Annotated in this window: 41 protein-coding genes, 11 pseudogenes, 1 CRISPR repeat array and 1 other annotated feature; of the genes and pseudogenes, 45 read left to right on the top strand and 7 right to left on the bottom strand. The window is 37.5% G+C overall.

The genetic code is table 11. The features are described from left to right. Positions 1–44: 44 nt before the first annotated feature. Positions 45–810: a CRISPR direct-repeat array (repeat unit 32 nt; unit sequence GTCGCGCCCCGTGCGGGCGTGTGGATTGAAAC). Positions 811–1,468: 658 nt separating this feature from the next. Further along, positions 1,469–2,961 (top strand): annotated as a pseudogene (locus JCM21531_RS09215) (IMP dehydrogenase). 296 nt (positions 2,962–3,257) lie between these two features. On the opposite strand, the gene JCM21531_RS09210 reads toward JCM21531_RS09215, so the two are convergent. Next, the gene (locus tag JCM21531_RS09210) at positions 3,258–4,028 is read right to left on the bottom strand and encodes a hypothetical protein (protein ID WP_243467471.1); all 771 of its coding nucleotides are present in this window, start codon (positions 4,026–4,028) and stop codon (positions 3,258–3,260) included. 443 nt (positions 4,029–4,471) lie between these two features. Between JCM21531_RS09210 and lysA the strand changes: the two are divergent. The 15 genes and pseudogenes from lysA to mnmM all read left to right on the top strand — a co-directional run bounded on the left by lysA (position 4,472) and on the right by mnmM (position 16,978). After that, a pseudogene (lysA, locus tag JCM21531_RS09205) lies at positions 4,472–5,784 on the top strand (diaminopimelate decarboxylase). 244 nt (positions 5,785–6,028) lie between these two features. Next, positions 6,029–8,644: a CBS domain-containing protein gene (locus tag JCM21531_RS09200; protein ID WP_243467470.1), complete on the top strand. Its 2,616-nt coding sequence runs from the start codon at positions 6,029–6,031 to the stop codon at positions 8,642–8,644. A 36-nt stretch (positions 8,645–8,680) separates the two neighbouring features. Continuing rightward, positions 8,681–9,352 carry a site-2 protease family protein gene (locus JCM21531_RS09195; RefSeq protein ID WP_038289221.1) on the top strand — a complete coding sequence of 224 codons (672 nt, stop codon included), beginning with the start codon at positions 8,681–8,683 and terminating at the stop codon, positions 9,350–9,352. A 59-nt stretch (positions 9,353–9,411) separates the two neighbouring features. Beyond that, positions 9,412–10,436 (top strand): annotated as a pseudogene (gene trpS / locus JCM21531_RS09190) (tryptophan--tRNA ligase). A 37-nt stretch (positions 10,437–10,473) separates the two neighbouring features. Then, positions 10,474–11,263, top strand: a pseudogene (locus JCM21531_RS09185) (segregation and condensation protein A). Positions 11,264–11,284: 21 nt separating this feature from the next. Then, positions 11,285–11,467, top strand: a complete 183-nt coding sequence (locus tag JCM21531_RS24845; protein ID WP_439644290.1) for an SMC-Scp complex subunit ScpB — start codon at positions 11,285–11,287, stop codon at positions 11,465–11,467. Next, positions 11,449–11,880, top strand: a complete 432-nt coding sequence (scpB, locus tag JCM21531_RS09180; RefSeq protein ID WP_439644291.1) for an SMC-Scp complex subunit ScpB — start codon at positions 11,449–11,451, stop codon at positions 11,878–11,880. Before JCM21531_RS24845 ends, scpB begins: the two co-directional genes overlap by 19 nt. 22 nt (positions 11,881–11,902) lie before the next feature. Continuing rightward, positions 11,903–12,088 carry an RDD family protein gene (locus JCM21531_RS23735; RefSeq protein WP_279379024.1) on the top strand — a complete coding sequence of 62 codons (186 nt, stop codon included), beginning with the start codon at positions 11,903–11,905 and terminating at the stop codon, positions 12,086–12,088. A 47-nt stretch (positions 12,089–12,135) separates the two neighbouring features. After that, a complete protein-coding gene (locus JCM21531_RS23730; protein WP_279379023.1) occupies positions 12,136–12,441 on the top strand; it encodes an RDD family protein in 306 nt (101 codons plus the stop codon). A gap of 215 nt (positions 12,442–12,656) precedes the next feature. Further along, positions 12,657–13,151, top strand: coding sequence for a DUF2953 domain-containing protein (locus JCM21531_RS09170; protein ID WP_243467469.1), 495 nt, complete (start codon positions 12,657–12,659; stop codon positions 13,149–13,151). Between the two features lie 40 nt (positions 13,152–13,191). Then, positions 13,192–13,673 (top strand): annotated as a pseudogene (gene ytfJ / locus JCM21531_RS09165) (GerW family sporulation protein). 127 nt (positions 13,674–13,800) lie between these two features. Then, positions 13,801–14,516, top strand: a pseudogene (locus JCM21531_RS09160) (pseudouridine synthase). A gap of 160 nt (positions 14,517–14,676) precedes the next feature. Beyond that, entirely contained in the window at positions 14,677–15,504 is an 828-nt protein-coding gene (speE, locus tag JCM21531_RS09155) for a polyamine aminopropyltransferase (RefSeq protein WP_038289219.1), read from the top strand. 29 nt (positions 15,505–15,533) lie between these two features. After that, entirely contained in the window at positions 15,534–16,403 is an 870-nt protein-coding gene (gene speB, locus JCM21531_RS09150) for an agmatinase (protein WP_038289217.1), read from the top strand. Positions 16,404–16,411: 8 nt separating this feature from the next. Continuing rightward, positions 16,412–16,978 (top strand): tRNA 5-(aminomethyl)-2-thiouridylate-methyltransferase MnmM, encoded by a 567-nt coding sequence (mnmM, locus tag JCM21531_RS09145; protein WP_038289215.1) that lies wholly within the window; start codon positions 16,412–16,414, stop codon positions 16,976–16,978. 56 nt (positions 16,979–17,034) lie between these two features. Here mnmM and JCM21531_RS09140 read toward each other — a convergent pair whose 3' ends face one another. Beyond that, positions 17,035–17,778 (bottom strand): PilZ domain-containing protein, encoded by a 744-nt coding sequence (locus tag JCM21531_RS09140; protein WP_243467468.1) that lies wholly within the window; start codon positions 17,776–17,778, stop codon positions 17,035–17,037. Positions 17,779–18,119: 341 nt separating this feature from the next. Between JCM21531_RS09140 and JCM21531_RS09135 the strand changes: the two genes are divergently transcribed. From JCM21531_RS09135 to JCM21531_RS09110, 6 genes are all read left to right on the top strand, one after another. Beyond that, a complete protein-coding gene (locus JCM21531_RS09135; protein ID WP_038289210.1) occupies positions 18,120–19,670 on the top strand; it encodes an acyl-CoA carboxylase subunit beta in 1,551 nt (516 codons plus the stop codon). A 15-nt stretch (positions 19,671–19,685) separates the two neighbouring features. Beyond that, complete coding sequence (locus tag JCM21531_RS09130; RefSeq protein ID WP_038289209.1) at positions 19,686–19,856, top strand: hypothetical protein; 171 nt, start codon at positions 19,686–19,688, stop codon at positions 19,854–19,856. A gap of 26 nt (positions 19,857–19,882) precedes the next feature. Continuing rightward, positions 19,883–20,278, top strand: a complete 396-nt coding sequence (locus tag JCM21531_RS09125; RefSeq protein WP_038289207.1) for a biotin/lipoyl-containing protein — start codon at positions 19,883–19,885, stop codon at positions 20,276–20,278. Between the two features lie 111 nt (positions 20,279–20,389). Beyond that, positions 20,390–21,787, top strand: a complete 1,398-nt coding sequence (locus tag JCM21531_RS09120) for an oxaloacetate decarboxylase subunit alpha (RefSeq protein WP_038289206.1) — start codon at positions 20,390–20,392, stop codon at positions 21,785–21,787. 226 nt (positions 21,788–22,013) lie between these two features. Next, on the top strand, positions 22,014–22,538 hold the full coding sequence (locus tag JCM21531_RS09115; protein WP_038289226.1) for a DUF4830 domain-containing protein: 525 nt from the start codon (positions 22,014–22,016) through the stop codon (positions 22,536–22,538). A 117-nt stretch (positions 22,539–22,655) separates the two neighbouring features. Continuing rightward, on the top strand, positions 22,656–22,898 hold the full coding sequence (locus JCM21531_RS09110) for a hypothetical protein (RefSeq protein WP_038289202.1): 243 nt from the start codon (positions 22,656–22,658) through the stop codon (positions 22,896–22,898). A 35-nt stretch (positions 22,899–22,933) separates the two neighbouring features. Here the strand turns inward: JCM21531_RS09110 and JCM21531_RS09105 are convergent, their stop codons facing one another. Next, positions 22,934–23,572 (bottom strand): hypothetical protein, encoded by a 639-nt coding sequence (locus JCM21531_RS09105; RefSeq protein WP_038289198.1) that lies wholly within the window; start codon positions 23,570–23,572, stop codon positions 22,934–22,936. A gap of 165 nt (positions 23,573–23,737) precedes the next feature. On the opposite strand from JCM21531_RS09105, the gene JCM21531_RS18345 reads away from it, so the two are divergent. From JCM21531_RS18345 to tyrS, 21 genes and pseudogenes are all read left to right on the top strand, one after another. Next, on the top strand, positions 23,738–23,905 hold the full coding sequence (locus JCM21531_RS18345) for a YpmA family protein (RefSeq protein WP_094184772.1): 168 nt from the start codon (positions 23,738–23,740) through the stop codon (positions 23,903–23,905). Positions 23,906–23,911: 6 nt separating this feature from the next. Further along, a pseudogene (locus JCM21531_RS09100) lies at positions 23,912–24,810 on the top strand (MurR/RpiR family transcriptional regulator). Next, a complete protein-coding gene (locus JCM21531_RS09095) occupies positions 24,794–25,216 on the top strand; it encodes a histidine phosphatase family protein (protein WP_279379022.1) in 423 nt (140 codons plus the stop codon). The pseudogene JCM21531_RS09100 and the gene JCM21531_RS09095 overlap by 17 nt, the downstream one beginning before the upstream one ends. Continuing rightward, a complete protein-coding gene (locus tag JCM21531_RS23725) occupies positions 25,203–25,442 on the top strand; it encodes a histidine phosphatase family protein (protein WP_279379021.1) in 240 nt (79 codons plus the stop codon). Before JCM21531_RS09095 ends, JCM21531_RS23725 begins: the two co-directional genes overlap by 14 nt. 19 nt (positions 25,443–25,461) lie before the next feature. Next, positions 25,462–26,690 (top strand): annotated as a pseudogene (locus JCM21531_RS09090) (BaiN/RdsA family NAD(P)/FAD-dependent oxidoreductase). A gap of 129 nt (positions 26,691–26,819) precedes the next feature. Continuing rightward, the gene (locus JCM21531_RS09085) at positions 26,820–27,332 is read left to right on the top strand and encodes a hypothetical protein (protein ID WP_038289195.1); all 513 of its coding nucleotides are present in this window, start codon (positions 26,820–26,822) and stop codon (positions 27,330–27,332) included. 147 nt (positions 27,333–27,479) lie between these two features. Continuing rightward, on the top strand, positions 27,480–27,914 hold the full coding sequence (locus JCM21531_RS09080) for a HutP family protein (RefSeq protein ID WP_038289194.1): 435 nt from the start codon (positions 27,480–27,482) through the stop codon (positions 27,912–27,914). A 70-nt stretch (positions 27,915–27,984) separates the two neighbouring features. Further along, complete coding sequence (gene aroH, locus JCM21531_RS09075) at positions 27,985–28,341, top strand: chorismate mutase (RefSeq protein WP_038289193.1); 357 nt, start codon at positions 27,985–27,987, stop codon at positions 28,339–28,341. A 40-nt stretch (positions 28,342–28,381) separates the two neighbouring features. Beyond that, positions 28,382–29,065, top strand: a complete 684-nt coding sequence (gene cmk, locus JCM21531_RS09070) for a (d)CMP kinase (protein WP_038289191.1) — start codon at positions 28,382–28,384, stop codon at positions 29,063–29,065. Beyond that, complete coding sequence (locus JCM21531_RS09065; protein WP_038289190.1) at positions 29,055–29,645, top strand: lysophospholipid acyltransferase family protein; 591 nt, start codon at positions 29,055–29,057, stop codon at positions 29,643–29,645. Before cmk ends, JCM21531_RS09065 begins: the two co-directional genes overlap by 11 nt. Beyond that, positions 29,646–30,473 (top strand): 4-hydroxy-3-methylbut-2-enyl diphosphate reductase, encoded by an 828-nt coding sequence (gene ispH, locus JCM21531_RS21545; protein ID WP_038289189.1) that lies wholly within the window; start codon positions 29,646–29,648, stop codon positions 30,471–30,473. After that, positions 30,470–31,711 carry a 30S ribosomal protein S1 gene (gene rpsA, locus JCM21531_RS21540; protein ID WP_038289187.1) on the top strand — a complete coding sequence of 414 codons (1,242 nt, stop codon included), beginning with the start codon at positions 30,470–30,472 and terminating at the stop codon, positions 31,709–31,711. Before ispH ends, rpsA begins: the two co-directional genes overlap by 4 nt. A 324-nt stretch (positions 31,712–32,035) precedes the next feature. Beyond that, on the top strand, positions 32,036–32,410 hold the full coding sequence (speD, locus tag JCM21531_RS09050) for an adenosylmethionine decarboxylase (protein ID WP_038289184.1): 375 nt from the start codon (positions 32,036–32,038) through the stop codon (positions 32,408–32,410). A 256-nt stretch (positions 32,411–32,666) separates the two neighbouring features. Further along, positions 32,667–33,077 (top strand): nucleoside-diphosphate kinase, encoded by a 411-nt coding sequence (gene ndk, locus JCM21531_RS09045; protein WP_038289182.1) that lies wholly within the window; start codon positions 32,667–32,669, stop codon positions 33,075–33,077. Positions 33,078–33,180: 103 nt separating this feature from the next. After that, complete coding sequence (locus JCM21531_RS09040) at positions 33,181–34,035, top strand: CheR family methyltransferase (RefSeq protein WP_279379020.1); 855 nt, start codon at positions 33,181–33,183, stop codon at positions 34,033–34,035. A gap of 183 nt (positions 34,036–34,218) precedes the next feature. Continuing rightward, positions 34,219–34,515 carry a YkuS family protein gene (locus JCM21531_RS09035; RefSeq protein WP_038289181.1) on the top strand — a complete coding sequence of 99 codons (297 nt, stop codon included), beginning with the start codon at positions 34,219–34,221 and terminating at the stop codon, positions 34,513–34,515. Between the two features lie 133 nt (positions 34,516–34,648). After that, a pseudogene (locus JCM21531_RS09030) lies at positions 34,649–35,079 on the top strand (RrF2 family transcriptional regulator). Positions 35,080–35,178: 99 nt separating this feature from the next. Beyond that, positions 35,179–36,363, top strand: a complete 1,185-nt coding sequence (gene nifS, locus JCM21531_RS09025) for a cysteine desulfurase NifS (protein ID WP_038289179.1) — start codon at positions 35,179–35,181, stop codon at positions 36,361–36,363. Position 36,364: 1 nt separating this feature from the next. Continuing rightward, positions 36,365–36,811 carry a Fe-S cluster assembly scaffold protein NifU gene (gene nifU / locus JCM21531_RS09020; RefSeq protein WP_038289177.1) on the top strand — a complete coding sequence of 149 codons (447 nt, stop codon included), beginning with the start codon at positions 36,365–36,367 and terminating at the stop codon, positions 36,809–36,811. A gap of 18 nt (positions 36,812–36,829) precedes the next feature. Next, positions 36,830–37,908, top strand: a pseudogene (gene mnmA, locus JCM21531_RS09015) (tRNA 2-thiouridine(34) synthase MnmA). A 68-nt stretch (positions 37,909–37,976) separates the two neighbouring features. After that, positions 37,977–38,209, top strand: a binding site (T-box leader). Between the two features lie 110 nt (positions 38,210–38,319). Continuing rightward, positions 38,320–39,545 (top strand): annotated as a pseudogene (tyrS, locus tag JCM21531_RS09010) (tyrosine--tRNA ligase). Between the two features lie 77 nt (positions 39,546–39,622). Here the strand turns inward: tyrS and JCM21531_RS23720 are convergent. Next, entirely contained in the window at positions 39,623–40,099 is a 477-nt protein-coding gene (locus tag JCM21531_RS23720; RefSeq protein ID WP_279379025.1) for a histidinol-phosphatase HisJ family protein, read from the bottom strand. Next, positions 40,093–40,419, bottom strand: a complete 327-nt coding sequence (locus JCM21531_RS23715; RefSeq protein WP_279379019.1) for a PHP domain-containing protein — start codon at positions 40,417–40,419, stop codon at positions 40,093–40,095. The genes JCM21531_RS23720 and JCM21531_RS23715 overlap by 7 nt, the downstream gene beginning before the upstream one ends. Before the next feature lie 358 nt (positions 40,420–40,777). On the opposite strand from JCM21531_RS23715, the gene JCM21531_RS09000 reads away from it, so the two are divergent. Further along, entirely contained in the window at positions 40,778–42,274 is a 1,497-nt protein-coding gene (locus JCM21531_RS09000; RefSeq protein WP_038289175.1) for a DUF3369 domain-containing protein, read from the top strand. Between the two features lie 231 nt (positions 42,275–42,505). Further along, positions 42,506–43,942 carry an aminopeptidase gene (locus JCM21531_RS08995; protein ID WP_038289174.1) on the top strand — a complete coding sequence of 479 codons (1,437 nt, stop codon included), beginning with the start codon at positions 42,506–42,508 and terminating at the stop codon, positions 43,940–43,942. A gap of 134 nt (positions 43,943–44,076) precedes the next feature. Here the strand turns inward: JCM21531_RS08995 and JCM21531_RS08990 are convergent, their stop codons facing one another. Both JCM21531_RS08990 and JCM21531_RS08985 read right to left on the bottom strand, forming a co-directional pair. Beyond that, the gene (locus tag JCM21531_RS08990) at positions 44,077–45,009 is read right to left on the bottom strand and encodes an LCP family protein (RefSeq protein ID WP_038289173.1); all 933 of its coding nucleotides are present in this window, start codon (positions 45,007–45,009) and stop codon (positions 44,077–44,079) included. 137 nt (positions 45,010–45,146) lie between these two features. Next, entirely contained in the window at positions 45,147–46,139 is a 993-nt protein-coding gene (locus JCM21531_RS08985; protein ID WP_038289171.1) for a tyrosine recombinase XerC, read from the bottom strand. Positions 46,140–46,230 lie beyond the last annotated feature (91 nt).

The following is a 46,230-nucleotide window of genomic DNA, read 5'->3' as shown; positions in this document are numbered from 1 at the left end:
GATTGAAACTGTTATTAAAAACTACTCACAAGCTACTAAAAAATGTCGCGCCCCGTGCGGGCGTGTGGATTGAAACTTCTACAACTACTCATATGGGTGGACTAATTGCGTGTCGCGCCCCGTGCGGGCGTGTGGATTGAAACGCAAACATAGTTATGTTTTTAATATGCCTCATCGTCGCGCCCCGTGCGGGCGTGTGGATTGAAACTCAATCTGCTGTTGAGTGAGTGCCATACTCTCAACGTCGCGCCCCGTGCGGGCGTGTGGATTGAAACTTCTACAACTACTCATATGGGTGGACTAATTGCGTGTCGCGCCCCGTGCGGGCGTGTGGATTGAAACAGGAACTCTCTGGACTTGATGCCGACATCAACGATGTCGCGCCCCGTGCGGGCGTGTGGATTGAAACTCCATCATCAAATAATACTAAGTTTTGTGTATAATGTCGCGCCCCGTGCGGGCGTGTGGATTGAAACCTGGATGCGTTGCAACTCATGGGCGACGCAAAAGGCCGTCGCGCCCCGTGCGGGCGTGTGGATTGAAACTACATCCAGCTCCTGCAAAGTGGTCTTTTTGTAATAGTCGCGCCCCGTGCGGGCGTGTGGATTGAAACATGACTGATGCCCTATCAACAATAAACTTTACGTCGCGCCCCGTGCGGGCGTGTGGATTGAAACTTGAAAACTCTTTCAGGGCATTAAACAAATAGGTGGTCGCGCCCCGTGCGGGCGTGTGGATTGAAACATCAAAAGGGAAGGGAAAAAGGCGCTGGTTGTTAGTCGCGCCCCGTGCGGGCGTGTGGATTGAAACTAGGGATATGTAGCTACACTTGTATAGTCATCTCTGTTATGCCCCATACAAGCATGTGGATCAAACCTAATAATCTTTAATAGGTTTTAGATATATGCCGGTAAGTCTGGCTTAATGTAATCGTAAAAATTAAAATACATAATTTTCTGTCGTGCCTCACTTTATCCTGTAAATTATACTCTATGTCGATATCTGAAGCAAAACTTCCCAACTACTGACCGAGTAACAAAAAGGTGTAAAGTATTAATATTGACTTCGTTAATGCTACAATTTTCATACATCGAGAAGAATTGAAAAAATCTTGTCAAGACTTTTTTTAATACTTGTTGCATTTCCTGTAAACTCTATAACTAAACTGACATAGTTTATCTGTTGTAAAAGCCGTACAATCATTATTGAATATATCTAAAAAATAATCAGACTTCTTCAGACAGAAATGAGATGTTTGTAGAATGGATTTTAATAGAATAGGAGTAGATGTTATTGATTTTATAATTAATGCTCAATTGATTGCAAAATTAAATTATGATTAAATCTACAGTCTTAGTATTTATCAGTTGTATATTGATTGTAAATTGCAAAACTGTAAAAAAAATCTTTGACATTAGTCAAAAAATGATATAAAATATTTTAAATTTATATGAGGAGGAAAGAGAGCATGGCTTACATCTATAATGATGTATCAAGAACTTTTAGCGAATATTTACTAATACCAAATCTTACAACGGAAAAATGTACTCCGGATAATATAGACCTGAGCACTCCTATGGTTAAGTTCAAAAAAGATGAAAATTGCAGCCTCAAGCTGAATATTCCGATTGTGTCTGCCATTATGCAGTCAGTGTCTAACGATACACTGGCAATAGCTCTTGCTAGATGTGGAGGACTATCTTTTATATACGGTTCTCAGTCAATCGAAAAACAAGCTGATATGGTTAAAAAAGTAAAGAAATATAAATCAGGATTTGTTGTGAGTGATTCAAATCTTACAATCGACAGCACCTTGAAGGATGTTATTGACTTAAAGAGCAAAACAGGACACTCTACTATTGCAATAACAGACGACGGCACATCTTCCGGAAAGCTTCTTGGATTAGTCACTACAAGGGATTACAGAATAAGCAGGGATCCTTTGGATAAAAAGGTTAAAGATTTTATGACACCTTTCTCAAAGCTTGTTGTAGGTAAGCTTGGTATCAGCTTAAGCGAAGCAAATGACATAATATGGGGTCACAAGCTCAATTGTCTTCCTATTGTTGATGATGAGCAAAGACTTCACTATTTGGTTTTCAGAAAAGACTATGACGACCACAAGCAAAATCCTTATGAGCTGCTTGACAGCAACAAAAGACTGAGAGTCGGAGCAGGAATAAACACAAGGGATTACAAAGAAAGGGTACCGGCATTGGTGGAGGCAGGAGTTGACGCTCTCTGTATAGACTCATCCGACGGATTTTCCGTGTGGCAGAAATATACCTTGGATTATATAAAATCAAATTACGATATAAAAGTCGGTGCAGGAAACGTAGTTGACAGGGAAGGTTTCTTATATCTTGCAGAGGCAGGAGCTGACTTTGTAAAAATCGGAATCGGGGGAGGCTCCATTTGCATAACCCGTGAGCAGAAGGGAATAGGAAGAGGACAAGCTACGGCTGTTATTGAAGTGGCAAAAGCAAGGATGAATATTTTGAAAAAACCGGTGTATATATTCCTATATGCTCTGACGGCGGTATTGTTCACGATTATCATATTGTTCTGGCACTGGCAATGGGTGCTGATTTCGTAATGATGGGAAGATATTTTGCAAGATTCGATGAAAGCCCGACAAAGAAGGTTAAGAGCGGAAACGGTTATGTTAAAGAATATTGGGGAGAAGGCTCAAATAGGGCTAGAAACTGGCAGCGCTACGACCATGGAGGTGAAAACACCAACATGAAATTTGAAGAGGGCGTGGACAGTTACGTGCCCTATGCAGGTAAACTGAGCGACAACCTTGAAATTACGTTAAATAAGATAAAAGCTACAATGTCAAGCTGTGGCGCAGCTTCCATAAGCGAGCTTCAGAAAACTGCAAGGTTAACTCTGGTATCTTCCACAAGTATAATTGAAGGTGGAGCTCACGACGTTATATTAAAGGACAAGGAGTACTGATTTCCGTTTTGTTAATTGTGCCTCCCATGGGTCATATAAACTTAAGACCTGTGTGGGGCACAAGTTTATGCAGCAAAAACTGTTTTCAAAATAAAAATCTCCGTAAACAGGAGATCTTTATGTATTAATATTTAGTTAACAGTCCTCTCAATCAATAAATTTACTGTTCTTTCAGACATGCTAAACAACTCCCTTCATTATCAGTATATTATTCTCAAAATTTTGAGTGTTTGTCCTAAGTTATTTTATACACTTTATTGTGACACAAATTTTCAGATTTTAAACATGCTTTTTTATCATTTAGTTATGGAAATTACAACACCGTCTCCGGGAAGAATCCAGTCTTTAAAACCGATTTCAAGGCCATTGTCCATCGGTTCTTCAATAATTCTGTCTTTATGATTTCCCATAAAGCCGAAACTATGCCATGATAATTGATAAGAAGGGTCGTTTAATATAAAAATAACACTGTAATCTTTGCAAGGACGGGTTATTTTATTGGAGAAGCAGACATCGTTCAAAGGGACAATTGTTTCAATAACCATATCTATTGTACATTTCTTTTTCACTTTTATATCCCAGTAAGTATGTACTTTAATGCAGTATGCATCGCTGTTTTCAGGGCAATTGTCCAAAATATAGATTCTTTCGTTGATATCTTTGGTAAAATCCGTGGAATCAACAACAAATTTCTTAATTTGATACAACCTGCTGCTTTCAACTTGCTCCACTCTTTGCATTTCCGCACCAAAGGGTATTCTTATGGTACATTCTTTTTTTGACGGGTTTACAATCTCAAACTTTTTTCTTATGGTTTTGGATATGTAGTTTTCGCAAATATGGCATTCAATTTTTGTTCTGTAGCTTTTATAATAGCATTCATTTAAAAGTGAAGACAGTTCCCTTTCAAAAAAATTATAAAAATTATCTTTGTCATGATCATTATCTCTAAAATACAGCTCCGTCTCAATTTTTGCCTTTAAATCCTTCATTTCATCCTTTGTCAATCTGTTTACAAAATCATACTTAACCAGTGTTTCTGTAGATTCCACCCAGAATTTTACCAAGTTTATAAAAGTGGATGTAATAAGCGACACCCCCACACTTCTTATTCCTGTAAGAATGATATCACCGAATATCCCTAAATAAAACGCGTTTTAGGGGGAAAAAACAACTCAAAATAAGATGCAGACATTATTAATGTTGTTCCCAGTATGAATGAAATTAGAGAAATAATCCGAAGTCTTTTGACCATAACATATCAACCCCATAAAATTCGTGTTAGTATAATATATTATGTATAATAGAAAATTATTACAATTATTTTGTACAAAGCCTAACAGCCAAAAAGGCACAAATAAGCAATTCATAGATTTTTTTGCAAGATTTTATCTTGACTCTTGCAAACATTAATGCTACGATTATGTATATTAATGCTATAACGGATTGTTTGCATATGTTGGAATTCAAATAAGATTATCGATTAATGTTAATGTGGAAGGTGGAAAATATGTTTGTTTCAAAGGCTTTAAAGGTTAACGAAAAAAATCACCTTGAAATCGGCGGATGTGATTGTGTTGATCTTGTAAACAACTTCGGCACTCCCTTGTATGTGATGGATGAAAGTCTTGTAAGGGAAAATTGCCGTATATATAAAAATGCGTTGGACAATTATTACGGCGGAAACGGTCTGGTGCTTTATGCCAGCAAGGCTCTCTGCACAATGGCAATGTGCAAAATTGCCGAGCAGGAGGGGCTCGGGCTGGATGTAGTATCGGGCGGAGAACTATATACTGCAATCAAAGCGGGTTTTCCCATGGACAGGGTTTACTTTCACGGAAACAATAAAACCGTTAGCGAGCTGGAACTTGCAATAGACAACAACATAAAAAGGATAGTAGTGGATAACAGGCAGGAACTCTTTCATATAAATAGAATTGCTGCAAAAAAAGGTAAGACAGTAAATATTTCCTTTAGAATAAAGCCTGGAATTGATGCTCATACTCATGACTTTGTCCAAACCGGGCAGATTGACTCTAAATTCGGTGTTGCCCTTGAAAACGGTGAGGCAATGGAAATAATAGGCGAGGCGGTAAAGCTCAGCAATGTCAAAGTGGTTGGGGTGCATTGCCATATAGGCTCTCAAATTTTTGAACTCCATCCTTTTGAGGAAGCAGCAAGAGTAATGCTGACCTTTATTGCAAAAATAAAGGAGGAACTGGGGGTAGAAATTGAAGAGCTAAATCTCGGAGGAGGTTTCGGTATAAAATATACACAGGAAGATGACCCCATAGAATATGATCAGTATATAAAATCCGTTTCAAAAGTTATAAAAAGTGTGTGCGAAGATAAAGGAATAAAGCTTCCGTTTATAGTAATGGAGCCGGGCAGATCCATCGTTGCATCTGCCGGAATAACCTTGTACAAAATCGGTACCATAAAGGATATCAAGGGCGTAAGAAAATATATCGCTGTTGACGGTGGAATGACCGATAACCCAGATATGCGCTTTATCAGTCTAAGTATGAAGGTGTTATTGCCAATAAAGCTGACGCACCAAAGACAGAAAAGGTTACGATTGCGGGCAAGTGCTGTGAATCCGGAGACCTGCTGGGTAAGGACGTAATGCTTCCCGAAGCGGAAGAAGGAGACATTCTGGCCATTTTTGCCACCGGTGCATACAACTACTCCATGTCCAGCAACTACAACCGCATTCCAAGACCTCCGGTTGTTCTTGTGAAAGACGGCAAAGCCAGAGTTATTGTTAAAAGGGAAGACTATGACGATATAATAAGAAACGATATTTTGCCTGAAGATCTGTAAGCTTGGCATAAGCTTATAAAATGCTAATAGAATAATAAAAGCTCGGGACATCGACTCCCTTCGCTTTTGCCTCTTTCATTTCATTCCAAGAGGCTAAATAAAAAAGATGGAGCACATTTTAAATTTTGTGCTCCTTTTTAATATATTCTGTTATAATGAATCATATAAAGAGGCGATAGGAATTATAAAATTGCATTATGTTTTATATAATTCATAGGAAAAAGCATTTGTTGGAGAGATGAGAATGGATATTATAACAGGCCATGTAAATAGCGATTTTGATAGTCTTGCATCCATGTTAGCGGCAAGTAAACTTTATCCCCATGCTGTTATGGTCCTTCCCGGAATTATAGGAAAGGATGTAAAGAAGTTTCTAAACCTATACAGGGATTCATTCCATTTTTTAACTGTAAAAGATATTAATATAGAACAAGTTGAAAGATTAATTATTGTGGACACGAATTCGAAATCAAGGCTTGAAAAAACTTTGGAGAAACTTGTTGACAAGCCTGGTATTGATGTCATTGTGTATGACCATCATCCGGCATCCGAAAACATGATTGTGGCTCAAAAAATCACCATCGAAGACGTAGGTGCTTGTGCTACTTTACTTGCGGACGAAATTCAAAAGCTTGGCATTGAGCTTTCTCCTCTGGAAGCAACTGTTATAGCTCTGGGAATATACGCTGACACCAACTGTCTGACATTGCCGGGAACTACTTCAAAGGATGCATATGCCCTTGCCTTCCTTTTATCAAAGGGGGCCAATTTGCAGGTTATAGACGACTATATGACAAATCCTTTAAACTTAAATCAGCAGGTTCTTTTGGAGAAGATGGGCAAAAACATCAGGGTTATAGATATAAACGGTTTCAAGGTGGCTTTTTCTGCTGTAGAGGTTGAAGACTATGTAGATAACGCAGCTTTTCTGACAAGGAAGCTATTGGAGGAAAGAGATTATGACGCTCTCTTCTCAATTCTCAGAATGGACAACAAGACATATATAATCGGAAGAAGTCTTGAAGATGAAATTGATGTGGGGCATGCAATGACTTTCTTCAACGGTGGAGGACATCCCGGTGCAGGTTCGGGCAAATCCGATGAAGCGGATCTCAATAAGTTAGCAAGCTTACTTGAGAAAATTCTTAGGGAAAATATACGGCCTGTGGAAAGAGCTAAGGATATAATGAGCTCACCTGTTAAAACGGTTTCTTTTGATTCCAGTATAGATGAGGCCAACAAAATAATGTTAAGATACGGCCATTCCGGACTTCCTGTTGTAAAGGACGGTATTCTTTGCGGAATTATATCCCGAAGGGATATAGAAAAAGCGCGTTTGCATGGTTTCGGCAGCTCTCCTGTCAAAGCTTATATGACAAAGAATGTAATTACGATAGATCCGGAAACTCCGATAAAAGCAATTGAGAACCTTCTTGTTGAGCACAACATCGGAAGACTTCCGGTGGTATCCGGGAATAAACTTTTAGGTATTGTTACCAGGACCGATATTATAGCCACTTTCTTTGGTGAAAGTTCACCTCAGTGGTACAAAAAGAATTATATTGACAGCCAAAATGTAAACTTAAAAAATCACAATCTGTCCGACAAAATAAATGCTCTTCCCCAAAGAGTAAAGAACCTTCTTATTGAAGCCGGCAAAATCGCAGATGATGAGGGCTTAAACGCATATGTGGTCGGAGGATTTGTACGCGATCTTATACTTGGAGTTGAAAATCTCGATATCGATATCGTGGTAGAGGGAGATGCCCTAAAGTTTTCCGAAAAACTTGCAGGCCATTATCGCGCACACCTTACAAAGCATGATAGATTCGGTACTGCAGTGGTGGTACTGGAAGATGATTTTAAGATTGATGTGGTAACGGCCCGTAAGGAATATTATGAGTATCCTGCATCCCTTCCCGTGGTTGAAGGGGGAACTATAAAGGACGACCTCTTCAGAAGGGATTTTACCATAAACAGCATGGCAATAAAGCTTAACAAATCCGGTTTTGGCAATATAGTAGACTTTTACGGCGGAAGAAGGGACCTTCAGCTTGGGCTTATAAGGATACTTTACAACCTCAGCTTTGTGGAAGACCCTACAAGAATATTCAGGGCAATAAGATTCGAACAAAGGTATGACTTTAGAATGGAGGAGAAAACCGAGGAATTTGCGATTAAGGCTATAGAATCCGGCATTCTTTGGAAAGTGAGTCTTGAGAGGATAAACTTCGAGTTCTTTACAATGCTGAAAGAAAACAATATTCCAGCTATTTTAAAAAGAATGGAAAACTTACGTATACTAAAAAGTGTCTATCCCGAAATCAGGCTTACCGATGACATAAAGAAACTTCTTAAAAATGCCGAAGAAAATTTGGCTTATTTTAAAGAAAAGTTAGACTTCCAAGAAACTTTAGACAGGACACTCTTATTTTTATTGATCCTTCATTCAAACATGAGTTTTGAAAATGCCTCCAGGTCATCGGAAAATATGCGACTATCAAAGGAATACAAAACAGAAATACTAAAGCTCACCGAAGTAAAAGACAGGGTGCTTTCAAATTTGTCCGGAAATATTGATATATCCAATTATCATGTTTATAATGAGTTAAAGGGATTATCGTTAGAAGTTCTTCTGGTATTATGTATGCTAAGTAATGATAAGAAGCTAATAAACAGGGTAATCCTTTATATAAATAACCTCAAAAATATTAAGGCATGTGTATCCGGCAAGGATTTAAAGGAACTGGGCGTAAAGCGGGGCCCGAGTATACGCTTCTTCTTGACCAGGTGCTTGCAGAAAAACTCAACGGCAATCTGCAAACCTATAAAGATGAGCTTGAGTTCCTTAAAAAAATAATTAAAAATAATTAGTATTGTATTTAAGGAGAAGAAAATGTTGTTACAGCAATTAGAAAACAGTCCCGAATTGCTAATTTATTGGTTTATAGTTTTTGCTTTTTCCATATCGGTTCATGAATCGGCTCACGCTTATATAGCTTATCGTTTGGGAGATTCGACGGCAAAAGACAAGGGGAGGATTACAATTGATCCGCTAAAACACCTTGATTTATTTGGAACGTTAATGATGTTAATAAGCTTTATAGGATGGGCGAAGCCTGTGCCTATAAATCCATCAAATTTTAAAAATAAAAAGATCGGGACCATCTTAGTAAGTCTGGCAGGTCCGCTTTCCAATTTGATTCTGGCAATACTTTTTGCTATTCCGCTTACTTTTGTGACTTTAAAGTATTATCCTCTGGAAAATAATCCATTGAGTCCGGCGGTGATTATATATAATTTTGCTTCTTACGGCTTTGTTATGAATATAGCTTTGGCTGTTTTTAATCTTCTGCCATTGCCGCCCCTCGATGGTTCCAAGATATTTACTGCAGTTTTGCCGTCAAAATATTATTTCAAGGTTATGCAGTATCACAATGCTACTTTCATTATATTGCTGTTATTGTCCTATACCGGGTGGCTTGGCAGAATAATTACACCGGTTATAGACGGAATGCAAAGTGCCGTATTATCTGTAATTATACCCATAATGAAGCTAATTGTATAAAAAATATGATTAGACTTTAATATAAAAAAAGATATAATTTATTATTGTAATATATTCATATGACAAGATTTTTTATACGGGAGAGTGAAGTTTTAGTGAAAAAAGGTACTATATTAAGCGGCATGAGACCTACTGGAGCTTTGCATCTGGGCAACTATTTCGGTGCATTGGAAAACTGGGTAAAGCTTCAGAACGATTATGATTGTTATTTTTTTGTTGCAGATTGGCATGCCCTTACAACGGGATATGAAGATACATCGCAAATTAAGAATAATATAAACGACCTTGTTATAGATTGGATTAGTGCAGGTCTTGACCCTGAAAAATGCGTTATATTTTTGCAGTCAAGCGTAAAAGAGCATGCAGAACTGCATTTGTTGTTCTCCATGACGACGCCTCTTTCATGGCTGCTTCGCTGTCCGACATACAAGGATCAGCTCAGTCAATTAAAGGACAAGAACATTACCACATACGGATTTTTGGGGTATCCATGCCTTCAGGCTGCCGATATATTGATCTATAAGGCCGGTTTTGTACCTGTGGGAGAAGACCAGCTTCCGCATCTTGAGTTGACCAGGGAGATAGCAAGGCGGTTTAATTATTTGTTTGGCGATGTTTTCCCCGAGCTCAGGCAATTTTGACAAAGGCAAAAGTATTGCCGGGAACCGACGGCAGAAAGATGAGCAAAAGCTATGGCAATACCATAGCCCTGTCCGATAGTCCCGATGAAATCAGAAAGAAAGTAAGCACCATGATAACCGACCCTGCCAGAATTAGAAAAGACGACCCAGGACATCCTGAGGTGTGTACGGTATTTTCTTTCCATAAGGTATTTAACGAAAATGAAGTAACTGAAATCGAAGGGCAGTGCAGAGGCGGCAAAATTGGGTGCGTACAGTGCAAAAAGAATCTTGCAAACAAAATGGTGGAACATCTTGAACCTATATATGAAAGAAGACAAAAATTACTGGAAAATCCGGGTGTAGTTAAGGAGATTCTTGCAAACGGCAATGAAAAAGCAGGAAAGGTTGCCCAAAAAACCCTTGAAGAAGTCAGAAAAGCCATGAAAATAGATTTTATTTAGCCTTTTTCCGTTGAACCTATAAAGGTGGTGAATTTCTTTGGAAAGTGCGTTGTCAAAAGCATGTACTATAAAAATACAAAACTTTGAAGGACCGTTTGATCTACTGTTTCACCTTATAGAAAAGAATCAGATAGATATATATGACATACCTATACACGAAATAACGGATCAATATATGGATTACCTTTTTGCAATGCAAGAGCTAGATTTGGAAATAGCCAGTGAATTTCTGGTAATGGCAGCAACACTTCTTCACATTAAATCAAAGCTTTTACTCCCAAGTCCGAAACAGGAAAAGGAGGAAGAGCTGGACCTAGGGAAGAGCTGGTTTTAAAACTTATTGAGTATAAGAAATATAAGAGATTTACCGAAATCTTAAAGATAAGGAGAAGGATGGAGAAAGGTATTTTTACAGAGGTCCTGAGGACATTGACCTAAAGCATGAGGATGAGCCTTTAGAGCTTTCTTATGATGAGCTAAAGAGGGTTTATGTCGAGTTGATAGAAAGAAATGAAAGAAAAATGAACAAAAATACCGGGAAAATGACTCAGATACTACAGCATGAAAAGGTTTCCCTGCGCAGCAAAATCAGAGATGTCATAAGAACGCTTTTGAAAAAACCTATTTTCAAGTTTTCTGAGCTTTTTTCTCCAAAAACCAGGTCAAGGCTTGAAATTGTTACAGGTTTTCTTGCCATATTGGAGCTGGCAAAGTTAAAGAAAATTACCTTAATACAGCCAAAGCAGTTTGCGGATATTACGGTCTGCAAATGTGAAAATACCAATCTTGAAGATATTGATGAAGAAAGTATTGCGGCTGAAAACTGATATGGGGTTGGAGTGATATAAATGGATTTAAAGAAGCTCGAGGGAATCCTCGAAGGCATGCTTTTTGCTTCAGGCGATAAAATTTCCATTGAAAAACTTAGTAGTATTATAGGTATTGACAAAAAAACAATCAAGCTTGTTTTGAATAATATGATAGTAAACTATAATAACAACCTTCCCGGGGTATTAGCATTAGGGAAATAAATAACGGCTATCAGCTTTGCTCAAAGCCTGAGTACTATGACTATATAAAACAGCTTTTCGAACCTAGGCAGCGCAGCGGTTTGTCTCAAGCAGCCCTTGAAACTTTGGCAATCATTGCCTATAATAGACCTATAACTAAAGCAAGGATTGAACAGATAAGAGGTGTAAACTCCGACAGTGCAGTTGCAAGGCTCCTTGAGAAAAACTTGATTAGAGAAGCCGGAAGACTGGATGCTCCCGGCAAACCCGTATTATATGAAACCACAGACGAATTTTTCAGAAGTTTCGGTTTTAAGTCCGATTCGGATCTGCCCATATTTGAACTAAACGATATACACGAGGCTGACGAGGTAAATCAAAACAGTGAACAGGAAAAAACGGATACAGAATTGGAAATGCAAGAAAAAGTATAATTGACAAACTAGGGTGATTGAAATGAGTGAATATGACATATTCAGAGTTCGGCCATGGGTAAGGTTTTGGGCTAGAATTATTGATATATGTATTGTTAGCACAATTGTGAGATTGACTCAATTGATTTTTTTCCAAGGCAGTATGTTCGACCCCATATTGCTTAGTATGGGAACTTATTTTATCTGGGCTCTTGCGAGGCAAGATTAATATCAACTTGGGGAACTACTCCCGGAAAGTGGCTGCTTAAATTAAAGGTGCGGACTAATGTTTCCGAAATACCGGATTTTAAAAGAGCTCTAAAAAGAAGCATCCTTGTTTGGATACTGGGTATGGGTTTAGGTATTTTTACAACTATATCCTATATTTTCGGCTATTATGAGTTGACCAGAAAAGGCATTACTCTTTGGGACAGAATCAGCGAGTGCAACGTAGAGTACGAAAAAATGAGCGAGAACAGAAGAATTGCAGCGGTTTTAACGGTAATCGGACTTGGTGTTGCCTATTTTTCGCTGGTTATTGTCAACGGCGTTTTGTATTTAATAAACGCCGGAGGCTTATAAAAGCTTTGGATAAAATTTTACAATTTAAATTGCCGCATAAAAATACACAATTCATGTGTATTTTTTGTTTTTATAGGCAAAAATAACTAAATGAGGTGCGGCAATGTTATATAGAATCATTTTTGTATTAATAGCTCTTATACTGATTGTGTTAATATTTTTATTAAAAATAAATATCGTAATTGAGTATAGCAAAGGAGGGAAGAATAACCACTTTGAGATATCTTTTTTGTGTTCAAAAAAGGTTTAGATATGAAATAAAAGACAAAAATGAAAAAATAGATAGGGTAGATACTTACTACCAAAAAATTATGCAAAACATAGAAAATTCTAAAAGTTTTTATGGAAAAAATCAAGAAATAATAAAGAAAATCATGAACTATCTAAAATGCAGAATATGTATTGAAAAACTTGAATTTTCCGCAGTGATTGGAACGGGAAACGCATCTTATACGGCAATACTGACAGGGATTGCATGGAGTGTGGCAGGAATTCTTGTCTCCATTCTTCACAGTTTTACAAATGTAAAAGACAAAAGGGTGGAAATAAAGCCGGACTTCACAGGAAAAAAGTTTAATCTTGAACTATATTGTATATTTAAGGTTAGAATTGTTTATATTATTGTTATAGGTTTGATGATACTTAAGCACTTAATAAAAGCTAAAGCCGGTTTTCTCAATATTAGAAGGAGTATTACAGTATATAAATAGGATTCAGTTTGCAAAAATAAAATACCAGGTGGTGATTAATATGGCAGAACATCCTATCCAAGGCTTAATGTCAACAGCAATGGAAAGTATTAAAGAAATGGTAGATGTAAATACCATAGTAGGAGATGCAGTTCAGGCACCGGACGGAACAGTGATAATCCCTATTTCAAAAGTAACCTTTGGTTTTGCGGCAGGTGGTGGCGAGTTTGCTTCATGCTGCGCTGTAGAGGGAGAAAGCGAAGAGGGTTCCGAAGAGGGCAGCAAGCCCGAAAGCAAGTTCCCATTTGCAGGAGGTAGCGGTGCCGGAGTCAGTATAAACCGGTGGCATTCATGGTAGTAGGTCAGGGACAAATTAAGCTTTTACCTGTAAATATCAATTCATCTTTAGAAAAGGTTCTGGATTTGATTCCTGAACTTATTGAAAAGACAAAGGATACTGTAAAGAAGAGTCTTAAAGTCAAAAAGGAAATAAAGCCCGGTGATTCAAGCACAAAAAGTGCAAAAGAAGAAGATGATGAATAAGTGGGAACAAGCCCACTTTTTCTTTATGGAAGCACTAATTTGAATGATTTAAAAACTGATGAATTTATGATAATATTTAAAATAAAAAGTAAGGAAAACAATTGACAAAAAGGATTGAGTTGTCTTTATGGAAGAGATAAGACTTCAAAAGTACCTGGCGGAATGCGGTGTTGCATCCCGAAGAAAGTCTGAAGAACTGATAGGTCAGGGCAGGGTCAAGGTTAACGGTGAAACGGTCACTCAAATGGGTAGAAAGGTTTCCTTAAATGACATAATAGAGGTTGACGGAAAGCCGGTCAAAATGGAAGAAAGAAAGGTCTATATAGCATTAAACAAGCCGGTAGGGTACATAAGCTCGGTAAAGGACCAGTTTGGAAGAAAGACGGTGCTGGATCTGGTCAAGGATATAAAGGAAAGAGTTTTTCCGGTGGGAAGGCTTGATTATGATACCTCCGGTCTTTTGTTGCTTAGCAACGACGGTGATTTCACCTACAAGCTGACTCATCCTAAACATGAGATAAAAAAGGTTTATGAAGCAGTTTTAAAGGATGTTCCCTCAAAAGATGACATAAAGCGTTTTGAGCAAGGTTTATGGATTGATAATTATCTCACAAGTCCCGCAAATTTTGAGATTTTGGAAAGTGACGGAAAAACATGCAAGGTTAAAATAACCATACACGAGGGAAAGAACCGTCAGGTGAGGAAAATGTGCGATAAAATCGGTTGCCCCGTAATAAAGCTCAAAAGAATTTCTATTGGTGATATATCCTAGGGGAGTTGGGTGAAGGCTCTTGGAGATACTTGACTGACCGGGAGATTAATTCTTTTTTTGACCAACAGTAATTGAGTAAAATATATTATTTTTTCTACAACATCCGACATATTAATTCAATTAGCAATAATGTTTTGACAAAACACTATTTCATATTTAAAATATTAATGGCTGTAAAAATAAACAGCAAGTTGGAGTTACTTAAAAAATATAGAACAGGAGTTGAATCAAATGGAACTTTGGTTTACAGAGTATCAGACCTCTTCATTAGGAATTACATGCAAGACAAAAAAGACTTATCACACTGAAAAAACAGAATATCAGAATCTGGCAGTTATAGATACCGAGCAGTTTGGTAGAATGCTTCTTTTAGACGGAATTATTCAGACAACAATTGAGGACGAATTTGTCTATCATGAAATGATATCTCATATTCCGCTTTTTACTCATAAAAACCCTAAAAAAGCACTGGTCATCGGCGGTGGTGACGGAGGCTCAATAAGAGAAATAATAAAGCATCCATCCATCGAAAAGGCAGTTTTGTGTGAAATAGACGGCCGTGTCATTGAGGTATCAAAGCAGTATCTTCCGGAGATTAGCTGCGCTTTGGAAAACGAAAAGGTTGAGGTAGTGGTTGGCGACGGTATTAAGTACGTAAAAGAACACAAAAATGAATTTGACGTTATAATGATTGATTCTACAGATCCGATAGGACCTGCTGAAGGACTGTTTGCCATTGATTTTTACAAGTCGGTATACGAAGCACTGAAAGAAGACGGTATATTTGTTGCGCAGACCGAATCTCCTTTCTTCAATAAAGACCTTATATCAAGAGTCTTTAAGGATGTTAAGTCATTGTTCCCGATAGCAAGGCTTTACACATGTGCAATCCCTACATATCCAACCGGATATTGGTGCTTTACCATGGGTTCAAAGAAGTATGATCCTTTAGAAACCGACATAGACTCTATACCGGATATCGATACCAAGTACTATTGTCCAAAGATTCATAAAGCGGCATTTATGCTGCCGAAGTTTGTTAAAAATTTACTGAAATAACTTATAATTTGATTTGATGAGGTATTAACATGAGCTTAAAAAACGGAAATTTTACACTGCCGACAAAATTTATGGCAAGTACTGACAGTTATAACGATGCATCCATAGTAATGGTGGGTGTTCCAATGGATTTTACCTGCAGTTTCAGACCGGGCACAAGGTTTGGGCCGCAGAAAATCAGGGAAGTATCCATAGGTATTGAAGAATACAGCATATATATGGACCGGGATTTGACCCAGTGTTCATTCTTTGATGCCGGTGACTTGGATCTTCCATTCGGTAACGTGGATAAAAGCTTAAATCTTATTGGAGATACAGCAGAGGAAATACTTAATGACAATAAATTTCCGCTTTTTATCGGAGGCGAGCATCTTATCAGCGTTCCGGTAATAAAAAAGGTATATGATAAATATGGATCGGATCTTGTAGTAGTTCAGTTTGACGCCCACGCCGACCTTAGGGAAGGGTATATCGGTTGTCCCAATTCCCATGCATCGGCTGTAAGACGCTTGATTGACTTTATGCCGGGTAAAAATATTTATCAGTTCGGTATAAGGTCCGGAACCAGGGATGAGTTTGAATATGCAAAAAGATTCACCAACATGTATACCATTGACGTTTTTGAACCCTTAAGCCGTGTCATGGATACCATAAAGGACAAACCCATATACATAACCCTTGATATTGACGTTGTGGACCCTGCATACGCCAACGGTACAGGCACACCGGAGCCCGGCGGAATCAGCTCCAGGGAGCTTCTTGATTCGATACATCTGTTTAAGGGTAAAAATCTTGTCGGATTCGATATTGTGGAGGTTTCGCCCCATTATGATCAATCGGACAGGACGGCGCTCCTTGCAGCAAAAATTATTAGAGATATCATTATGATGGTTGGATAAGGAAGGCTATGCAGACTATTAAAAATTCATTGGGACAGTCCCATGACTACATTAAACTGTTTGTCAAAGAAGGGGACACGGTTGTGGATGCTACTTGCGGAAACGGAAACGATACAGTCTTCCTCGCAAGTCTTGTAGGTGAAAAAGGCAGGGTTTTCGGCTTTGATATACAGGATAAGGCAATTGCCAATACAACAAAAAAGCTCGAGGACTTGAAGCTTATTGACAGAGTAACTCTTATAAAAGACGGACATCAAAATATGGACAAGTATGTTGATGCTCCGGTAAAAGCGGTAATGTTTAACTTAGGCTACCTTCCGTCAGGAGATCACAGCATCGGTACCAGGCCCGAAACAACCATAAAAGCTCTGTCAAAGTCAATGGAGCTTCTTATTACAGGAGGAATTATAACTGTTGTCATTTACTACGGAGGAGACAGCGGCTTTGAAGAAAAAGAAAAGGTTCTTGAGTTTTTAAAAAGCATAGACCAAAAGAAATTTATGGTTCAGCGTACCGATTTTATAAATCAGGCAAATTGTCCGCCAATATTGGTGTGCATTGAAAAGATATCATAAAAGAATAAAGCAAGTATATAAAGCAATCTAAATGTTTAAAGGGGCTTAATGCCCCTTTAAATTGCTTTTGATGCAAACACTACAAAAATCAATAGAAAAATGCCAAGTATAGATATTGCATATACGGAATATTTCAGCCTGTTGAACATGTTCCATTCCTGGGCAAGGTGCTTTTTTTGGGTTTGAAGATATTCAATCAGCTCAGATAAAAGATTGTAGTTTTCATCATCTATATTAGCAAGCTGTACGCCATAACTATAGCCACCGCTTTTATTTGCAATTCTTCTAATTATTTTGCAGGTAAAAGATATTGTTATTTTCGGTGTTACAAAGACGTCAATATCTATTTTTCTTCCTTCCTCAAAAAAATCATCGGAATGTATCAAGCCTCCTCCAAGGCTTATATCCGAGATGTTTGCGATATATGATATGTTTTCTTCATACCTTACTCTGCAAGAATAATTTACACGGAACCTTTCGTGCTTTCTTTGATTGTTATAACTTAAGACTTTGCTTATTTGAATGGTAATGGCCTGCTTTCTTATGGAGATTACTTTTTTTGAAACACTTCCCGTAAACAGTGTCTCGCAATTTTCATCAAGGGATTTGATAACGATTTTACTTCCTTCGCTAAAATAGCTCTTAAAATACTTTGCAGAAAGGAATATTTCGGCAATATTTTTATCAAGGTTAATATACGTGATTATGCCGTGAACCCATTTTTCATCGTTATTTATCGACACCCTGCAAAAAATAGGAGAATCAATTTGAGGAAGTAAATCGCTTGACAATTTAACCACCCTGCCTTCACCAAGTATTTATCTCATAAGTTTTATCGGCAAAAACGTTAAAATTCTAGACCAAAACCGACATATATTTTATTGTTTTTGTAAAAAATCTATATAAACATTAAAGTATAAAATCCTCTTTTTATATCATAAACATTTGGGAAAATATTGCAATATTAAATAAAGTAGGATATAATTTATTATAATTATAACCAGGTAATAATATCATATAATAATAAAAAATAAGTAGCTGAAATGTAAAGTTGTAATTGTATTTCAGAGAATGTATACAAAATGTATTTTGAAGCTACTGGATACAAAATTAATAATAAATGACAAGAGGTGGGAGATTGATGGACAAAGTAGACAAGATTGGCCTTCTCCGCGAAAAACTAGCCCAAGTAGAGCAGGGCGGAGGAGCGGAAAAAATTGCAAAGCAACATGATGCCGGTAAAATGACAGCCAGGGAAAGAATCGAAGCCTTGTTTGACGAAAACAGCTTTGTTGAGATCGACACATTTGTTGAAACAAGAAGCATTGACTTTGATATGCAAAAAAAGAAGGTTGCCGGAGACGGCGTTGTAACCGGATACGGCTCCATAAATGGACGTCTGGTCTTTGTTTCGTCCCAGGACTTCACGGTAATCGGAGGATCTTTGGGTGAAATGCACGCCGCTAAAATTACGAAAGTAATGGACATGGCAATGAAAATGGGTGCTCCGTTTATAAGCATTAATGACTCGGGCGGTGCAAGGATTGAAGAAGGAATTGACGCACTTAAAGGATTTGGAGACATTTTCTACAGAAACACTTTGGCATCGGGTGTAATACCGCAAATTTCAGTTATCATGGGACCATGCGCAGGTGGAGCGGTATATTCTCCTGCAATTACCGACTTTATATTCATGGTTGACAAGACCAGTCAAATGTTTATAACAGGTCCCCAGGTAATTAAGTCCGTAACCGGCGAAGATGTAACATTTGAAAAGCTTGGCGGTGCAGAAACCCACAACTCTGTAAGTGGTGTTGCACACTTTAGAAGCTCAAATGAAAAGGAATGTATAGAGCAAATCAAAAAGCTCATCAGCTATCTTCCGGATAACAATCTTTCAGATGTTCCGATTGTTCCAAGCCCGGATGACATGAACAGAATCAATGACAACTTGGCTAATATTATTCCGGAAGATTCCAACAAGCCTTATGACATGATGGACATAATCACTTCGGTAGTTGATAACGGTGATTTTTTTGAAATCCAAAAGCATTTTGCTCAAAATATTATAATAGGTTTCGGAAGAATGAATGGCGGTACCGTCGGTATAATTGCAAACCAGCCGAAATTCTACGCAGGAGTCTTGGATGTAAACTCCTCTGACAAAGCTGCAAGGTTTGTTCGTTTCTGCGACGCATTCAATATTCCGATTATAACCTTTACCGATGTTCCCGGATATCTGCCCGGTGTAGGTCAGGAGCACAACGGAGTAATAAGACACGGTGCAAAGCTTCTCTATTCTTTCTCCGAAGCTACTGTTCCTAAAATCAATGTTATCGTAAGAAAGGCTTACGGTGGTGCATATATTGCCATGAACAGCAAGCACCTTGGGGCAGATATGGTATTTGCATGGCCTTCAGCAGAAATTGCAGTTATGGGACCTGAAGGTGCGGCAAACATCATTTTCAAAAAGGATATTGCAGCTGCCGATGATCCGATGGAAGCAAGACGCAGACTTATTCAAGAGTATCGCGACAAATTCTCCAATCCATATGTTGCTGCTTCAAGGGGTTATGTTGACGATGTTATTGACCCTGCAACAACAAGGATAAGGCTGATAAGTGCTCTTGAAATGCTTGCAAGCAAGAGAGAAAACAGACCTGCTAAAAAGCATGGAAATATTCCTTTATAATGTTGGGAGGATATTATGAAAGAGCAGATAAATGAAGAAATAATCCTGGCAATATCAGCGGCAATTGCCGCCCTTGAAACCAGACCAGGATACAAACTTGTAGTCAGATCGTTTAAAAGAATACCTCAGACATCTCCTGTATGGTCCACAACAGGAAGAATCGAAAGAATTGAAAGAAATATGTAAAAACTAATTTATAAGGAGGATTAAACATGAAAAAGTTTTTGATAAAAGTAAACGGAAATCAATATGAAGTTGAAGTTGAAGAAATCAGGGACGGAGCTTCCGCGCCACAGGTTTCTCTCAGCGCGCCTGCACCGGCGGCATCTGCACCGGCACCGGCTCAGGAACCGAAAGCCGCAGCTCCAAAGAAAGATACCGCAGTACCTGCAGGTGCTGTAGTAATTAAGGCTCCTATGCCCGGTACAATATTAAATATTCTTGTAAATCAGGGAGATACGGTAAAGAAAGGCCAAGTTCTTTTAATTCTTGAAGCAATGAAGATGGAAAATGAGATAGTTGCTCCAAATGACGGTACAGTTGCATCAATTAATGTTTCAAAAGGTTCATCGGTAAATGTTGGAGAAGTTCTCCTTTCATTAAGTTGATGAAGTTTTCGGCAGAAAATAACAATGATTGAAAATGCTTAAGTTGTGGTAGATATAATTTAAAGGATCAAGCCACTTTTGTGGTTATTCCCAAAAAGGAGGTAAGAGTAAATGGCTAAGGTTAAAATTACCGAAACAGTGCTAAGGGACGCCCATCAATCTCTTATTGCAACAAGAATGAGAATTGAAGAAATGCTCCCTATTATAGATAAATTAGATGAAATTGGCTACAACTCATTGGAAGTCTGGGGCGGTGCAACCTTTGATGCCTGCTTGAGATTTTTGAATGAAGACCCGTGGGAAAGGCTTAGAATTATAAAAAGCCATTGTAAAAAAACTCCTCTGCAAATGCTTTTAAGAGGTCAAAATCTCTTGGGTTACAAGCATTATGCGGATGATGTTGTAGAGTACTTTGTACAAAAAAGCGTTGCAAACGGTATGGATATAATAAGAATTTTTGACGCTTTAAATGACGTCAGAAATATTGAAACTGCAATCAAAGCTTGTAAAAAAGAAGGCGGTCATGCTCAAGGTACGGTTTGTTATACCATAAGTCCTGTGCACAACCTTGAACTTTTTGTCAAGGATGCAAAGACCCTTGTAGAAATGGGTGCTGACTCCATATGTGTAAAGGACATGGCAGGCCTTCTTGTTCCTTATGCTGCATATGAACTTATCAAAGCATTAAAGGAAAACGTAAAGGTGCCAATCCAGCTTCATACCCACTATACCAGCGGTGTTGCTTCTATGACGTACTTAAAAGCAATTGAAGCAGGCTGCGATATTGTAGACTGTGCTATTTCTCCAATGTCAATGGGAACATCCCAGCCACCGACAGAGCCTCTTGTTGCAACTTTAAAAGATACTCCATACGATACCGGACTTGACTTGGATAAGTTAAGTGAAATCGCCGACTATTTCAGACCTCTGAAAGAAGAATATATATCAAAAGGACTTCTTGATGTAAAAGTTATGGGAGTTGATGTAAATACTCTCAAATACCAAGTACCGGGTGGAATGCTTTCTAACTTGGTATCTCAGTTGAAGCAATCCAATGCGGTTGATAAATTCGAAGAAGTTCTAAAAGAAGTGCCGAAAGTAAGGGAAGACTTCGGTTATCCTCCGTTGGTTACACCTACAAGCCAGATTGTAGGTACTCAGGCAGTTTTAAATGTGGTAACAGGCGAAAGATACAAAATGGTGCCAAAAGAATCCAAAGCACTAATCAAAGGTGAATATGGCAAAACACCTGCGCCTGTAAATCCTGAAGTTCAAAAGAATATCCTAAAGGATGAAAAGCCAATTACAGTAAGACCTGCAGATCTTATTGAGCCCGAGCTTGAAAAGATCAGAAACGAAATGAAGGAATACTTAGAACAAGACGAGGATGTTTTATCTTACGCTCTGTTCCCGCAGGTAGCAGAAAAGTTCTTCCAATACAGAAAGGCTCAAAAATATAAAATAGAACCGGACATGGTTGATTACGAGAACAGGATTCATCCGGTTTAAAATAGAACATTGAGCTTTATATTTCAAGGACAACAATAAAGCTTTGGACATCGAGTCCAAGAGACTAGGCAAAAACTCAGGACCTAATACGGCGCCTGAGTTTTTTCTGTATTTAAATTCTAAAATATATATTTTTTAATAAATATTACTGGACAAAATTAAACTGAATATGATAAAATATGGATTGAAATCAATTATTAAAAGTAAAATAGAAAAAGGTGAGTTTATGAGAAGAATTCTTAGTCTTTTGCTTATAGCATTCTTCCTTTGTATCTTGGTGTCATGTAACCAAAAAGAAATGCAAGAATGTGAATGTCTTAAAATACATATTATCGAAAAACCCGAAGATATTGATAACTACATAGTCTTGCACGGATATGAGATTTTAGAATCAAAAGGGAAAACTGAGGAATATACCTTAGATAAACAAAGGGTATATCAAAGCTGGCAGATTTGGTCTGTTCAACATTTAGCGCCAGATGATTATATTGGAAAAGAAATATCGATTTACTCATATATAATAAAAAATCATCCTTTAGATAATAAATCCCCGAATAAAAAAACTAATTTATCCATGATGGTTTGCGGAAACGAAATCATAGGCGGATATTCAAGCCCATATTATGAAGAAAAAGATATTATTCAAATGCCAATAGGAGAAATTTATTCTTTTGAAGGCAAGAATTTTGAAAATGTTAAAAGCATGGAGTTTAATACGTGGAGGGATGAATTTTTAAAAAAATATGAATAAGAGAATACACAAAGTAATATCAAAAAATAATCAAATACCTTGAAAACTAAAATTATTTTTGGTATTATTTTCGAAGTGAATCTGCTATTTTTTTAAGACTCATTAGGAGGACTAAAAATGGATGAAAAAGCATTTGAACTTCTTACAAACATGTACTACGAAATAAAAGAGCAACTCGTCCAAATAAACCAAAAATTAGATGAAAAAGCCGACAAAAGCGACATAATACGTTTGGAAAATGAACTTACCCCAAAAGTTCAGGCCCTGTTTGACGGGTACAAGCAGCATACGGACATTTTAGAACGTATTGAAAACGAAGTAATGAAGCAAGATGAAATCATTATGAGACGCGTTAAGTAATATCAGTATCTTCGCCTTACCCAACATCCACACTCCTAGCAATCACTGTGAAGATAAACGAAATGCTCTTTGTTGCTGACGAACCGCAAAGTCTTAATTTTACTGCCTTTCTTTATATATTTTCCGCATTTTAAACAAAATATGTGAGAAAAGTTCATAACATCATCGCAAACATCACAATGGATTCCCTCATATTTTGCCCAGCTTTGCCATCCGGTTTTGCACAAAGATATTCTTTTATCATAGTCTGCAAAAACCCAGCGCAGAAGCTTGTGAAAATGGAAGGGATACTTTGTGTATTTTATATAGGCTTCCGGTACTCCAAGCCTTATTGTGTAGAGCATAAAATTTTGCTCCACAATTTCCTGAACTCGGCCACTGATTTGGGTTCTATACCAGCAGTAACCGTTGGCATCAAGCCAGAGCCTTAATTTTTCAAACATATATCCCCGGCATATTTCAACCGTTTCATTTCTGTGTACGTTTAAGGCTTTAAAAGCTTCTTCTACTATATTTACCACCGCATCAAGATAGAGTTTTTTCTTAAAATTTTCCTTGTTATAAAGCTCAACAGGAATAATTTCAAAGAAATATTCATTTGTTTCGGGTCTATATATTCCAATACATGTTCCGCCGACAAAACTTCCGCTTCCCGCATCGTCAATTTGTATCATCTGTGCCACCCCGATGTAGTATTTGCTAAAGTGTAAAAATTATAACTTCGATTATCTCCAGCCTATTATAAATAAATTTTAGTGCTCATGTTCCAAATGCAAGAGCTTGATTTTTATACTGCAAAATTGTAATATTAATATAAAAAGCATTTACGGAGGATAAACATGGATATTGATGATAAATTGGAGCTTAAAGCTACAGTAGAAGTTGCTCCACACTTGGAGCTGTATAAAGTGGTTGACTTTTTGAATAAAAATCTAAAGGATAAAAATTTGATTTTCGGTTTGTCAAAGAAAGATAACAAAATGATAATTTCAATTTACGAAACATAAGGGGATATGGCAATGGATAAAGAACAGGACTTGATAAAAAAAATTCAATCCAGTATGCAAGACTTTAGCAAGGGTCAAAAACTTATTGCAAATTTTATCATAAATCATTACGACAAAGCAGCATATATGACTGCAGCAAGACTTGGCGAAGAAGTGGGTGTAAGTGAGTCAACAGTCGTAAGATTTGCAATGAAATTGGATTTGACGGTTATCCCAAACTTCAAAAAGTTTTACGAGAAATGAACAAGAGCAAACTTACGGCTATACAGCGGATTGAAGTAACCTCCAGCAGGATCAATGAGGGAAATATATTAAAAAGTGTCCTTCAATCCGATATGGAGAAAATCAAGGCCACTCTTGAGGAAATTGACCAAGAAAGCTTTAATAATATTGTTCAGAGTATTTTAAATGCGAGAAAGATATACATTCTTGGGGTAAGAAGTTCTGCGCCCCTTGCCAGTTTTCTTGGCTTTTACTTCAACCTGATATTTGATAATGTAAGGCTTGTACACACTACAAGCGTCAGTGAAATGTTTGAGCAAATAATTCATGCTTCCCGTGAAGATGTGGTTATAGGGATAAGCTTCCCGAGATACTCCAAAAGGACAATAAATGCTATGCGTTTTGCCCAAAATCAAGGAGCTACTGTTGTGGCAATTACGGACAGCCTTTATTCTCCTTTGGCCAAGAACGCAGACCATGTCATCACGGCAAGAAGCGATATGGCATCCTTTGTTGACTCGTTGGTTGCTCCTTTGAGTGTAATAAACGCATTGATTGTAGCCATCGGAATGAGCAGGAAACCCTACATACATGACACCTTTGAACGCCTTGAGAAAATATGGGACGAGTACAAGGTGTATGAAAAACACGATTACGAATCCGATTATGGAGAGGAAGATTAGAAAAGTGACAGTATTGTATCTGGTCCGCCATGGCGAAACCGATTGGAACAAGGAAAACCGGTGTCAGGGGCATGTCGATACGGAACTTAACAGCGAAGGAATTCTTCAGGCAAAAGCTGTGGCCCAAAGACTTGCCGCTTTTGACATAGATATTATTTATTCCAGTGCCTTAAAAAGGGCTTACACCACGGCTGAGATTATAAACCGGCAGCTATCTAAAGAGCTTATTAAAAATAAATCTTTAAATGAGATTGATTTTGGAGAATGGGAAGGACTGACTTTTGAGGAGATGAAAAAGCTCCCTGATTACAATTACGATCAGTGGAGGATGACACCGCATCTTGCCACATTTCCTGGCGAGAAAAGCCTAAAAAAACGTCCAGGACAGGGCTATGAAATTTGTTAATGAAATAATTGAAAAGCATAGTGGGAATAATATTCTAGTAGTATCCCATGGCGGTGTCATAAAATTAATCATATTGGGAGTCTTGGGCATTGGCCTTGAGGCTTACAACAAATTTTTTATTGCAAATGCATCCTTGAGTATTATAGTTATTGATAATGATAGGACATACTTAAGGACACTTAATGACACATGTCATATAAAAAAACCGTTTACGACTAAATTTTGATATAATGGAGTAATACTAAATGGGAAAAAAAGTAGTTGTAATCGGGGCAGGTCCCGGCGGTATTATGGCCGCCGGCAAAGCCTCGGAACGAGGACATAATGTAATACTTTTTGAGAAAAATGACAGAATCGGAAAGAAAATTCTCATATCCGGCAAGGGCAGGTGTAATATCACCAATAATACCGATATAGAGGGCCTTATTGAGAATATTCCTGGAAACGGGAATTTTTTATATTCTGCTTTCTATACCTTTTCAAACCACGATTTGATTGACTTTTTGGAGCAATACGGCCTAAAAACCAAGGTGGAAAGAGGAGGAAGAGTATTCCCCGTTTCGGATAATGCAAAAGATGTTAATGCGGCGCTATTAAAGTTTTTAAAGAAAGCCAATGTTAATCTCAAGTTAAACTCACCGGTTCAGGAGATAAAGGCAAAAAACAATACTGTGACGAGTGTGGTTTTAAAAGACGGTACTGAAGTACCTTGTGATGCTGTAGTGCTCGCCACAGGTGGTGCTTCATATCCCGGGACCGGTTCAACAGGTGACGGCTACGTTATGGCAAAGAAACTGGGACACACTATTGTAGACTTAAAACCCTCGCTGGTTCCCCTTCTTGTAGAGGAAGAATGGGTAAAAGAGCTACAAGGCTTTCATTAAAAAATATTGCCATATCTATACTAAATAACTCAGGCAAAAAGATTTACTCGGACTTTGGAGAAATGCTTTTTACGCACTTTGGAGTCTCAGGTCCGGTTATCTTAAGTGCCAGCAGGCACATACTTGACTATGATTATAAAAATGTTAAATTGGTTATTGATTTAAAACCTGCTCTTACGGAGGAGAAACTTAACGAAAGAATACTTAGAGATTTTGAAAAGTATTCGAGAAAGCAATATAAAAATTCACTGGATGAACTTCTTCCGCAAAAAATGATTCCGGTGATAGTAAAGCTTTCCAGTATTGAGCCCGACAGGTTTGTGAATCAGATAAAAAAAGAAGAAAGAAGAGCATTGGTTCGGCTTCTTAAAAATCTTACATTTAATATAACCGGTTCAAGACCTGTTAAGGATGCCATTGTTACGGCGGGTGGTGTGTCAACCGATGAAATAAATCCGTCAACAATGGAATCAAAGCTTATAAAGGGCCTTTACTTTGCCGGCGAAGTTATTGATGTGGACGGCTATACAGGAGGTTTTAATCTTACCATTGCTTTTTCGACAGGCTTTCTTGCGGGTATCAGCTGTTGAAGCATATAAAGTGTAAATTCGATGCAAAACATGACAAAAGGAAAAATGCCTCTGGTTATAAGTGTATTTTTTAATGGATTTGAGCATATTATTCTATAGCAATATTCATTAAAATACGGAGTGATAGCAATGAAGGTTGTAGTTTTTAAGGCTGGTAAGAGAAAATCAAAAAAGCCCCATTCAAAGGCTCAAGCAAAGGCTATAAACCCTAGATTCGGATTTGAAAGATTTTTGTTCTTTTCTTTTATAATTCTATTTGCTGCTTTGGTTTTGGTACAGGCAGCTTTAATGAATCCGACAGCACGGACCTTTCTTATAAATGATACAGGTCTTGAGGGTAATCCTCTTAAATTTGAGGAATACCTTTACAGTGAAGGAGAAATATCAATAGCCTTATATAGCGCCGATGCCAATGAAGACTTGAAGGTTCTTATAAACGGAGAGGAAGTCGCAGCGTTTTCAGAAAATGTAATAAGTCTTAAGGTAAAAGAAGGAGATGTTGTTTCTGTAGACGGAAGCACTACAGAAGAAGCAGAGGTTGCAATAGTTTCTGCCAGCGACAATATAAAACTAGATAACATAGGAAAGAGGATAAAAGTTAATTCCGAAGTTAAACAGCTTGCAAGGATAATAATAGAATAATTCTTCAATTTTTTTATTGTCTAAAAGCCATTATTAAAGTATAATATAATAGTGTTTGTTTTGACATGAATAATTACAAAGAATTAAAAGATAAAACTTAAATATTCGTATTTTACATAATTATTTGGGATATCTTGAGAGGTAAATATGACTAACGATACTATTGACGCTGGAAAATACGGAAGCAAGGAGATTGCAGCTGCAGCAATCGAGATAGCTCTAACTAAAGATAGGGTTTCGGAAAAACAGTTGCAATCCGAGTATAATAAAATTGGAATACGTACTGCTGCAGTAGACTATGGAGGAGAGTTTATTACCTCTGTGATGAAGATAATCGAAAGGGCTGTAGTATCGTCCAAAAGAGAAGGTGTCATTGTTGACAATCATGTAGAAGAAGGAGCTGTTGCCGGTGCAACAAGGGAGGCATTGTCGCAAATTATGCCTAAGGCATTGGGACTTAATGTTGGCGGCAAAATTGGTGTTGCACGATACAAAAACCATATCTCTGTGGCAGTCTTTTTTGGAATAGGTCTGCTTCATTTGAATGAAGTGGCCATTGGTTTAGGCCATAGAGTTGTGTAGGATTGAAGATAATTATTGAAAGTGTTAGCTTGTAGAATGGTAGAATGGCAAATAGGAGGATTTGGTTATAATGGTATGGGCTATCAGAGGCGCGACCACCGTTTCAAACAACGATGCAGATGAGATATTGACCGAAACTCAAAATCTGCTTAAGGAAATGGCCCAAAAAAACGGGCTTGCAGAAGACGACATAATAAGTATAATTTTTACTGTTACAAAGGATTTGGATGCTGCATTCCCGGCGATTGCCGCAAGAAATATAGGTTGGACAAGTACGGCACTTATGTGCATGAACGAAATAGATGTTCCGGGAAGTTTGAAAAAGTGTATCAGGATAATGATGCATGTAAATTCCGATAAAGACAAGAAAGATATAAAGCACGTATATCTTAACGGTGCAAAGGTTTTAAGACCGGATTTGACTTAAACTTAAGTACAATTAACTTGGATTTTGCGGGAGATATAATATGAGTGAAAAAGCCAGAATTTCAATTGCCATTGACGGACCTGCAGGAGCGGGTAAGAGCACAATTGCAAAGCTTATTTCAAAAACTTTAAATATATTGTACTTAGATACCGGGGCAATGTATAGGACTGTTGCCTTAAAAGCTATCAGAGAAGGCGTTGATACATCAAACCGTGAACAAATGTCAAAGCTTGTCGAAGATATAGACATAAAAGTTGTCTATTCGGACGATATACAACATATTTTTTTAGACGGGAAAGATGTAACAGAACTCATAAGGACTCCCGAGGTTTCCATCGGTGCATCCAATGTAGCCACTGTCCCGGCGGTAAGACTAAAAATGGTTGAGCTTCAAAGGGAAGTAGCCAAGCAAAACAGTGTTGTTATGGATGGAAGGGATATAGGAACATATGTTTTGCCCGATGCAACGCTCAAGTTTTTCCTCACAGCTTCTATTGAAGCGAGGGCAATAAGAAGATATAATGAGCTTTTGTCCAAAGGTATGACTCAAATGACTTTGGAAGATGTCAAAAAGGATATAGAATACAGGGATAAAAATGACAGCAGCAGAGATTTTGCTCCCTTGTCAAAAGCTCAGGATGCCATTGAGATTGATACCACTGATTTAACTATAGAACAAGTTGTAAACAAAATTATGGAGTATGTAAAGGAATATGTTTATTAGTTTTCTTAGAGTAATTGTTACTACATTTTTTAATTTGTTTTATAGGGTGAGAATTATTGGTATAGAGAACGTTCCTGAAGAAGGTTCTGTTCTTCTGTGTGCAAATCATATCGCAGAATTGGATATGTTTTTTATCGGATACAAGCTAAAAAGATTGGTTCGATATATGGCTAAGGAAGAACTCTTTAAAATTCCCCTATTATCTTCATTTATCAGAAGACTTGGTGCTTTTCCTGTAAGCAGGGGAAAAGGTGATGTCGGAGCGATTAAAACCGCTTTGAAACTTCTTGAAGAAGGTCACATTGTCGGTATTTTCCCCGAAGGCACAAGGCTGAAACATAAAAAAGGCAAAACTATAAAAGCAAAGCCTGGAGCTGCACTTTTAGCGCAAAAATCAGGTGCTCCAATTTTGCCTGTTGCAATTTGCGGACGTTATCGTCCTTTCAGTAAAATAAAAATTGTATTTGGAAAACCATTTACTCTTGATTTAGAGAAAGATAAGAAATATACTAATAGTGAATTGGTCGAATTCAGTGAGGGCATAATGAAAAAAGTTTACTCTCTCTTGGAGGAATCTTGATTGGAAATAATAGTTGCAAAATCTGCCGGTTTTTGTTTTGGAGTTAGTAACGCAGTTAAGACTGTCAATAATCTTTTGGAAAAGCAAAAAGAACCTATATATACGTATGGTCCTATTATTCACAATACACAAGTAGTAGATCTTCTTGCTTCTAAGGGTGTTAAAAAGATTAATGATATTGATCAAGCAACGCCCAACGGCCATATCGTAATTAGAGCCCACGGTGTTACACCTGAAATTTATAAAAAGATTTTAGATAAGGGGTTGATTTTGGAAGATGCTACATGTCCATACGTAAAAAAAATTCACAACCTTGTAAGGGAGAAAAGTGAAGAAGGCTACAAGATAATAATTGTAGGCGACAAAAATCATCCTGAGGTAATAGGGATAAATGGATGGTGTAACAACAAAGCATATATAGCCGACACAGTTGAGGATATAGAAGGACTTGAACCAAGCGATGAAAAAGTTTGCGTAGTTGCACAGACAACAATAACAAAAGAAAAGTGGGTAAAAATTACGACAGAATTAAAAAAGAAATTCAAAAATCTTTTAGAATTTGATACAATATGTAGTGCAACCAGCAGAAGGCAAAATGAAGCAGAAGAAATTGCCAAACATGTCGACATGATGATTATTATTGGGGGAAAAAGTAGTTCCAATACCCAAAAGCTTTATGATATATGCAAAAAACATTGCAATTTGACGTATAAAATTGAGACTTCCGGTGATTTGCCACCGGTAGATATAAAAAAAATAAAAAAAGTAGGTATTTCTGCCGGAGCTTCTACGCCGGACTGGGTAATTGAGGAGGTTATTAAAAAATGAGTGAATTAAACAAGCAAGGAATGGTCGATATTCTAGAAAAAGATGGTGAAATAGATTTCGCCAACGCATTTGAGAGTTCATTTGTTAGAATACAAGCAGGAGAGACTGTAAAAGGAAAAATAATAGGCTTTAACAGCAATGAGGTTTTTGTTGACTTGGGCTATAAAGCAGACGGTATAATTCCTCTCGAAGAGTATACCGATGACCCAAACTTCAATATTGAAAAAGAAGTAAAAATAGGGGATGAAGTTGAAGTCCTCGTTGAAATGATCAATGACGGTGAAGGCAACGTAAGACTCTCAAAGAAAAAAGTAGATGCTGTAAAATCCTGGGATGATATAGTTAAGGCCTATGAAAGCAAGACTCCTGTTAACGCTTTTGTTGTTGAAGTTGTAAAGGGCGGTGTAATTGCCAGCTCCAGGGGCGTAAGAATATTCGTTCCCGCTTCACAGGTAAGCGATAGATATGTAAAGGATTTAAATGAGTTCCTTAAAAGAAACGTAACTCTCAGAATTGTTGAGCTCAATGAAAAGAGACGTAAAGTGGTAGGTTCTGCAAGAGTAATTATCGAAGAAGAAAAGACTGCTCTTGCGACCAAAACATGGAACAGCATGGAGGTAGGAAAAGTATTTAAAGGTACTGTCAAGAGTCTTACAGATTTTGGTGCCTTTGTTGATATAGGCGGAGTTGACGGACTCATTCATATTTCTGAGCTTTCATGGACAAGAGTTAAACATCCGTCTGAAATATTAAAAGTTGGGGATGAAATTGAAGTAAGCGTTTTAGAATTTGACAAAGAGAAGAAAAAGGTATCCCTGGGGTATAGAAAAATTGAGGACAATCCTTGGTATAAAGCAGAAGAAAAGTACAAGGTAGGAGATATTGTCAAGGTAACTGTTCTTCGTTTTGCTTCCTTTGGTGCCTTTGTTGAGCTTGAAAAAGGTGTGGACGGGCTGGTTCACATATCCCAAATATCCTCAAAGCGTCTCGCAAAAGTTGAAGATGCTCTTGAGATTGGTATGAAAGTTGATGCTAAAATAGTGGAAGTTGATATTGAGAACAAGAAAATCAGCCTCAGCATTAAAGAGGTTATGCCAATAGATCCTCCTTCCTCAAAGGATGAATCTGAAGCAAAAGAAGCTTCTAACAACTCTTCGGAAGACGCCGAACCGTCGGAACATAAAGAAGATATGTCCGTAACATTGGGGGACTTCGTATCAAAGACCACAGAATCCTAATCAAATATTAATTTCAATAATATAATTTAACACAAGCTTTGCTTATAATGGAATAATTTTAAAGCCTGTTGCCAAACACAACAGGCTTTTTATTTTCTTATTTTTCTGCTTCATTACTGTGTAAATGCGATAAAAATGTATAAAAAACAGAGCAAACTGAAGAAGAATTTTAATAATTCAGAATAAACAAGATATATTAAAAATTTTAGAAAAATCTATTGACTTTTAGTGCAGACGTGCTAAAATAAATTTTGTTGAAATTGAGTAATTTCAAATTAAAGAAAGGTTGTTGATATTTTTTTAAATCTGAAGGAGGAAAATGAAATGAATGCTTTGGGCCGTCATATTTTGGCAGAAATATATGGATGTGATGCCGCTATACTTAATAACCGAAATTTGATTGAAAAAATTATGGTTGAATCCGCTCTTGAAGCTGGTGCTGAAGTTAGGGAAGTGGCATTTCACAAATTCAGTCCCCAGGGAGTAAGCGGTGTAGTAGTAATTTCAGAATCCCATTTGACAATTCATACGTGGCCGGAGTTGGGATATGCCGCAGTAGATGTGTTTACCTGCGGGGAAAAGGTTAATCCATGGGATGCTTGCAATTACCTGACAGAAAGGTTTAAAGCCAAGCATATGACTGCAACCGAGGTGAAACGAGGCGTATTCGAAGAACCTGTTAAAGTTGCAAATCTGTAATTGTTAAGATAGATCTTTAAAAGCGTGCATGTGAGCACGCTTTTATGTTTATATTATTATATGTTCATATAGTTCGTATGCAGCATTCATTTATTCCGATTTTTCCCGTACAATATATTTATTTTTAATCATGTATATGATAAAATAAATATATTAATGTAATCATATCATTATATAGGGCTATTCTTTTGAGAGTTTTTTTATAATCAAAGCTTCAAAAAATTTAATAATCCATTCGGTTAAGAGAGGAGTAGTTATGGAAAGGACACTGGTTATATTAAAGCCTGATTCTGTAAAAAGAAAGCTTGTCGGTGAAATTATATCCCGTTTTGAAAAAAGGAATTTTACAATCCTTCACTTGAAAATGATGAACATTGACAGGGATCTAGCCTGTGAACATTATTTTCATGTAAAGGATAAGCCTTTTTTTAACGATATGATTAACTATATAACGTCCGGACCTGTGATTGCAATGATTCTTTCCGGACACAGGGTAATTGAGGCTGTAAGAAGCATGATTGGGGCAACAAGCAATTTTGATTCGAAGCCGGGTACCATTAGAGGCGATTATGGATATCATCCCTTTGAGAATCTTATCCATGCATCCGATTCCGCTGAAAGTGCGGAAATAGAGATAAAAAGGTTTTTTCCCGAACTTAGCGTGTAAACTATACAAAAAATTTAAAATACTAAGGTTAAGATTCATATTTATAGCTGATTCTAGATTGCCGGCACTTGTCATTTAAGAATATGAATGGAGAGATGACAAAATGGTTATGGATTACGAGGGCTTTAAGAAAGAAATTTTCAAACTGACCGGAATTGACCTTGGCTCTTACAAAGAAAAACAAATGAAAAGAAGACTGGATTCTTTGATAAGTAAAAATAATTTTAACGGCTATAAATCATATGTTGAAGCTATTAAGGTAGATAAAAAGCTTTACAGTGAGTTTATCAACTATATGACCATCAATGTATCCGAGTTTTACAGAAATCCGGAACAGTGGGAAAAACTAAAAAATATTATACTTCCGTCGCTTCTTGAAAAAAGCAATAACCTGAAAATTTGGAGTGCTGCTTGCTCAAGCGGAGATGAGCCTTATACGCTTGTTATGATACTGAATGAATTTCTTCCGCTGGGCAAAATTAAAATTTTTGCTACGGATATTGATGGTGAAATCCTTGAAAAAGCAAAAAACGGACTCTACACTGATAAAAGTATTGCCAATTTGCCCAAAAAATATATTGACAAATACTTTAAAGTTGACGGAGACATATATGCCATAAAGCAAGAAGTAAAAAACTGTGTTGAGTTCAATAAACATAATTTATTGGCAGATCCCTATCCGAAAAATTGTGACCTTATAGTCTGCAGGAATGTACTGATTTATTTTACCGAGGAAGCAAAAGCAGAGATTTATAAAAAATTCAATAGATCTCTTAAAACAGGAGGAGTTCTTTTTGTTGGAAGTACAGAACAGATAATACTTTACAACCTCTATAATTTCAAACCTATACAGACATTTTTTATCAAAAAGAAAAAGATATTTAATGGAAGGAGATTTACATGTTTAAAAGGGTTATGGCCTGGATACTTCTGGCCGGCTTCGTACTACTGCTGCTAAACGTTGCCGTATTCGGAATCTATCGGGAGTTGAGCGTGTCTGTTTATCTTGTTATAATGCTAATGTATGTATTTTACATCATTGCAAATAAGCAATAAATTAAGGGAAAACTCAAATAATTAAGTATATATAAACCACTTCCGGCTAATACTCTTATTATAGAGTGTTTTATTATTACCGGAGGTGGTTTTTATAGTAGTAGCAGTTCAAAGCGGATTGGACAACCTAAAGCAGGAGCTAGCCAAAAGAGGTTTTGAGGTTGTCGATTTGGAAACCTATAACTACCCTATAGATGCTATTGTCTATGAGGGGAATTCCTTTCAGATATCCCATATTTCCAGAAATAACATGCCTCAAATGACATCAGGTCAAAGGGCAAACTATGGAGTACTTATTGTCAATGCCTTTGGTAAAAGCATCAACGAAATAGAAGATATGCTTCGGACAAGATATTATAGTCCTCTCTTCGACCTAAATTGAATTATTTAGTTAACTATATGTAAAAACAATACGATATATATTTTTTGCAAATATATTGACAAGCATTTCACAAAGTGCTAATCTAATTGTGTGAATACCTAGTAATGCAGTTGGAATTGGAGGACTGGATTTAATGAGGTTATCTACCAAGGGAAGATATGGCTTAAAAGCTATGCTTGATCTTGCTCTTCACAACGATGAAGGACCTGTTGCGCTAAAAAGCATTGCTGAAAGGCAAGGCTTGTCGGAAAATTATTTAGAGCAGCTTTTTGCCGCTCTAAAAAAGCAGGCCATGTTACAAGTGTTAGAGGCGCACAGGGGGGATATTTACTGTCCAAAAGCCCCGATAATATTACAATTGGCTCAATTCTTAGAGCATTGGAGGGTTCCCTTGCACCGGTTGATTGTGTTGTAGAAGACAAGCCTGCTAAATGCGACCGGTTTGACAACTGTGTTACAAAAATTGTTTGGGAAAAAATAAGGGATAGTGTCAATGAAGCTGTAGATTCTATTACTTTAGCTGATCTTGTAAATGAATCCAACAAAAACTCTGTACTTTTTTGATGCAAGCCCTTATTTATCAAGAGATTTTGTTTTAGAAATACGTTTTGGGGAATAAATAAATATAAATATATTCTAAATTATAGTTAAGGAGTAATCTTTATGAGTGACAACAGGATTATTTATCTGGATCACGCTGCTACAACGCCAGTAAATCCACAGGTACTTGAAGCTATGCTTCCGTACTTTTCAAATAAGTTTGGCAATGCTTCCTCAATTTATTCGATAGGAAGAGAAAGCAAAAAGGCGATTGAGGAAGCAAGGGAAAAGGTAGCCAAGGCAATTGGTGCTCTTCCCAGGGAAGTATTTTTTACCGGTTCCGGTACCGAAGCAGACAATTGGGCTATTAAAGGAGTTGCATATGCAAACAGGGACAAAGGCCGGCATATAATAACAACCGCAATAGAGCATCATGCAGTGCTCCATGCATGTCAGTATCTGGAAAGTGACGGTTTTGAGGTAACGTACCTGCCTGTTGACGAAAACGGCCTGGTATCGCCTGAGCAGGTGCAAGATGCAATAAGACCCGATACAATACTGATTACAATTATGTTTGCCAATAATGAAATCGGAACCATTCAGCCCATAGGCGAAATAGGAAAAATAGCAAGGGAAAGAGGAGTAATTTTCCACACTGATGCAGTACAGGCAGTTGGAAATGTTCCTATAAATGTTGTTGATTTGAATGTTGACCTGCTATCAATGTCGGGACACAAGTTCTATGGTCCGAAAGGCGTAGGTGCGCTGTACATTAGAAAAGGTGTAAAAATCACATCATTTATGCATGGAGGAGCTCAGGAAAGGGGCCGCAGAGCAAGCACCGAGAATGTTGCAGGTATAGTGGGCATGGGTAAAGCTATTGAACTTGCCACACAAAATATTGAAGAGAACAATAAAAAACTCATCGAATTAAGGGACAGGACAATTGAAGAAGTAACAAAAAAAATACCTTTCGTCAAGTTAAATGGAGACAGATACAAGAGACTTCCGGGCAACGTAAATTTCTCTTTTGAGTTTATAGAAGGTGAATCCCTTCTTCTGATGCTTGATATGAAAGGGATCGCTGCATCAAGCGGATCTGCATGTACATCAGGTTCACTCGATCCGTCCCATGTACTGCTTGCAATAGGTCTTCCTCATGAAATAGCTCATGGTTCTCTGAGGCTTACCTTCGGCGTTGAAAATACTCATGAAGATATAGATTATCTCATGGAAGTACTTCCGATGATTGTTAACAGGTTAAGGGAGATGTCTCCATTATATGAAAAAGTGAAAAGAGGGAATTAATATGTATAGTGATAAGGTAATGGACCATTTTATGAATCCTAGAAATGTGGGGGAAATCGAAAATGCAGACGGCGTTGGCGAAGTGGGCAACGCAAAATGCGGAGATATAATGAAAATGTATCTCAAAATAGAAAACAACGTTATAGTGGATGCTAAGTTTAAAACCTTTGGCTGTGGAGCGGCAGTAGCTACAAGCAGTATGGCAACTGAACTCGTTGTTGGAAAAACCGTTGATGAAGCACTGAAAATAACAAACAAAGCAGTAGCGGAAGCTTTGGACGGATTGCCTCCGGCTAAAATGCATTGTTCAAACTTGGCAGAAGAAGCAATACGTGCTGCAATTGATGATTATATGCGCAAAAACGGACTTCTGCCCGAAGGTAGCAATTGCAATGCTTGCGGAAGAAGATGCGATGATATACATCATGGTATTGATGATGAGGATTAAAGGTGGATTATAATTACAATGAGTAAGAAAAAGGTTATGGTAGGCATGAGCGGCGGCGTTGACAGTTCGGTAGCTGCCGCCATACTTTTGGAACAGGGATATGAAGTTATTGGCGCCACAATGCAAATTTGGCTGATGCCAATGAAGAAACAAAACTTATTGAGGGCGGATGCTGTTCGCTTTCTGCTGTTGATGATGCCAGAAGTGTCGCCAATATGTTGGGCATTCCCTATTATGTTTTGAATTTTAAAGACATTTTCGAAAAAAGTGTTATAAACTACTTTAAAGACGAGTATCTAAAGGGCAGGACCCCAAATCCTTGCATTGCCTGCAACAGATTTGTGAAGTTCGAATCAATGCTGAACAAAGCTTTGTCCATGGGTATTGATTATATTGCCACAGGTCATTATGCAATTATAACCTATGACGAGGACAGAAAAAGATATTTGCTGAAGAAATCGGTTACCCAGCAGAAGGATCAGACCTATGCTCTTTACACTGTTACCCAGGAGCAGCTTAGGCATATCCTTATGCCTATCGGAAATTTTTCCAAAGATGAAGTCAGGGCAAAGGCAAAGGAATTGGGTCTCTACGTTGCATCAAAGCCTGATAGTCAGGAAATTTGCTTTGTAAACGACAATGACTATGGAAAGTTTATAGAGGAAAATACCGACAAAGAGATTAAACCCGGCTATTTTGTCGATACAAAGGGAAATATATTAGGGAAGCACAAAGGTATAATTCATTACACCGTGGGGCAAAGAAAAGGTCTTGGTATTGCCTTGGGAAAACCAATGTACGTTGTAAGGCTCGATGTGGAAAACAATAACGTTGTACTGGGCGAAGAAGACGAAGTTTATTCAAAAGAGCTTACAGCCAATGATCTGAACTTTATTTCAATTGACAAACCGGACCAGCCAATCAGAGTCAAGGCCAAGATAAGATATTCTGCCAAAGAGGCAGATGCGGTTATTTATCCTATTGAAGATAACAAGGTCAAGGTTGTGTTTGACACTCCCCAGAGAGCTATTACTCCGGGGCAGTCAGTGGTCTTCTATGACGGCGATATAGTTGTCGGCGGTGGAACAATACTATAGTAAAATATACAAATTATTGATTTAATCACTTGTAAATGCTAGACTTATGTGTTAAAATATTCGAAAGGCAAAAGACAATGATGGAGAAGCAGTAGCCGTTCATGGTTACAATCAGAGAGAAGTCCGGCAGGTGAAAGGGCTTTAGTACATGAATTGGCGAATTACACTCCGGAGTTTCATACGTGAAACTTATTCATGTATGACGGGAGACCAACCGTTATATTGGCAGTAATTAATGAGGTATATATTTTAAAATATATACAAATTAAGGTGGTACCACGGGAGCTTTCTCGTCCTTAAGCAGGGCGGCAAAGCTTTTTTTGTTACCTTGACAATTAGGAAAAAATATTTTATGAATAAAATTTTCAATCTTACTACTTTTTGAAGAATTATTTTCCGGGAGGTATTTACATGTCCAGTGTGTTTGACATTTTGAAAGAAAGAGGATTTATTGCACAGCTTACTCACGAAGAAAGAATAAAAGAGCTTCTTGAAAAAGAAAAAGTTACATTTTATATCGGTTTTGACCCAACAGCCGATAGTCTTCATGTGGGACATTTCCTGCAAATGATGGTTATGGCTCATATGCAAAAAGCCGGGCACAGGCCCATAGCATTGGTTGGCGGCGGTACCGCAATGGTTGGCGACCCCACAGGAAAAACCGATATGAGAAGAATGATGACCCGGGAGGAAATCAAACATAATGCCGACTGTTTTAAAAAGCAACTTTCCAAATTCATTGAATTTGGTGAAGGAAAGGCTATAATGGTTGATAACGGTGATTGGCTGCTTGATTTAAATTATGTTAACTTTTTAAGGGATATAGGAGTTCACTTCTCCGTAAATCGAATGTTGACGGCAGAGTGCTTTAAATCCAGACTGGAAAAAGGTCTTTCCTTTATAGAGTTCAATTACATGCTCATGCAAAGCTATGATTTTCTGAAACTGTACAAGGAATACGGCTGTATTATTCAGCTTGGCGGTGATGACCAATGGTCAAACATTCTCGGAGGAATAGACCTTATAAGAAGAAAGGAAGGAAAAGAAGTCTACGGTATGACCTTTACGCTCCTTACCACCAGTGAAGGCAAAAAGATGGGTAAGACTGAGAAAGGTGCATTATGGCTCGATGCCAACAAGACTTCTCCTTATGAGTCTACCAGTACTGGAGAAATATACATGACGCGGATGTGATAAAATGCTTAAAACTCTTAACCTTTGTTCCGATGGAAGAAATTGAGGAGTATGCAAAACTGAAAGACCAGGAAATAAACATTGCCAAAAAACGTCTGGCCTTTGAGGTTACAAAGTTGATTCACGGTGAGGAAGAGGCATTAAACGCTCAAAAAACAGCCGAAGCCCTTTTTGTAAAGGGTGCAAGCACCGACAATATGCCCACCACTGAAATAGCCTCAAATGAGCTTACAGACGGTATAAACATAGTTGACCTGCTATTAAAGACAAAGCTAATTCCTTCAAAAGGTGAAGGCCGCAGACTTATCGAGCAGGGAGGAATATCCATAAACGATAATAAAGTTGAAGGTTTTGACAAATCGGTAACTATGGGTGATTTCAACAACGGCGAATTGATCATCAAAAAAGGCAAAAAGACATATCATAGGGTAAAACTTGTATAAAATACAGGGTAAAATTGCTAGAATACAAGTTTATTATAAGAAACAAGCTTAGAGGTTTACAAAACCCCTAAGCTTGTTTAAATTGGTGTAAATACCGGTTTTCTGTTTTCGAAATGTACCGTATATTTAAAACCCGCTTTTTTTAGAAGCTCTTTCACATAGTCAAATTTAAAACCTATATAATCGGGAGTATGGGCATCAGAACTTGTGCAAATTATCTTTCCCTTTAACTCTCTGTACCTTTTTATAATCTCATAGTCCGGCATCGGTGAATTTAGGTTGTATCGAAATCCGGAGGTATTTACCTCCAAGCCTTTACCTTTTTCGACAAGAGCTTTGAGTATGGCGTCAATTCTGTCTCCGAAATCGCTCAATTTTAACGTCTTGTCATCATAACATCCATACCTCCTGATGAGATCGACATGTCCAAGAATGTCAAAATTATCAAAAAGGTTAATACACTCAAGAACGCTTTCTAAATACCTTAAATAGGCTTCGTTCTTTGATTTGTTTCTGCAGAAGTCGCCATTATGAAGGTCTGTTTTGTCTACAATATGAATTGAGCCAATAACAATATCGAAATCATATTTTTTACAATATCATTGGACTCATCTATTACATGGGGCTGGATACCTACTTCAATACCTTTAAAAACTTTGATTTTAGAGGAATAATCCCGCTTAAGCCTGTCCATCGCTTCAGAGTATTTATCAAAATCAATCATAAATACATCATCATAATTCGGATAGTCTATATCCAAATGGTCTGTAAATGAAATACCTTTAAGGCCAAATTTTGCTGCAGTATTAATTGCAATTTCCGGATCCATGTTGCTGTCTCCCGAAAAGCTGCTGTGAACGTGACAATCATACATTGCATTTACCTCCAAATTATTTTCGCAAGTTAAATTAGCCATTATTATTATTTATAAAATAAATACAGTAATTAGTCAAGAAAGCAACATTAAGCAAATAAAATTTGCCTTATAGGCCTATAGATATGGGACTATATAACTACTAGTTGAATATTGCAAAATGAAAAAAAATAAAGTAAAATAATAATTAAGAGTGAATTTTTGTGTCTTTTTAACGTGCATCCGGTTTATTATACAATTAGTACTTATCATTTTACTGCATGCTTCAATAAGCTTTATATAAATCCTTTTTTCAGCATTTCAATATAAAATTTATATTAGTGTTGTTTGCCCTTACTCTACTGAGGAGGATTTTCATATGAGAAAAAGAATAATCGAAGTTTCAACGGACTACAAAATCCTTATTGTTGACGATGAAGAAGGTATAATAAATTCGATGAAAGTGATGCTAACAAGGAGCGGTTATTACTGCAAGGGTATCTCAAATCCTTTAGAGGCAATAGAAACTCTTAAAAGTGAGCATTTTGACATGCTTATTTTAGATTACATAATGTCACCTATTCATGGAGACGAAGTCGTTTCAAAGATTCGAGAGTTCAATAAAGACATTTATATTCTCCTTTTGACAGGACACAAAGACTTGGCTCCTCCCCTCGAAACTATTAAAGCTCTTGACATTCAGGGCTATTGTGAGAAGGGAGACAAGTTTGACCAGCTTCTACTTTTGATTGAGTCGGGAATAAAATCAATATCTCAAATGCGCACCATAAGACAGTTTAAGGATGGCTTAAACAGAATACTTCAGGCTGTGCCAAAAATTTATCAACTCCAGCCGATAGGCATTATTTTGGAAGAAATCTTGCAGGGACTAATGCCTTTGGTAAACAGCAAAGATGCGTTTATCCTGATAGATGATTGCAACAGTGCCGCAGGTGAAATCATCTTTAAGGGAGTGGGTGAGTATGACATCAAGGTAGAATCGCTGGTTACCCTCCTGAGTCCCGAACTTATGGAGAATATCGGACGCGCAAGGGACAGCAAAAATGTCCTTCTTCTAGACCATGGAATAATACTTCCACTTATGAATGAAGAAAGCAAATCCATTGGAGTAATTTATATAGAAAGCAGCAATTTAGGTGACGGAATAAAGCTTCTTGAAATATATTCCACACAGGCAGCTTCATCTATAAATAACGCATTTTTACATTCTCTGATAAACATGAAGAAAGAAGAGCTTGACAAGACCTACCAGGAGCTTAGAAAAAGATATATCGACACAATAGAAGCTTTGCGTCTGACAGTTGATGCAAAGGATATCTATACAAGAGGCCATTCGGACCGTGTTTCATATTTTGCCGCAAAACTTGGTGAAGCTTTTGGGCTTCCGGAAGAACAGATTGAGCTCCTAAAGGTTGGAGGTATCTTCCATGACATAGGCAAAATCGGCACAGCTGATGATATACTTTTCAAAACCGACAAGCTGGACTATGATGAATATGAAGAAATTAAAAAACACCCGTTAAAAGGTGCATATATACTGTCGGCCATTTCAATGTTTAAAGATGTTGTCCCGCTCGTAAAATATCACCACGAGAGAGTTGACGGCAAAGGTTACCCGGAAGGATTGAAAGGCGACGAAATCCCGTTTTTGGCAAGAATATTAACCGTTGCTGATGCCTTTGACGCTATGATGTCAGACAGAAAATACAGGTCAAAATTAAGCCTTGAAGAAACAATAGAACAGTTTAAAATATATTCCGGTACCCAATTTGACCCTGAGGTAGTCGATATGTTGTTTAAGATTCTTGAAAACTATGATTTGATGTTCGAAGAGCTTGCAAAAACATTTACATAATGTATAATTGTACTAATACGTTATTGTAATATTGGGATTTAAAAGAAGAGCTTATACTCTTCTTTTTATTTTGCCTCTTGGAATGAAATGAAAGAGGCAAAAGCGAAGGGAGTCGATATCCCGAGCTTTTATTATTTATAAATTCTAAAATTCTTCTTGCTTTAATGTTTATTGCGCAAGCATTTAGAGATATAATAATAAATATAAAATTTTTGCAGGAGGTAATAAAATATGTCAGATAATAAAACACCGGGTCAAAAGTTATGGGAAAATCTATCCTATAACATCCCAAATGTTTGGAACAAAATAAGCGATGATGAGCTAAAAATCACTTTTAAATTCTGTGAAGAATATAAATCCTTTCTAGACAAATCCAAAACCGAAAGGGAATTTGTTCAAGAGACTATAAAGCTGGCTGAAAATAGAGGATTTATTTCAATAGAGAATATAATAAATTCCGGAAAACCGCTTAAGCCAGGAATGAAAATTTACAGGGTATTCAAAAACAAAATCATGGCCCTTGCAGTCATAGGCTCACAGCCTCCGGAGAAGGGCTTAAACCTTGTGGGAGCACATATAGACTCGCCGAGAATTGATCTTAAGCCAAACCCAATGTATGAGTCAAACGAAATGGTGTTTCTGAAAACCCACTATTACGGAGGGATAAAAAAGTATCAATGGGTAACCATTCCGCTTTCCATGCATGGAGTTGTTATAAGAAAGGACGGAAGCAAAGTTGAAATTGTTATTGGCGAAGATGAAAAGGATACTGTGTTTACAATAACCGATTTGCTTCCTCATCTTGCAGCAGATCAAATGCAGAAGAAAATGAGTGAGGGAATTATCGGAGAAGGTTTGAATATTCTTTTCGGCTCCATTCCATATAACGATGAAAAGATTAAAGAAAAAGTAAAGCTAAACATACTTAAGCTCCTTAATGAGAAGTACAACATTATTGAAGAAGATCTCCTGTCTGCCGAGCTGGAACTGGTTCCTTCTTTTAAAGCAAGGGATGTGGGGTTGGACAAAAGCATGGTCGGTGCTTACGGGCAGGATGACAGAGTTTGTGCATATACAGCCTTAAGAGCCGTTCTGGATCTGGATAATGTTGATAAAACTGCTGTTTGTGTGCTTACAGACAAAGAGGAAATAGGAAGTATGGGCAATACCGGAGCCCAATCAAGCTTTCTTGAAAACTTCATCGCAGACATATGTGCACTCAGCTCTGAAAAATATACGGACATAGTTTTAAGAAGGTGCCTAAATAACTCCAAAATGCTTTCGGCAGACGTCAGCGCAGCAATAGACCCAACCTATGAAGGAGCATATGAAAAGCTCAATTCTTCCTTTATAGGGAAAGGAATTGTGCTTCTAAAGTATACCGGCGCCCGCGGAAAATCCGGTGCAAGCGATGCCAATGCCGAATTCATGGGAGAAGTGCGAAGGCTGTTCAATGACAATAAAGTATACTGGCAAACTGCTGAATTAGGCAAGGTTGATCAGGGCGGAGGAGGTACAATCGCCCAATTCGTAGCAAATATGGGTATGGATGTGATAGACTGTGGAGTCGCTGTTCTCTCAATGCATTCGCCCTTTGAAGTAACCAGCAAAGTTGATATTTATATGGCATATAAAGCTTACAGGGAATTTATGAAGTATATGAAGTAAAACCGGTCAGTGTATACGGCTCACAACGAAAAACCTTTCAATATCTTGAAAGGTTTTTCGTTGTGAATCTTTTAGTTGGCCTCTTGGAATGAAATGAAAGAGGCAAAAGCGAAGGGACTCGATGTCCCGAACTTTTATTTTGCTAAATTCCTTGTCCTAAAATGCTCATTTATAATCTGGTCTGTTTCTTGGGAATCCATGATATAGTACCAGACTCCATCCAATACGGATTTCCCCGGAACTTTCAGCATGTTTATGCTATCGGCCTGAACTTTTGAAACACTTCCTGTCAACTTTAAAACTTCACTCATATTAAGATTGGTCTCAATATTGCTGAAAATCGTATTGGCAATATCATTTACTTTAGTTAAATAAAAAATATTAAGTTTTTGGCGAACCAATTCCCGGACAAAATTCTGCTGAGCATCAATTCTCTTTAAGTCGCTTCCGTCATAGTACTCATTAATACGTCCATAGTTATACTGCCTGAATCTCATAAACTTCTCAGCCATGGCACCGTCGAAGTGATGCTGCCCTTTCTTTATATGAATGCTCAGTCCCTGCAAAGGATCATCATAGTCCATATCCACCGGAACATAGTAATCCACTCCGCCTAAAATATCAATTATTTTTCTGAAAGCAGAAGTATCGACAAAAACATAGTATTTTACATCTATGCCAAAAAGCTCACTCACCGTTTGAACGGCAAGTTCTCCTCCTCCTGTGGGATAAGCAGCGTTTATCTTTGCCTTTCTGCCATTTATTGTAACCTTTGTGTCCCTGGGTATTGAGAGAATACTTACTTTAGAGGTTGATGGTTTGAAATTTACCAGCATCATTGTGTCTGTATTGTTGTTAACCTTGTCTCCGCCCAATACCAGCACATTCAAATCTTCATTAACAACTTTTAAAGGATTAAGAATATCATGAATCAATGCCCCCGAATTGTCGACAGGCTTTTCGGTATCTGTATTGAAATTGATGTACAATAGGGTTAGTGTACCAATAAAAAACATAAAAACCGATAATATTGAACACACAATTAAGTAAAATTTTCTGAAATTCATATCGCAACTCCATCTTCCAAGTAGATTTAATACCAAAAATAAAGTATAATCTATTTTTTCTGATATTTCAATAATATCCGAAAGCAATAGCCTCAGTATTTTAACGCAAAAATTCCAATTAGAATAAATATTATAAATTAGCTCTCATTTTCATCGCTGTGTTCATCGACATAACTTGACAAAGGATTGCTTTCTACTGCTTTTTTCAACTGCTGGCTGTCAACATGAGTATAAATCTCCGTTGTTGCTATACTTTCGTGCCCCAGTATCTCCTGAAGTGCTCTTATATCAACATTACCATGCTTATACATCAGTGTTGCCGCGGTATGCCTCAGTTTGTGGGTGGAGTATCTTTCAGGGTCAAGTCCTGCAGCCTTTATATACTTTTTAACAATATGCTGAACGGTCTTATTACTTATTCTTTGTTTTCTGGCACTTAAAAACAAAGCGTTTTTGTCTTTCACACCGTCAACGGGACGAACATCCAAATATGCCCGAATAGCTTTTATACATGCTGCATTAAGGTAAATGGTCCGCTCCTTGTCACCTTTACCTATTACGGTCAAAACATCATTTTTTATGTTTCCAAGGTTTATGTTCACAAGCTCGGAAAGCCTCAGACCGCAATTTAAAAACAAAGTTATAATAGCAAAATCCCTTTCTTTATGCTCTCCATCAATAGACCCCAACAGTCTTTTACTTTCTTCGATGTTTAGATATTTGGGAAGCCTTTTCATTATTTTGGGGGATTCCAGTTCGGCAGCAGGGTTTTGCTCCAAAAGCTTTGCTTTGTTTGTAAGATAGTTAAAAAACGACCTTATACTTGCAACCTTTCTAGCCCTGGAACTTGAGCTATTGTCTCTTTCCCGGCTCAAAAAAGACATATACGAATAAATATCACTTAAAGTTATTTTCCTAATGACTTCAATATCCATATCTTTAATATTTATCGATTCAAAATCCTTTTTTGCATCCTCCAAACCCATATGAATTTTCATGAACCTGAAAAAAAGCCTTAAGTCATAATAGTACTCATGGATTGTATTTTTTGACTTACCTCTTATTGTCTCCATGTAGCTTAAGAAATCCTTTATTATGATAGGTGCCTCATCATTATATGCCTGGTTCATTTTGACCTCTCCCTATATCTATATATTATTAATCCGCTAATATTATTTTGACGTACATTTTTGAAATTTTGTTCGAGTTAAATTCGTAAAT

This window comes from Acetivibrio straminisolvens JCM 21531 (assembly GCF_000521465.1).
Classification (GTDB): domain Bacteria; phylum Bacillota; class Clostridia; order Acetivibrionales; family Acetivibrionaceae; genus Hungateiclostridium; species Hungateiclostridium straminisolvens.
This window is presented reverse-complemented; position numbering and strand designations above follow the sequence as displayed.

Excerpts from the sequence above, each read along its gene's own strand:
- JCM21531_RS09195 (WP_038289221.1), top strand. The coding sequence starts at position 8,681 with ATGTTGTTACAGCAATTAGAAAACAGTCCCGAATTGCTAATTTATTGG.
- speB (WP_038289217.1), top strand. The coding sequence starts at position 15,534 with ATGAGCTTAAAAAACGGAAATTTTACACTGCCGACAAAATTTATGGCA.
- JCM21531_RS08985 (WP_038289171.1), bottom strand. The coding sequence starts at position 46,139 with ATGAACCAGGCATATAATGATGAGGCACCTATCATAATAAAGGATTTC.
- JCM21531_RS09125 (WP_038289207.1), top strand. The coding sequence starts at position 19,883 with ATGAAAAAGTTTTTGATAAAAGTAAACGGAAATCAATATGAAGTTGAA.
- JCM21531_RS09065 (WP_038289190.1), top strand. The coding sequence starts at position 29,055 with ATGTTTATTAGTTTTCTTAGAGTAATTGTTACTACATTTTTTAATTTG.
- JCM21531_RS09040 (WP_279379020.1), top strand. The coding sequence starts at position 33,181 with ATGGTTATGGATTACGAGGGCTTTAAGAAAGAAATTTTCAAACTGACC.
- JCM21531_RS09200 (WP_243467470.1), top strand. The coding sequence starts at position 6,029 with ATGGATATTATAACAGGCCATGTAAATAGCGATTTTGATAGTCTTGCA.
- JCM21531_RS09110 (WP_038289202.1), top strand. The coding sequence starts at position 22,656 with ATGGATGAAAAAGCATTTGAACTTCTTACAAACATGTACTACGAAATA.
- nifU (WP_038289177.1), top strand. The coding sequence starts at position 36,365 with ATGTATAGTGATAAGGTAATGGACCATTTTATGAATCCTAGAAATGTG.
- nifS (WP_038289179.1), top strand. The coding sequence starts at position 35,179 with ATGAGTGACAACAGGATTATTTATCTGGATCACGCTGCTACAACGCCA.
- JCM21531_RS09120 (WP_038289206.1), top strand. The coding sequence starts at position 20,390 with ATGGCTAAGGTTAAAATTACCGAAACAGTGCTAAGGGACGCCCATCAA.
- JCM21531_RS08995 (WP_038289174.1), top strand. The coding sequence starts at position 42,506 with ATGTCAGATAATAAAACACCGGGTCAAAAGTTATGGGAAAATCTATCC.
- aroH (WP_038289193.1), top strand. The coding sequence starts at position 27,985 with ATGGTATGGGCTATCAGAGGCGCGACCACCGTTTCAAACAACGATGCA.
- JCM21531_RS09135 (WP_038289210.1), top strand. The coding sequence starts at position 18,120 with ATGGACAAAGTAGACAAGATTGGCCTTCTCCGCGAAAAACTAGCCCAA.
- JCM21531_RS08990 (WP_038289173.1), bottom strand. The coding sequence starts at position 45,009 with ATGAATTTCAGAAAATTTTACTTAATTGTGTGTTCAATATTATCGGTT.
- JCM21531_RS23715 (WP_279379019.1), bottom strand. The coding sequence starts at position 40,419 with ATGTATGATTGTCACGTTCACAGCAGCTTTTCGGGAGACAGCAACATG.
- ndk (WP_038289182.1), top strand. The coding sequence starts at position 32,667 with ATGGAAAGGACACTGGTTATATTAAAGCCTGATTCTGTAAAAAGAAAG.
- JCM21531_RS09130 (WP_038289209.1), top strand. The coding sequence starts at position 19,686 with ATGAAAGAGCAGATAAATGAAGAAATAATCCTGGCAATATCAGCGGCA.
- JCM21531_RS09115 (WP_038289226.1), top strand. The coding sequence starts at position 22,014 with ATGAGAAGAATTCTTAGTCTTTTGCTTATAGCATTCTTCCTTTGTATC.
- JCM21531_RS09080 (WP_038289194.1), top strand. The coding sequence starts at position 27,480 with ATGACTAACGATACTATTGACGCTGGAAAATACGGAAGCAAGGAGATT.
- JCM21531_RS23735 (WP_279379024.1), top strand. The coding sequence starts at position 11,903 with ATGAGTGAATATGACATATTCAGAGTTCGGCCATGGGTAAGGTTTTGG.
- speD (WP_038289184.1), top strand. The coding sequence starts at position 32,036 with ATGAATGCTTTGGGCCGTCATATTTTGGCAGAAATATATGGATGTGAT.
- JCM21531_RS24845 (WP_439644290.1), top strand. The coding sequence starts at position 11,285 with ATGGATTTAAAGAAGCTCGAGGGAATCCTCGAAGGCATGCTTTTTGCT.
- speE (WP_038289219.1), top strand. The coding sequence starts at position 14,677 with ATGGAACTTTGGTTTACAGAGTATCAGACCTCTTCATTAGGAATTACA.
- JCM21531_RS09095 (WP_279379022.1), top strand. The coding sequence starts at position 24,794 with ATGGAGAGGAAGATTAGAAAAGTGACAGTATTGTATCTGGTCCGCCAT.
- cmk (WP_038289191.1), top strand. The coding sequence starts at position 28,382 with ATGAGTGAAAAAGCCAGAATTTCAATTGCCATTGACGGACCTGCAGGA.
- JCM21531_RS09085 (WP_038289195.1), top strand. The coding sequence starts at position 26,820 with ATGAAGGTTGTAGTTTTTAAGGCTGGTAAGAGAAAATCAAAAAAGCCC.
- JCM21531_RS23725 (WP_279379021.1), top strand. The coding sequence starts at position 25,203 with ATGAAATTTGTTAATGAAATAATTGAAAAGCATAGTGGGAATAATATT.
- JCM21531_RS09000 (WP_038289175.1), top strand. The coding sequence starts at position 40,778 with ATGAGAAAAAGAATAATCGAAGTTTCAACGGACTACAAAATCCTTATT.
- JCM21531_RS09105 (WP_038289198.1), bottom strand. The coding sequence starts at position 23,572 with ATGATACAAATTGACGATGCGGGAAGCGGAAGTTTTGTCGGCGGAACA.
- JCM21531_RS18345 (WP_094184772.1), top strand. The coding sequence starts at position 23,738 with ATGGATATTGATGATAAATTGGAGCTTAAAGCTACAGTAGAAGTTGCT.
- mnmM (WP_038289215.1), top strand. The coding sequence starts at position 16,412 with ATGCAGACTATTAAAAATTCATTGGGACAGTCCCATGACTACATTAAA.
- rpsA (WP_038289187.1), top strand. The coding sequence starts at position 30,470 with ATGAGTGAATTAAACAAGCAAGGAATGGTCGATATTCTAGAAAAAGAT.